Raw genomic sequence first — 45,030 nt, forward strand, 5'->3', positions numbered from 1 at the left:
CCCGAACGCACAGCCGCCAGCGGCTGGGCCGGGCCCCGGAGGGGGACTTGCAGCGGCCCCCGCAACCGGACCCACCCCGCCTCCCCACAGGAAACCAGCTTCTGCTTCTGCTGTTGCTGTTGCTGTTGCTGTTGCTGTTGCTGTTGCTGTTGCTATTGCTGTTGCTGTTGCTCCAGCTCGTAGCGGGTGCAGGGCGCAGCCCTGCCGTACCCCTAACCCCGTGCCATTGACTGCCACCACTGCGACAGCAGCTCCGGCCTGCGCAGGCGCTCGCGCCACCAGCGCAGAGCGGCGCCATCCTCACCGGTGCGCCAGGCCAGCCAGAAGGTTTCCTCCGGCTTGTGCTCCTCCACCTCGCGGATCACCAGCTGGCCACGCGCCACCGCCGCACGCGCGCAGGGCTCGGGCAGGAAACCGAAGCCCACGCCTTCGCACTGCAGCTTCAGCTTGCTGGCCATGTCCGGCACCGTCAGCATCTCCTGCCCCATCAACAGGCCGACCGTGCGCGGCAGCAGCCGTCGCGCCGAATCGGAGACCGCGATCGCGCAGTGCTCGACCAGCTGCTCGCGACCCAGCACACCCGGCACTGCGGCCAACGGATGACCGGGCGCGACCGCGAACACGAACTCCACCGTACCCAGCGGCTCGACCACGTAACCGCCGCCGCTGGGACCCTCGCCCGGCGCACCAACCAGCAGGTCGGCACGGCGGTCCAGCAAGGCCTCCCAGGTACCGGACAGGGCCTCGCCGATCAATCGCAGCCGGGTCGGTGCCTCGGCCTCACGAAATGCGGCGATGTCCGGGCCGAGCAGCCAGGTCGGGAACACCGAGTCCACCGCCAGGGTCAGTTCGGTCTCCCAGCCCGACGCCACCCGGCGCACCCGCAGTTCCAGCTCCCGGGCTGCGCGCAGCAGGTGGCGGCCTTCGTCCAGCAGCGCGCGGCCAGCCTCAGTCGGCTCGGCGCGCGGGCCGACCCGGTCGAACAGCTGTACGCCCAGGTCCTCCTCCAGCTTGGCCACGGTGTAGGAGATGGTCGAAGGCACTTTGTGCAGAGCCTTGCCGGCGCCGGCGAACGAGCCGCGGCGGTCGATGGCGTCCAGGATCTGCAGGGCATCGAGACTGAGTTTGAGCATTCGAATTTTTCGATGATGGCTGTCAAAACTATCCGTTTTTCAAACCCCGGGCGCAAGCGGATACTTCTCTCCAACGGGGAAACACAGCGGCTACCAGCCCACCCCGCCCCATCGAAACCATCGAACAAGGAGATTCCATCATGCTGCAGATCCGCAAGAGCGCTACCCGTGGCCTGGCCGAGCATGGCTGGCTGTCCTCGCGCCATACCTTCTCCTTCGCCAACTACTACGACCCCCGCTACGTCAGCTTCGGACCGCTGCGGGTGATCAACGAAGACAAGGTGATCGGCGGCCAGGGCTTCGGCACCCACAGCCACAGCAACATGGAGATCGTTTCCTATGTGCTGGGCGGCGCGCTGGAGCACAAGGACTCGATGGGCACCGGCTCGGTGCTGCGTTACGGCGACGTGCAGCGCATGAGCGCCGGCAGCGGTGTCAGCCACAGCGAGTTCAATCACTCCGCCGACGAGACCGTGCACTTCCTGCAGATCTGGATCTTCCCGCACGCAGAGAACATCACCCCGTCCTACGAGGAGACCCACTTCGCCCCGGAAACCAAGCGCGGCCAGCTGCGCCTGATCGCCTCGCCGGACGGTGCCGACGGTTCGCTGCGCATCCACCAGGATGCCCGCATCTTCGCCACCATCCTCGATGGCGGCCAGAAGCTGCACCACGCCCTCGGCAACGGTCGTGGCGCCTATGTGCAGGTGGCCCGAGGCCAGCTGCAGGTCAATGGCATCACCCTGGAAGCCGGTGATGCGCTGCAGGTCAGCGACGAAGCGCAGCTGACCCTGGAGAACGGCAACGACGCCGAAGTGCTGGTGTTCGACCTGCCGCTGTAATGACAACGCCCGCGATGCCGAAAAGCATCGCGGGCGTATTTGTAGAGCCGAGCCATGCTCGGCTGCGGTTTGACAGCCAGCCGAGCGCGGGCTCGGCTCTACAGCACCACCGGCGTCAGAACTTGTACGTCATCGCCAGGCGCACATTGCGCGGCTCACCCCAGGTGTAGGTGCTGTACCAGCTGAAGATCGTGTAGTAACGCTTGTCCAGCAGGTTGTTGACGTTGAGCATGGCCGACAGGCGATCGTTGAATTCATAGCGCGCCATCGCATCCAGCAGCCAATAGGGCTGGGTGCGATGCACCACCTTGGCCTGCGTGGCCGGGTTGGTGATCTCGCCGAAAGTGGAATCCTGCCAGCGCGCGCCACCGCCCAGCGTCAGCCCCTTCCAGTCGCCGCGCAGGCGGTAGCTGGTGTGCAGGCTGAACTGGTTTTCCGGCTCCAGTGTGGTCACCTTGGCACCGGCCTGGCGGGCGATCTTGTGCGAGAACCCACCCTGCACCTGCCAGCCCTCGGCCAGCTGGCCCGACATTTCCAGCTCGTAGCCCTTGGTACGCACGCCCATCAGGGCGCGATACGCATCCTGCCCGTCCGGCGTCTTGCCGCCGGTGGGCTGGGCGAAGTTGTCCTGGTCGAGCTGGAACAGCGCCGCACTGGCGTTGAAGCGGCCATCGAAGAATTCCGCCTTCAGGCCCATCTCGTAGCTGCGCCCTTCCAGCGGATCCAGTGCCTTGCCCTGCTCGTCGCGTTCGCTGTGCGGCTTGAAGATGGTGCTGTAGCTGGCATACACCGAATAGTGCTCGCCAAGGTCGTAGACCACGCCGGCATACGGTACGAACACGCCGGTTTCGCGCGTCTGCGGCGAACGGTAGCTGGCCAGGCGGCTGCCGACGATCACCTTCAACGGATCGGCCACGTCGAAGCGGCCGACCACGTACAGGCCGTTCTCACGCGTCACTTCGTTGTTGCTGTAGCTGCGCTGCCACTCCGGCTCGGGAATGTCGCCATTCCAGGTTCTGTAGTCCGGCACGGTATCCGGGAACCCCGCCTGCGGGCCGTAGCCGGTGTTGGTCCAGCGCTTGCGCGAGGCGCTGCCACCGACGACCAGCTCATGCTCGCGGCCGAACAGGCCGAAATGACCGCTCAGGTAGAAGTCGGCCGCATTGCTGACGGTCTTGCCAACGTACTTGCCGAGCCACAGGCTGACGCCCTCGCCGGTCAACGGATCGGGATTGCCGGCGGCGGCGCCGGCCAGTGCGGCGTCATAGCCGTTGACCTGGTGGTTGAGTTGCAGCTTGGCCACCCAATCGTTGGCGAAGGTATGCTCGAGCGTGGCAAAGCCGGTGCGCACATACTGGCGCCAGCCACTCCAGCGGGTGCCGTTGTTGAACGAACGCGGCATGTCATTGAAGTTGCCGGCACTGTCCAGAAGAGGGATGCCACCCCAGGTCGAGCCCTTCGGGTCGCTGTCCATCGTATCGCCACCCACGGTCAGCAGCGTGCGCTCGCCCAGATCTGCTTCCAGCACCGCGTAGCCCACCTTGCTGGTGCGCTGGTAGAAGTCGAGATTGGAATGCTTGTCCTGCCAGGCGCCCACCGCGCGACCGCGCACACGTCCATCGGCGGTCAACGGGCCGCCAACATCGATCTCGGCACGATAGTCATCCCAGCGGCCCACACCCAGCGTCGCACTGCCGGCGAACTCCTTGCCCGGCTTCTTGCGCACCAGGTTGATGGTCGCGCCCGGATCGCCCATGCCGGTGAGCAGGCCGGTCGCGCCCTTGAGCACTTCGATGCGGTCATAGATCGCGGTATCGCTGAGCGTGTTGCCCGCCGAATAGGCCGAGTCACGCGACATCGGGATGCCGTCGTACTGGAAGTTCTGCACGGCGAAGCCGCGCGCGTAGTACTCGGTGCGCTCGCTGTCGTAGGTCACGATGCTGATGCCCGGGGTCACCCGCATCACGTCATCAATTCCGTTCAGGCCAAAGTCGTCCATCTGAGCGCGGGTAATGACGCTGATGGTCTGCGGGGTCTGCCGCGGGGTCAGCACCAGGCGGGTGGCGGTGGCGATGGTGCCCGGCGTGTACGCGCCACTGCCCTCGGTGATGGTACCGAGCAGGTTGGCGGTGACCTGCACGGTCTGCAGGGTCTGCGATGCCGGGGCCTCGGCGGCCTTGTCCGGCTCGGTGGCGGACTGCGCGGCTGCGATGCCGCTGCTGGCCAGTGCGGTGATCAGCAGGCCCTGGGCAAGCGCCTGCGGCAACGCACGGCGACGCGGCAAGGGGGACGGAATACGGGCATCAGGCACAGACAGCACGACGGGACCTCCACGATCGGGTGGGATCCTCTGGCGGCGGCTGGAGGGAAGACGGGGACGCGGCCGGATGGCCGCAGGCGCAGGAGTGTACTCCCCTGCGCCCCGGCTGTCGTGCGATGTGCTGTGGTGCGGCGCGCTGCCGCAGGCTCAGCCGCCGATGGCGGCGCAGGCCTCCAGGATCAGCGCGGCCACGTCCTTCGGCTGCGAGGCCAGCGAGGCATGGCTGGCATCCAGCTCCAGCAGTCGTTTGGGCTGCATGCGCGTGGCCATGGCCCTCTGGTTCTCCGGCGCGATCATGCGGTCGTGGCGGGACAGCTGGTACCAGCTCGGCCTGTGCTTCCACGCCGGGTCGCTCACCGCATCACCGAAGGTGCTGGCCAGCGGTGCCTTCTGGGTCACCGCCATCACCCGGCCCTCGTCTTCGCTCAGATCCTGGCAGAAGCTCTCATGGAACTTGTCCGCACGCAGCCACAGGTAGCCATCGCTGTCCGGCGCAAGGTTCGGCGCCGCCTCCGGCAGGTGCTGCTGGGTGATGCCACCGGGGCTCTCGCCGGCATCAGGCGCGAAAGCGGCGATGTAGACCAGGCCCTTCACGTTGTCCTCGTTGCCGGCCTGGCTGATCACCGCGCCGCCATAGGAGTGGCCGACCAGCAGCACCGGCCCGTCGATCTGCCGGATCATTTTCTGGGTGCGTCCTGCATCATCAGCCAACGACGTGAGCGGCAACTCCACCGCCTGCACACGGTCATGGCCGTTGCGATGCAGTTCCAGGATCACCTTGGCCCAGTGTGCGGCCCCGCCCCAGAAGCCGTGGACGAGGAGGATGGTGGGTGTCGTGCTCATGTACAGGTCTCCGGCAGCGGGCGGCGGAATGCCGACCGTGCAGCCACTGTCCGTGGGCGACGTTAATCGCCAGTGACGCGATCGGGTCACTGCAATCGTATGCGTCGCCCGATGTCACGCATGGCACTTGCCGAGCCGTCCTGAAAACGTTTTCATGAACACCCCCTGGAGCTTCGCACCGCGCATGACGCCTTCATCCCCACGTGCCCAACAGCACGCCACCCGTGCCGCCTTCTTCATCCCTGGATTCGCCACCGCCGCATGGGCGCCGATGGTGCCCTACGCCAAGGCCAAGGCCGGGCTGTCCGACGCCAGCCTCGGCGCCGTGCTGCTGTGCCTCGGGCTCGGCTCACTGCTGGCGATGCCACTGGCAGGTGCGCTGACCGGGCGGCTGGGATGCCGCCGGGTGATGGTGATCACCTGCGCGATGATGCTGTGCGCCCTGCCCTTGCTGGTGCTGGCGCCCTCTCCGGTAGCGCTGGGCGCGGCCCTGTTCGTGTTCGGCGCCGGCGTCGGTGCACTGGATTGTGCGATGAACATGCAGGCGGTCGCGGTCGAGCGCGACGCCGGGCGCGCGATGATGTCCGGATTCCATGCCTTCTACAGCATCGGCGGCTTCGTCGGTGCCGGCTGCATGACCGGCATGCTGATCCTGGGTACGCCGCTGTGGCTGGCCGCGTTGGTTTCGGTGGCCGCTCTGCTGCTGGTGGCAGTGCTGTCGGCACCGCACTGGCGCCCACAACGGATCCTGCATGAAGGCCCCCTGCTGGCACTGCCGCATGGCGTGGTGCTGTTCATCGGCGTGCTGGCCTTCGTGGTGTTCCTCGCCGAGGGCTCGATGCTGGACTGGAGCGCGGTGTTCCTCGCCGAAGTGCGGCAGGTGCCACGTGACCAGGCCGGTGCCGGCTTTGCACTGTTCACCCTGGCGATGACCGCGATGCGCCTGTTCGGCGACGGCATCGTCGAGCGCCTCGGCCGGACCCGCACCCTGGTCTTCGGCGGCATCACCGCTGCTGCGGGTTTCACCCTGGCGACGCTGGTGCCATCGTTCCCGGTGGCGCTGGCCGGTTACATACTGGTTGGGCTGGGCTGCGCCAACATCGTGCCGGCGCTGTTCTCGATGGCCGGCCAACAGCGGGTGATGCCGGAGAGCATCGCCATCACTGCGGTCACCACGCTGGGCTACGCCGGCATCCTCGCCGGACCGGCAGCGATCGGCGCACTCGCACACGCTACCAGCCTCGGCTTCGCCTTCCTGTGCGTGGCCGCGCTGCTGCTGGGCGTCGCGGCGTCTGCGCGCTCGCTGGCAAGACGGGTGGCCTGACAGAAAAAAGGGGACGGAGGGGATTAAGTCGTTTCTGGCCCAGCTGTGCGGGAAACGACTTAATCCCCTCCGTCCCCTTTTCTCAGCTGCGTGTCAGCCACTCGGCCTGGGCCGGCAGCTGTGGCGCCGGGCACGCGCTCTGCGGATGGTGCTCGTCGCGCGCCATCCAGTCATCGACCACTCCGGCCAGCAGGTCCAGCCGCAGCGGCAGGGTGATGTGGTCCTCGCCGCGCATCTCGATGTAGTGCGCGCGCGGATTGGCCTGCGCCAGTTCGCGGCCCTGGCTGACCGGAATGTGCTGGTCGCCCTGGCCGTGCAGCAGCAGTACGCAGGCGCGGGTATCGGCCAGCGCGCGCGCTACATCCACGCGGTCCAGATCGACGTCGATGCGGCGGCTGGCGGCGGCGATCACCTGGTTGATGTCCTGGCCGCCGTAGCGCCAGCGCGCGTACGACGCCACCGCCTGCGCCTTCAGGCCTTCCGGCTGCAGTCCCATCAGGTGCGGGATCATCGTGCGGATCGCCACACCGGCATTGGCGAACGATTCCATCGCCACCACGCCTTCCACCTGGTCACCGAGCTTGTCGGCGGTGAATACCGCTGTGGCGGCGCCATAGGACACGCCGAACAGGTACAGCGGGCCGGTTACTTCACCACGCGCGCGCAGCTCACCGATTACATCGACCACATCGTCGGATTCATAGGTGCCGTATCCGGACGGACCTGCACCGGACTGTCCATGGTTGCGCAGGTCCAGCGTGATCACGCGATATCCGGATTCGGCCAGCTGCAGCGACCACGGCAGCATCGAATCGCCGTTCATCATCCAACCGTGCAGCAGCACCACGGTGCCGCGCGGGGCCTGCGCGCGGAACGGTTGCGGTACTGCCAGGCTCAGGCCGGTATCCAGCGGCAGGCCGTTCTCGTGGCGCTGCGGCAGGTAGTGATAACGCGCGCCGTAGTCGCCGGGATCGAACACACGCCAGAAGATCGGCACGCCATCGCGGCCCGGCGCGAAGCCATGGCGGTTGGGCAGTTCGGCGATGGCCGCGGCAATACGCGGGCGATCGAGCAGGGTCGATACGCCACCTGGCGCGATCAGCCTGTCGGCGAGCGAGGTGGACGAGGCATTGATCGAGGACGAGCATGCAGCCAGCCACAGGCCGGCGCACGCCAGCAACAACAGCAGCAGGCGCTTCATGGGCAATCGGGGAAAAGGTGCGACAGCGTGGCAGGTTAGCGACGCGGGCGTGGGCCATCTATCGCGCGCGGATGACGGCTTGATGACAACGCAGGAACGATTCAGCTTGGTGTACAAGCTGTATCCGTTCAGTCATTGATCCGGATCAATGAACGCGCGCGCGGGATTGCCCACAGTGCCGCCATGCGCACCTCGCTCAAGCTCGCCATTGCCCTGGCCGCCACGTTGGCCGCCGCCTACGGCATCGCCCGCACCACGCCCTACTGGTTCGCACCGCGACAGACGGCGCAGGTCGACATCCACGATCCGACGCTGATCGCGCAGGGACAGTACCTGTCGCGCGCCGCCGACTGCGCCGCCTGCCACACTGCGCCGGGCGGCAAGCCGTTCGCCGGTGGCCTCGGCATGCAGACGCCGATGGGCACGATCTACTCGACCAACATCACGCCCGATCCGGACACCGGCATTGGCGCCTACGACTACGCCGACTTCGAGCGCGCGGTCCGTCGCGGCATCCGTCACGATGGGCAGCCGTTGTATCCGGCAATGCCGTATGCCTCATACGTGATCGCCAGCGATGCCGAGATCAAGGCGCTGTACGCCTACTTCATGGGCTCGGTGCAGCCGGTGAAGCAGGGCAACGCCGACAGCACGATCCCGTGGCCGGCCAACATGCGCTGGCCACTGGCCTGGTGGCAGCTGCTGTTCGCACGCCCGCGTACGTTCAACCCGGATCCGTCGCTGGATGCCAGCCAGCAGCGCGGCGCCGAACTGGTGGAAGGCCTGGCCCACTGCGGCGCCTGCCACACGCCACGCGGCCTGGCGTTCCAGGAAAAGGCGATGGCCGATGATGGCAGCCGCCAGTTCCTGTCCGGCTCGGTGCTGGAAGGCTGGTATGCGAAGAACCTGCGCAATGAATCAACCGGTCTGGCCAGCTGGAACGAGGGCGAGATCATCGACTTCCTGCGCACCGGACGCACCGATCGCTCCGCGGCCTTCGGCGGCATGGCCGACGTGGTCGAGCACAGCACCCAGTACCTGTCCGACGCCGACCTGCTGGCGATGGCCCGCTACCTGAAACAGCTGCCGGCACGCGAGGGCCGCAGTGCACAGTGGTCACCGGGTACCGACACCTCCACCGCCGCACTGCGCAGCGGCGACTACCGTGTTGCCGGTTCGCTGGCCTATGCCGAGCACTGCCAGGCCTGCCACCGCGCCGACGGGCGCGGCATGCCCCGCGTCTATCCGGCCCTGGCCGGCAACTCGATCGTGTTCGCCGATGATCCCAGCTCGCTGGTGCAGGTGACCCTGATCGGCGGCCGCACGCCGCATACCCCGCACGATCGCATGGCCTTCACCATGCCCGGCTTCGAGCAGCTGCCGAATGCGCAGCTGGCACAGATCCTGACCTTCATCCGCAGCAGCTGGGGCAACCAGGCCAGCGCGGTGAGCGAGGTCGACGTGGCGCGCATGCGCCGGGTGGTGCGTGACAAGCCGGTGCACTACGTTCCGCAGGAGGCCGCACGATGAAACGTTCGCGCAAACGCTCCCGCCTGCTGGTCGGCAGCGTGGTCACCCTCGTGCTGCTGGCCGGCGCCGGCACCCTCGCCTATCGCCATCTGTACCCGGACCTGGATGCTGCCGTAGCCAGCACGATCGATATCCTCGATGCGCAGGGCAAGGTGGTCGGCCACTACCACGCACCCAGCGCCGAAGAGATCGCCGGGCTCGGCAATGCCGAATCGGTGATGCTTGGCCGCCGCCTCCTCAACGAGACCGCGCGCCTGCTTCCGGACAACGTCGGCAACGATCTGAACTGCAATTCGTGCCACATGGCCGAGGGCAAGCGACCGTTCGGCAACCACTACTTCAATACGGGCGGCGGCGCCTATCCGCGTTACATGCCGCGCCCGGGCAAGGTGATCGGGCTGACCGAGCGCATCAATGGCTGCCTGCAGCGCTCGATGAACGGCAAGCCGCTACCGAAGGACTCACCGCAGATGCGCGCCATGCTCGACTACATGGCGTGGCTGAGCAGTCCAGTGCCAGACGGTGCAAAGGTGGCCGCCCCCAGCGAGGGCCCCATCGACAGCACGCTGACCCCGGACCCGATCCGTGGCCAGGCGCTGTACGCCGTGCAGTGTGCCGCCTGCCATGGCGACAACGGCGAAGGCCGGCGCGACGCCAGCGGTGATATCGCCTTCCCGCCGCTGTGGGGCGACCACAGCTTCAACATCGGCGCCGGCATGGCGCGCCTGTACAAGGCGGCCGGTTTCGTCAAGCACAACATGCCGCCGGCGGTGACCCGCGAGCCGCCACTGGGGCAGCAGGTGATGCCCGACCAGGATGCGGTGGACATCGCCAGCTACTTCATCAACCAACCGCGGCCGGACTTCGCCAACAAGGCCAAGGACTGGCCGCGCGACCCGAAACCCAAGGACGCGCGGTACTGAGGAGGGCGTGGTTCAGCGCTTGACCAGCTCGACCCGGCGATTGCGCGCTTTGCCTTGCTCGCTGCCATTGTCGGCTACCGGCCTGTCGGCGCCGAAGCCGGCCGCCTGCAGGCGGTCGGCGGCGATGCCCTTGGCGGTCAACGCCGCCACCACCGACCGCGCACGATCCTCGGACAAGCTGCGGTTGTGCGCGGCCGCGCCACTGTTGTCGGTGTGGCCTTCAATCGACAGTTTCAGCGACGGGTCGGCACGCAGCAGGTCCAGCACCTGCGCCAGTTGCGGTTCGGACGTCGGCAGGATCTGCGCCTTGTCGGTGGCGAAGTTGACCTGGATCGCCACGCGGCCGTCGCTGTCCAGCTTCTTCTTCAACGCATCGGCCTGCAGCAGCGCCGCGGTCTGGGTGAAACCCTTGCGCTCGACCACGACCCAGCCTGCGCTGAGGTATTCGAGGCGAGCATGCACCCACACCTGGCGGCCATCAGCCAGATCGACGCGATAGACCACGGTGTCGTAGTTGTCCCAGCTGTAGCTGGCCGCGTTGCCGTAGGACGACTGCACCTGCTTCGACACGCCCTCGGCCGCCTCGTGCGGGATGCGCCCCTCGAACACCTTGGTGCCGTTGACCTGGGCCATCATCGCCTCAAGGTTGCGGCGTACTTCATGCATCGAGTATTCGCGCTCGCCCTTGTCGAAATCGGCAGCGAAGGTGCGGCCCTCGACCGGTTCGAAGTGATCTCCGGTCCAGAACGGGAAGGCATCGAAATCACGCTGCTCGGGCGTGTTGCGCTCACGATAGCCGGCCGGCAGGGACAGGTACGGGAAACGGTTCGACCACTGCGCGGTGGCCTTGAACGGCACGTCATCCACGACCACCAGACCGGCGCCGTTGCTGTCCACCGCCAGCTGCACCCACACGGTGCGGTTGGCCTGGCGCAGCACGTAGACGGTGGTGGGTGCGTCCTGTTCACCGTTCACCGCATCGATGAAGCCACCCCCGATCTCGCCTTCCAGTTGCGGGCCGTAGTAGATGTCGCGCAGCAGCTTGCCTTCAAAGACCTTGCGGCCGCCGGCGGCGGTGATCACGCCGTCGAAGTTGCGCTGCACTTCCAGCGCTGAGAACGCCTTGTCGGGGGCCGCCTCACTGTCGGTCACGATGCGTGCCGACCAGCTCGGACCTTCCGCCCAATGCACACCCTCGCCCATCCGGAACGGGAAGCGCGCCCAGGCGCGCGGGTGCGGGGCGTTCTGCGGCGCGTAGCCCTGCGGCAGGCTGAAGAACGGCAGCTCACCCAGCGTGGTGTCGCTCAGCGGCACGCTGCCGGTGTCGAAAGGCACCAGCGGCACCGGCTTGCCATCGCGGTCGGTGAGTGCGGTGCCGTCGGCGGCGGCCGTTGAACCCGCTGGGGCGGCGGCCGGTGCTGCGGCCTCGTCCGCCGTGGCTGGCGCAGGCGGCGCCACCTCTCCATCCGAGGGCGTCCGGTTGCACCCTGCCAGCAGCACCAGGGCTGCACCTCCCAGCCAGATCTTCGATCGCTTCTGCATCGCCACCACCTCAGGTCCATTGAAGCGCCGAGCATACCCGAAGGCCGTGACCGCCCCCACAGTGCCATCGTTCCTGCGCTGCCACGTCATGCCGATGTCATTGGCGCTGCCGACACTCCGGGGTTTCCTCCCTCTGAAGGTCCGGTTTCGATGCGAACGATTGCGCGTTTTCCCCGTGTCTCGCTGCTGGCCCTGCTGATCGCCCCCGCCCTGGACGCCCTCGCAGAAGCACCGCAGGGCGATACGGGCGAAGCGCGCAGCAGCGATGCGCGTACCCTCGACCAGGTACAGGTGATTGGTCAGGCCACCAGCTACGCGAAGACTTCGGTGCGCGCGGAAACACTGAACCGGCAGACCGTGATGAGCAGCGTCAACGACGCGCTCAACGAAGTGCCCGGCGTGGTGGTCAGCGAGGCCGATGCCACCGGTTCGTCGGTGTGGGGCACGCAGATCAGCATGCGCGGCTTCGTCACCAACCGTGACACCCAGCAGATCGGCACCACCATCGACGGCCTGCCCAATGGCGGCTCGGGCTACGGTGGCGGTTCGCTGGCCAACCGCTACATCGATACCCTGGACCTGGAAACAGTGGAAGTCAGCCAGGGCACCGCCGATATCTCCTCGCGCTCGAACGAAGCCCTCGGCGGCACCCTGAACTTCCTTACCAGCGATCCGCTGCAGGACAGCCGCCTGCGTTTCGTGGTCGGTGCCGGTGACAACGAAGCGCGCAAGTACTACGTGCGCTACGACACCGGCCTGCTCGGCGGCCATACCCGCGCCTGGGTCAGCGCTTCTTCCGCACGTGTGCACGACTGGATCGATGGCAGCGGCAAGACCAGCAATGACCACATCGCCGGTAAGTTCATCACCGAGCTGGATCGCTGGACGCTGACCGGCTACCTGTCCTACAACGATGCCGACGAGCCGGAGTACACCAGCGTCTCGCCGAAGGGCTTCGCCACCAATCCGGACCGCGATAACCTGGTCGGCACCCTCACCGGCATTCCGTACCTGGACCAGAACTACCGTTCCGGCTCGCGTGCGCTGCGCGAGAACACCTTCGGCTACCTGCGCGCGGCCTTCGACGGCGGCAACGGCTTCAAGGCCTCGGTGGCGGCTTACGGGCACCGCATGGAAGGTCGTGGCGACTGGCTGCCCCCCTACCTGGCGCAGGTCAGCGATGATGGTGCCGGTCGCCCGGAGTCGGAGTACATCGGTGGAAAGACCGTGTACGGCGGCAGTAACCGCGGCCAGATATTCTTCGTCAATCCCGATGGCAGCGCCGCGCAGCGTCTGGCCAGCTGCAGCCCACGGCTGGGCTTCACCGCCGAGTACGATCCGAACTGCTACGCGGGCAACGTGCTGGGCGCGCAGTCCTACCGCCACACCCACTACGACAACGACCGCATGGGCGTGACCGCCGACGTCGAATGGCGGCAGACCTTCGGTGCCGTCGACAACACGATCCGCGGCGGCCTGTGGGTGGAAAAGCTGGACCGCTCGGCGCGCCGCGACTGGCATCGCCTGCTCAACGTAGGCCAGGACATCGCCTTCGACCATCAGCCGTACTGGGTGCAGTTCGAGGACAAGTACAAGGTTGACGAGCAGATGTACTACGTCGAGGACGTGGCCCGCTTCGGGCCGTTCAGCGCACGCCTGGGCGTGAAGCAGTTCTTCGTCGACCAGTCGCGCCGCCGCGTGATCGGTGCCAGCGAGCACGTCAAATCCGATTCCAAGTCCGATCCGCTGCTGTCCACCGGCTTCACCTGGGCACCCGGTGTGGAAGGCATGGAGCTGTTCGCTGGCTTCTCGCAGAACTTCGCCGCCATTCCCACCGGCGTGCTCGGCGAGACCGACCCGCAGCGCTTCCGCAACGTCGAGCCGGAGACCGCCGACAACATCGAAGTCGGCATGCGCATCAGCCGCTGGCCGCTGACCGCGTCGGTCACCCTGTACAACATCAAGTTCGACAACCGCATCGTCTATCTGCCGGCCGGTTTCGTCAGCGGCATCGACTACCTGGGCGAGACCGACGGTGTCTACGAGAACTTCGGTGGCGTGGAAAGCAACGGCCTGGAGGCGGCGTTCGGCTATGGCTGGGACAACGGCTGGCGCCTCAACGCCGCCTATACCTACAACCGCTCCAAGTACCTGGGCAGTGGCGATGCCGCACGTGATACCCAGCTGGGCATCGTCGACGGCGCCAAGGTGATCGGACAGCCCGAGCAGACCCTGGTGCTGTCGGCCGACTGGCAGGGCGAAAACTGGAACTTCGGCCTGTCCGGTCGCTACCTGGGCACCCGCTACCTCGACGCCGCCAACGTCAACAAGCTGCCCTCGGCCACCGTGTTCAACGCCAATATCGGCTTCGACCTGCAGGGCCTGTCGCCGCGCCTGAAGGGCATGGGTGCCAACCTGGTGGTGAGCAACCTCACCGACAAGCGGTATCTTGCAGGGGTGGACGGCCGCGACAACGCCTTCATCGGCGCCCCGCGCACTGTCGGCATCTCCTTCCGTGTGGACCTGTGAGTGAGCCCGTGACTGATATCGGCCGACGCCGGTTGTTGCAGGCCGGCGTTGCCGCCGGCCTTTCTCCGCTGCTTCCCAGCATCGCCCGGGCCGCAGCGATCGCCCCCGCCGCGCAGACGCGCAGCATCGAAGACCTGCAGCACATTGTGGTGTTCATGCAGGAGAACCGCTCGTTCGACCACTACTTCGGTACGCTGCCGGGCGTACGGGGGTTCGGCGATCGCTTCGTGGCTCCCGCGCCGGCACTGCAGACCGGCGGCCGCACGCGCAGCCTGTGGCTGCAACCCGATGCCAGCGGCACGCGCGCGATCGCACCGTTCCCGCTGGATACCGCTGCGCACTTCGGCTACATGCGCGTGGAAGGCACGCCGCACACCTGGCCGGATGCGCAGCGCGCCTGGGACCACGGCCGCATGGGGCAATGGCCGAAAGCCAAGCAGAACCATTCGATGGGCTATTTCCAGCGCAGCGACCTGCCCTTCCAGTTCGCACTGGCCGATGCCTTCACCATCTGCGACGCCTACCACTGCGCGATGCAGGCCGGAACCAACCCGAACCGGGTGTTCCTGTGGACCGGTCACAATGATGCACACGCGCGTGCTGGCGGCCCGGTGATCGCCAACTCGCACGACAACTTCCCCGAGCACGGCGGGCATCCGGCGTCGTATCGCTGGACCAGCTATGTCGAACGCCTGCAGAAGGCGGGCGTCTCCTGGCAGATCTACCAGGACATGGCCGACAACTTCACCGATAACCCGCTGGCCGGCTTCGAGGCTTTCCGCCAGGCCTACCGCGCTGCGCCGGGGCATGACCCGCAGCTGCGAGCACGCGGGGTCAGCACGCGTGGCCTGGCGCAGCTGCGCCAGGACGTGGTCGATGGGCGTCTGCCGCAGGTCAGCTTCATCATCGCCGACGCGGCCGGCAGCGAGCATCCCGGCCCCTCCAGCCCGGCCCAGGGCGCGGCCTATACCGCACGCGTGCTGGATGCACTGACCGCCGATCCGGAGGTGTGGAGCCGCACCGCCCTGCTGCTGATGTTCGACGAGAACGACGGCTTCTTCGACCACATGCCGCCACCGGCACCGCCTTCACCGATAAACGGTGGCTGGGCGGGTATGTCTTCGGTCAGTACCGAAGGCGAGTACCACCGCCATCCGGCACCGGGCGACGAGAAGTACGACGCCGCCGAGCTGCGCGGCCGCCCCTATGGGCTGGGTCCGCGCGTGCCGCTGTACGTGATCTCGCCCTGGAGCCGCGGTGGCTGGGTCGATTCGCAGGTGTACGACCACACCTCGGTCATACGGCTGATCGAACGCCGCTTCGGCGTGGCCGCACCGGATATCTCACCCTGGCGCCGTGCGGTCTGCGGAGACCTGAGCAACGCCTTCGACTTCGCCCAGCGCGATACCCGTCCGTTCGTACGCGGCCTGCCCGACGTGAGCGCGGCGGCCGCACGTGCCGCCGCCCTGCCAGGACGCACCGTGCCAGCGTTGCCGGAGGGGCTGGAACCGGCGCAACAGGAACGTGGCGTACGTCCGGCGCGTGCCCTGCCCTATCGGCCGCAGGCATCGATTGCTGCGATCGACGCATCGGGCCTGGATCTGACGTTGTCCTGCGAAGGTGCAGCGGCGGTCCTGCATGTGTACGACCGACTGCGGCTGGGTGCGGTGCCACGCCGCTATACGCTGGTACCGGGCACGCCGCTGCGCGAACGCTGGGCGCTGGATGCACAGGGGCGTTACGACCTGTGGCTGCTTGGCCCGAACGGCTTCCACCGTCACTTCCAGGGTGCTGCCAAAGGGCCCATCGTGCAGGCGTCGGTCGAGCGCGCCGACGGCCATCTGCGGCTGCACCTGCGCAATCTGGGTGAAAGTGCACAGCAAGTGCGCGTGCATGCCGGTGCCTATGCCGGGCACATGCCCGAGCAGACGCTGGCACTGCCCGCGCATGCAGAAACTTCGTTGGCGTGGGATGCAACGCCTACCGCCGGCTGGTATGACCTGCAGGTCAGCGCAGGTGAGAGTGTGCTGCGCCTGGCGGGCCGTGCCGAGGATGGGCGTCCTGGCACCAGTGACCCGGCGATGGGCAGCGAACCACTGCGGTTCGAGCACGATTGAGCCGCTCCACCCTTGTAGAGTCGAGCCATGCTCGACTGCTTTTCGATCGCTGTTCGATCATTGCCTGGAAAAGCAGTCGAGCATGGCTCGACTCTACAAGCCGGTGGCCCGATCAGGCCTCCTGCAGCCCCGGCCGACCGTGCTCGACCGCGTAGCGCTTCCAGCTCTGCTGCGCGCCATTCGGCTGCATCACGGTATCCAGCGTCTTCATGTCGCCGATCCACGCATCACGGGTGACATCGCACAGCACATAGCCACGCTTGTCGGTGGTCGCCCTCAGATAAGGGCTGTGCCGCAGCTGGTTCTCGGCATATGCATCCACACCCTGGCCATCAGCGCCGGAAGTAATCGAAGTGGCAAGGAACTCACTGGAGACCACGCCTGAATCACGATGGTCCTGCACCAGGTCGCTGGCGTAATGCCGGTGCGCGTCGCCACACGCCGTCACCACGTTGCCGAATCCGACCTTCTGGATGTGATCGAGCAGGCGCCGGCGGCTGTCCAGATAGCCCGACCATTGGTCGTCGGACGACTGCACCATCCCGTCCTTCTCGCGCATGTAGTTGCCCAGTGCCACCTGGTGGGCGATGGTGTGCCAGCGCGGCGCGGCATCGGCCAGGCCGTCGAACAGCCAGCGCTCCTGCTTCGCACCCACAATGCTGCGCTCCGGCGATTCCACCTCCCCGCGCAGCGCAATGTTTACCTGCTTGCTGCGGTACTGGCGTGTGTCGAGCAGGTGCAGGTCCATCAGCGTGCCATAGCGTGCGCGCCGGTACATCTGCATATGGCCATCGCGCGGGAATGCCGAACGGCGCAGTGGCATGTTCTCGTAGTAGGCCTGGAACGCCTGTGCGCGGCGCAGCAGGAACACTTCGCTGGGCGTATCGTCCTGGTCTTCGGCGCCGGCCCAGTTGTTGTCCACTTCATGGTCATCGAAGGTGACGAACCACGGCGCCGATGCATGCGCGGCCTGCAGGTCGGCATCGCTCTTGTACTGGGCGTAGCGGCGACGGTAGTCGTCCAGCGTGTAGGTCTGCGGCCCGACATGATTGCGCAGGTTGGTGAACGGCTGGCCGTTCACTTTCCGCAGGCCCGGCTGGCTTTCGCCTTCGTAGATGTAATCACCGTAGTGGAAGACGAAATCCAGCGGTTCCTCGGCAATGCGCCGCCACGCGGTGTAGTGGCCTTCTTCGTAGTGCTGGCAACCGGCCACCGCAAACCGCACGCGATCCACTGCGGCCGTGGCTGCGGGCAGCGTGCGGGTGCAACCGACCGCACTGGCGTGGCCGCCTACGGTGAAGCGGTACCAGTAAGGCCGTGCGGGCGCCAACCCACCCAGCTCCACGTGCACGGCGTGGCCGAGTTCGGGATGCGCCATCGCCGAACCCTGGCGTACCACCTTGCGCATGCCCTCGTCCGCGGCCAGCTGCCATTCGACCACCATCGGCCGGGTCGGCATGCCACCGCCGAACACCAGCGGCTCGGTCGCCAGCCGTGTCCACAGCACCATGCCATCGGCCGAAGGATCACCCGAGGCCACGCCCAGGGTGAACGGCGTGCTGGCGAACCGCGGCGACGCCAGCAGGTTGCGCGGGTTCAGCGCGGCGGCATCGGTCTGTGCGGCCAGCGCGTGCGCCGTGCCCATCCACGCGCCGGCAGCAGACAGGCCGGCCAGGGCCAGGAATCGCCTGCGATTGATCGTATCCACGGCTGCGCCCTCAGTTGTAGATGATGTGGAAATAGAAGAAGCGGCCGTAGTCGTCGATCTCGGTACGGAAGCGCCCGTTCGGGCCGGTGCTGTAGGTCGGCTGCGTGTTGAACAGGTTCTTGGCCTCGTACTTCAGCGTCACGTGCCTGCTGACCTTGTGGCTGAAGCCCATGTTGAAGGTCATGTACGGGTCGTAGTACGAATCCAGCCACTGGGTATCGCCGAAGTCGACCAGCATCCGGCTGCGGTAGGTACCGGACAGGCGCAGCTGTGCGCTCTTCCACGGCATGCGCCAGATCACCGACCCATTGAGCGACCAGTCCGGCTGGTACAGCAGGCGGTCCAGGCGGCGTTCGGTGCCATCACTGATGCGGTAGTTGGTCTGGCCTTCCAGCCGCGTTGCGTTGAAGTACATGTCGAAGCGCTGGCGGCCCCACTGCAGGTTGCGGTTGGCCACCGCGAACTCGACGCCGTGCAGCCTGGACTCATCGGTGTTCATCGGCTGGGTGACCCGGTAGCGGGAATCACCCACATTCTCGAAGGTGGTCAGGGTGTAGATGTCGTCCTTGATCACTTTGTCGAACAGTGCCACCGAGACCAAGCCGTTGTTGCCGTTGAAGTACAGGTCCCACGCCAGGTCGATGTTGGTGGAACGGCGCGGCTGCAGGTTGGCGTTGCCCTGCTTGATGGTGCAGAAGCCCCTGCCCTCCTCGTCATCACCACAGCTGGTGCTGGTGGCCTGGGCGATGTTGCTGGGTGTCGGCCGGCCCAGCGTGCGGCTGGCGGAGAAGCGCAGGCGCTGGTCCTCGCTCAACTTGAACGTCGCATTCAATGAAGGCAGCAGGTTGTTGTAGCCACCGCTCGTATTGCGGAAGGCAGAGGTATACGTAGTGCCGCCATCATCGCTGAATGGGCTGTACGCATCGAAGCGGGTGTGGTCGTAGCGCAGGCCGCCGATCAGCAGCAGTCGGTCCCAGGCGTAGTGTGCGGACACGTAGGCATTGGTGATGTCCTCCACGTACTTGTAGTCGCTGGTGAAGTTGGCATTTGGATACGCCGCATTGTTGTTGCCCAGTTTCGGCAGCAGTTCCTCGTTCCACTTGCGGTTGTCGATCAGCGGGAAGCCCGGCACGCTGCCCAGCAGCGTCGAACCCGGATACAGGTAATCGTTGAGCGTGGCACTGCTCTTGAAGTAGTCGAAGTCGATGTCCTGCCAGATCTTCAGATGGCGGTACTCGGCGCCGGCGGCCAGGCCGAAGCCACGCGCATCGGCGTCGATGTTGTAGCTGAAGTCGGCACGCAGGTTGTCGATGCTCTCCTTGGCGTCGCGCGGCGAGACATAGGCCTGTGCCGGGTTGAGCTTGAACGCCGAGCTGGTCAGCAGGCTGGAATCGGAAACCGCCACTGCGTTCGGGAAGCCGTGGCTGTCGTTCTCGTAGTCGACGAACAGATTGCTTGGGTAGGCGCGCACACCCCAGTAGACCTGATTGTTGTGGAAGGTCTCTTCGGTGTGGCCACCGCGCAGGGTCAGCCGCGAGCGATCACCGATATCCCAGTTGAAGCTGGCGATGGCGCCACGGTTGCTGCGGTCCCAGCGGTCGTGGCGGTTCTTGATGTAGATGCTGTTGATCTGGGTGGTGCCACTGTCTTCGGTCTGGTTGCGGATCGGAAACTTGGCGTTGCCGTACAGATCGGTCTTGTTCATCGTCGAGTTCTCGTAGAACCGGTACGAGTACAGCAGCAACGATGCGTAGAAAGGATCGTCCGATGGCTTCCATTCCAGCTTGGCCGAGCCACCGAAGTTGGTGATGAAGTTGGTGTAGGTGCCGGTGCTGAAGTTGCCCGGCGCACGCAGTCCGTTCCAGCCCTTGGCCTCGTCCGGCCCGGTGGTGCCGTCGGTGAGGTACTTGCCGGCGTCGTTGTAGTAGTAGTTCGACTCCACCCAGCGCTTGACGCTGTTGCGCGAACGCTGCTCATAGCGCGCTACCGCAACAAGGCCGAATTCCTGGTCGGCACCGAACTGGTTGGAGAACACCATCTTGGCGCTCTTGCCGAAATGCCCCAGGGTCTCGTGGTTGCCACCGGCACTGCGCTCGACATTGGTCTCGGCCGTGGAGTAGATACCAGCCACATCGGCGAACACGTACTTGCCGGACCGGTCGAAGGCACTGCGGCTGATGATGTCGATCACGCCGCCGATCGCATCCGGCGCCTGCTCTGCGCTGAAGCTCTTGTAGATGTCGGTGCGGGTGCCGATGTCGCTGGGAATCAGCTGCAGGTTGTTCATGCGCTCACCCGAGCCACTGCCACCCACGCTGGCAATCGCGATGCCATCGATGGTGGTGTAGTTGAGGTTGGCCTGCACGCCACGCACCGTCACGTAACGGGGCTCACCGGCATCCTCCACGGCACTCAGGCCCGGCGCGGCCATCAGGCTCTCGGCCAGGGTCTCGTCGCCGTAGCTGTCCATCTCGTCGTAGACCACCGAATCCTTGATCACCGGCGAGGTCTTCTTCTGGTCGATCACCTCATGCGCAGCAATCACCTTCACCGTGCCCAGGGTCGGCGCCACCACCGCTTCGGCCTCGCGCGGCTTCGGCGCGGCCGGCTTCGGTTCGTTGTGTGCCGGCGCAGGATCAATGGCGATGACGTTGCCATCCACCACGGTGTAGCCCAGGCCGGTCCCTGCCAGCAGCGCGTCCAGCGCCTGCTTGACGGTGGCACCGCGCGGCACCGCCCCGGCCATGTGCACTTCACCACTGCCCGAATACAGGAACTGCACGCCGGAACTGCGCGACAACTGCTCCAGCGCGCGCGCCAGCGGCTGCGCCGCGATCGGCGCCGAAACGCGGGCCTCGAGGCCATCGGCAGTGGCCGCAGCCGCCAGCGGCACGCTGCAGGGAGACAGGGCGAGGATGATCGACAGGTAGAGCGTGTTGCGCATCACGGGTCCTTGGAAGAGAGAAGGCAGCAGGTGCCGCTGCGTGACTCGGCAGCGGCTTCTCCCAAGTAAGAGCCCGCATCCACCGAAGTGGAGAACGCGGATTTGATGAATTTTTTCTGACAACCCACGGCCATGTCGACCTCAGCGCCTGCCAACCCGCACGGTGTCGCCTTCTCGCCGCACCACGAAGCGCGGGTCGCGCTCGAGGAAGGCCTGCAGCGCACCGATACGATGCGCGTCCAGGCTGCCGGACAAGCGCGCCGACGCCGCACCTTCATCCAACACCCGAACCTGCACCTGGTTGTGGCGATTGAAGGCGGCGGCCACCTCATCCAGCCGCTCGTCCAGGAAAGAGACCTTGCGTTGCTGCCAGTCCAGCAGCATCGACAACGGCACATCCAACGACTCGACCGCATGGCTGCGCGCGTCGACCTGCACCACCTGGCCTTTACCCAGTTGTGCAAGACGCCGCGCATCCGCACCGTGGCTCCACACTTCCACCTCGCCGGAAACCACACCGATGCGGGTGCCCTGCAGCCGTCGCGACACGTCGAACACCGTGCCGATATCGCGGATCTGCAATCCGTTCACCTGCACCTCGAACGGCCGTCGGTCCAGGGCGATGTCGAACGTGGCCTCGCCCTGCAGCAACTCCACCCTGCGGCTGAACCCGCCCATGCGCACCCGCAGGCGGCTGTCCGCGTTGAGCCGCACCTGGGTCTGGTCGGGCAGCACCAGGTCGCGAATTTCTCCATGTCCGGCGCTGTAAAGCTGCTCGGTGGGCATCAGCTGCGGTACCAGGCCCACGCCGAGCAGGGCGATACAGGCTGCGGCAGCCGCCACCCACCAACGCGTGCGACGGCTGTGCGGCGTACTGCGCAGCGGGGCCTGTGCGTGTCCGAACAGCGGCACGACCTTGGCAGCGGCCTGCTGTGGCGGCACCGAGGCCTCTTCAGCCAATGCCGATTGCAGCGCCTCACCAACCTGCCGGTGCAGTGCGAGCGCGTGCATATAGGCGCGCACATGCTCCGGCGAGCGCTTCATCCAGTCCAGCAACGCAACCCGCTCGGCTTCGCCCAGCACGCCCTCGCGATTGCGCTGGAACCAGTCCATGGCCTCGCTGGCGATCACGTCGTCGGCCGCACCCGATGGATTCCGTTTCATGTGAGCTCCCTGGCGCCCAGCGCCTTCCTGCAGGCGTCCAGCCCCTTGCCGATATGCTTGCGCACCATGTGCACCGAGACCTGCAGCTGCTGGCTGATTGCCGGGCAGTCCAGCCCGTCGCGATAATGCAGCTCCATCACCCGCCGCGTGGTCGCCGGCAGCCGTGCGATGGTGCTGCGGATATCGCTCCAGCGCTGCGCGCGCTCGAATTCGCCTTCGATGTCTTCTTCGCTCTTCAACACTTCGGCCAGGAGGTCGACGTCCTCCAGCGGCGGCAGCGACGAACGCGCGCGCGCGTGCTCCCGTGCAAGATTGGCGGCCACGGTGAACAGGTAGGCTTCCGGGTTCTCGACCGCGTCGGCATGCTCACCGGTGCTGCGCAGCAGCCGCAGGTAAACCTCCTGCGCCAGATCCTCGGCATCTTCGCTGGCAGAACCCCGGCGCAGGAAGAAGCCGCGCAGCAGCCGCCGCCGCAGCGCATAGCTCTTCTCCCAGATCCTCACGCTGTTCACGGCCGGCCAACCACCCCAAGGCTGGAAAGCCCCGCAGGATGACGGCCATCGATGACAGTGGCGTTTCAACTGCCGGCAGGCAGCCGCTAGAATGCCGCCTCTGCAGTTTCCGGCAGCCGGCACAAGGAGTGCCCCGCAATGAACGCCCGCACCGCCATCAACACCCTCAGCAGCCTGCTGTTCCTGCTGCTGGTCGCCCACACCACCGCCTACCAGCAGCAGATGTGGCCGCCCAGCCGTGTCGTCCACGTGCATCCGGTGGTCGTCGCCCTCGCCTACGCGCTGGGCCTGCTCACCCTGCTGCTGTGGATCGGAGGACGCCGCTTGCCGGAACGCTGCCAGCAGCTCTCAGGCTGGCTGCCGATCGTGGCCTGGTGCCTGCTGGGGGTTGGTGTGGCGGTCATCCCGATGTTCTTCCCGGGCCTGTCCCCGGCCTGATCAGCGGCCGCACCCGGCGCGCCCGCCCATGATACGGCGCCACGTGCCAACCCTTGCTTGCCAGAGACCCAAGCCCTGCCCGCCTATCGAAGCCGGGGGGCCAGGCCTACGCTTGTCTTCTCGGCGGCCGCCACGGTCGCCCTTCGCGTCACGGCCCCGCCGTTGCGACCCCGCTCCAGTGCTGTGCGCCCTGCCGGTGTTGTCGCCCAGGCAGAAGTCCGACCGGCACCCTCTGGAGACAGTCATGAACCAAGCGCTCATTCCCTTCGATACCGATCCGCTGGAAACCCGCGAGTGGCGTGAATCACTGGAAGCGGTGATGCAGACCGGTGGCCGGCCGCGCGCGCACTACCTGATCGACCAGCTCAGCGAGCTGGATGCACAGCAGCACGGCGACCTGCATACCCGTGCCTGGACCGCCTACGTCAACACCATCCCGCCCGAGCGCCAGCCGGCCTACCCGGGTGATCTGGCGATCGAGCGCCGCCTGAACGCGATGATCCGCTGGAACGCGATGGTGATGGTGCTGCGTGCCGGCAAGCATTCCAACGTCGGTGGCCACATCGCCACCTACCAGTCGGCGGCAGTACTGTACGACGTGGGCTTCGATCATTTCTTCCGTGGCCGTACCGACACCTTCGACGGCGACATGATCTACATCCAGGGCCACTCCGCGCCGGGCATCTATGGCCGCGCGTACGTGGAAGGCCGCATCGATCCGGCGCGCATGGACAACTTCCGCCGTGAAGCCGGGCGCGAAGGCCTGTCCTCGTATCCACACCCGCGATTGATGCCGGAGTTCTGGCAGTTCCCCACCGTGTCGATGGGGCTGGGCCCGCTGACCGCCGCCTACCAGGCGCGCTACATGCGTTACCTGGAATACCGCGGCCTGAAAGAACACCAGGGCCGCAAGGTCTGGGCCTTCCTCGGCGACGGCGAGATGGACCAGCCCGAGTCGCTGGCGGCGATCTCGCTGGCCGGCCGCGAGCGGCTGGACAACATCGTGTTCGTGGTCAACTGCAACCTGCAGCGCCTGGACGGTCCGGTGCGCGGCAACGCCAAGGTCATCCAGGAACTGGAAGGCACCTTCCGCGCGGCCGGCTGGAACGTGATCAAGCTGATCTGGGGCAGCGGCTGGGACGACCTGCTGGCCCGCGACCACAGCGGCCTGCTGCGCCAGCGCATGATGGAATGCGTGGACGGCGACTACCAGACCTTCAAGTCGCAGAACGGTGCCTACGTGCGCGAGCACTTCTTCGGCCGTTACCCCGAACTGCTGGAACTGGTCGCGCACATGAGCGACGACGACATCTGGGCGCTGGCGCGTGGTGGCCATGATCCGCAGAAGGTGTTCGCTGCCTATCAGCAGGCAGTGAACACCAGCGGCCGGCCCACCGTGATCCTGGCCAAGACGGTCAAGGGTTTCGGCATGGGTGAAGCCGGTGAAGGCCAGAACATCAACCACCAGCTGAAGAAGATGAGCGCCGACGCGGTGCGCGCCTTCCGTGACCGCTTCAACCTGCCGGTCAGCGACGACCAGCTGGAGGACATGCCGTACCTGCGCCCGGAACCGGGCAGCGCCGAGGCGGCCTACTTCGCCGAGCGCCGCCGCATCCAGGGCGGGCAACTACCAGCGCGCCTGGCCAAGGTCGATCCGCTGCCGCTGCCGCCGCTGTCGATCTTCAATACCCAGCTGCAGGGCAGCGGCGATCGCGGACAGTCCACCACCATGGGCTTCGTGCGCATTCTCACCAGCCTGCTGAAGGACCCGGAACTGGGCAAGCTGGTGATTCCGATCGTGCCCGATGAATCGCGCACCTTCGGCATGGAAGGCCTGTTCCGCCAGATCGGCATCCACTCCTACCTGGGCCAGCTGTATACCCCGCAGGATGCCGGCCAGCTGAGCTACTACAAGGAAGCCAAGGACGGCCAGATCCTGCAGGAAGGCATCAACGAATCCGGCGCGATCTGCTCGTGGATCGCCGCCGGCACCGCCTACAGCAACCACGGCCTGGCGACGATCCCGTTCTACATCTTCTACTCGATGTTCGGCCTGCAGCGCGTCGGTGACCTGGCCTGGGCCGCCGCCGATGCGCGCACCCGCGGCTTCCTGCTCGGCGCCACCTCCGGCCGTACCACGCTGATGGGCGAAGGCCTGCAGCATGACGACGGCCACAGCCACGTGCTGTCGTCGGTCATCCCGAGCTGCGTATCCTACGACCCGACCTACAACTACGAGCTGGCGGTGATCATCCACGACGGCCTGCGCCGCATGTACGTCGAGCAGGAAGACATCTACTACTACATCACCGTACTCAACGAGAGCTATCCGCAGCCGGCGCTGCCCGAGGGCGCCGAGGCCGGCATCCTGAAGGGCCTGTACCTGCTGCACCCGGCGGCCGCCGACAGCGACTCGCAGCCACGCGTGCAGCTGATGGGCAGCGGTTCGATCCTGCGCGAAGTGGAAGCCGCGGCAGAACTGCTGCAGCAGGACTTCGGCATCGCCAGCGATGTGTGGAGCGCGACCAGCCTGACCGAACTGCGCCGCGATAGCCTGGCCGCCGAGCGCTGGAACCTGCTGCATCCGGCCGAGGAGCCCCGCGTGCCCTACCTGCAGCAGTGCCTGCAGGGCCATGAAGGCCCGGTGGTGGTGGCCACCGACTACATGAAGATCGTCGGCGACCAGATCCGCCCCTTCATCAACGACCGCCGCTTCACCGCGCTCGGCACCGATGGCTTCGGGCGCTCCGACACGCGTGAGTCGCTGCGCACGTTCTTCGAAGTGGACCGCCACTTCATCGTGCTGGCCGCCTTGAAGTCGCTGGCCGACGAAGGCCGCATCGAGCGCGCGCGGATGCAGGACGCCATCGACAAGTACGGCATCGACACCGGCAAGCGCGACCCGGCTGCGGTGTAAGGCTGCTGCATTCACCACGCCCGTTCTACGGGCGTGGTGCCGGCGGCAACGCTAGGGCATTCGCTTGAACAGATTGGTCTGCAGGATCGGCGTACCGTCGTGGCCGTAGAACGCCTTGGTCTCGGTCATCGTCGAGCGGTCGGCCGCGACGGTATAGATACGGGTGGAGGCCGGCGTGCCGTGGTCCACCAGCTGCATCACCAGGGTGTTCGGCGCTGGCAGTTTCAGGTTGGCCTTGTCTGCGCCATAGGTGCCGGACAAAGGCCCCGGCGTGCCGTCCAGCGCCAGCGTGCCGTCGGACTTCATGGTCTTGCCGTCGTGCAGGACGATGTCCACGTGTGAACTCCAACGCCCGGCACCGGCGTCCTTGAACTCCAGCACCACCTGCTTCGGGCGCTGCGCCTCGGGCAACGCAGACGTAGCGATATCCAGCGACCAGCGCCCCAACAGCGGTGAAGGAGATGCCTCCACTGCCAGCACCGGAACGGCGGGGAGTGAAAGCGCAGACAACAACACAGCGGACAACAGCTTCATACGTTGCTCCGTTCCCGTGAAGAGGATGCTGCGTGAAGCACTGTGGGGCGCAGCATCCGGATCCTGCACAGCATCGGCGCCCCGCACAAGGCAGGGCGCTGAACGGAGGGCAACGCCGTGCCTTAATAGCCAATCTTCACAGTGAACATCACGTTTCGCGGTGCACCGTACCAGCCCTGGTTGTAGAAGCCGATCTGCGAGTAGTAGTGGCGGTCGAACAGGTTGTTGATGTTGACTGCGGCCGACACATTGGAACTGAACTGATAGCGCGCCATCAGGTTCACCAGCGCGTAGCCGGGCTGCTCCACCGGCACACGGCGATTCCCTGGCGCGGTGGCGGTCTGGTACATGCGGTTCTGCCAGTCAACGCCACCGCCGATCGTCAGCCGGTCCCAGGCACCCGGCAGCCGCCAGGTGGTGAACAGCTTGAACAGGCTGCGCGGCTTGGCGGTGTTGATCGCCCGTCCCTGTGCATCCTGCGCGATGAAGGTGGTGAAGCTGGTGCCCAGGCTCCAGCCCGGCAGCGGCTCGCCGGCCAGTTCCAGCTCCAGGCCGTCCACGGTTGCGCCCTTCACCGCACGATAGGCCGCTTGTGTGCTGCCTTCGACCAGCCCGCCGGTGGCTTCGGCCAGGTTGTCCTGCTGGGTGCGGAACAGCGCCGCCGACGCATTCAAGCGCTCCTGCAGCCAGCTGCCCTTGAGGCCCAGCTCATAGCTGCGGCCACTGACCGGATCGAGGATCTGCCCGGATTCGTTGCGGTTGTTCTGCGGCTTGAAGATGCCGGTGTAGCTGGCGTACACGCTGCTGTAGCCGTTGAAATCCCAGACCACGCCGGCATACGGTACGAACTCGTTGCGGTAGCGGTACTTCCGCTTGGTGCCAAAGTAGACCTGGTCGGTCTCCCAGTTGCTCATGCGGCCACCGACGATCACGTGCAGCGGATCGGCCAGCGACAGCCGCGCCACCGCGTAGGCACCGCTCTGATGGTTGTCCAGGTCATCGGCCTGGGTCTTGCTGCTGGCCCACGTCGGCTCCGGCGTGCCCGGCCCGTGCCAGTCCAGATAGCTGGCCAACGGCGGCAGCGGCGCCAGCGCGCGGTATTGCCCCAGCGCGATTTCATCGCGTGAGCGCGACCAGCCGATGGACGCAATGTGCTGGCGGCCGAACAGCTGGAACGGACCGGTCAGGCTGGCGCTGATCGCTTCGCGTCGCACCGGACCGTCGTAGCGGGTGAAGCTGTTGCCATTGGGCATCGCCCCCGTCACCGGATCGGGATAGCCGCCCCGGTAGAGATGCTTCATCTCCATGTCGGTATGCGATCGGCTGTAGGAGACGCGCGCCTGCCAGTCGTTGCTGAAACGATGGTTGAAATCGAAGAAGCCGTTGCGGGTATCGGTGCTCATCCGTGCCCACGGCGCGGTGGCTGATACCGAGCGGTCGAAGCGGGTACGCGTGCCATCGGCGTTGAACAGCGCGAAGCCGCTGCCGAAGCCGCGGTTGTCGTTGCTCTGGTAGGAGATGCCGGCGATCAACCCGGTGTCCTCGCCCAAGTCCACGCTGACCACGCCGTAGAGTGTCTTTGCGGTACTGTCCAGGCCAGCGGTGTAGCTGTCGCCCTCTGCCTGCGCAGCGACCACGCGACCACGCACACGCCCTTCCCGGCTCAGCGGGCTGGACACATCCACCCAGGCGCGCCGTGCGTCCCAGCTGCCGAGGCTGATGCCACCACTGGCAGCGAACTCGCGCAGCGGGCGCTTACGCACGTAGTTCACTGCCGCCGAGGGATTGCCGGCGCCGGTCATCAGGCCGTTGGCTCCGCGCACGATCTCGATGCGGTCGTACACCACCATGTCCAGGTTGTTCTCGCCGAAATTCCACGGCGACAGCACCGGCATCACCACGCCATCGAACTGGTAGTTGTCGATGTCGAAGCCGCGTGCGGAGAACGAGTAGCGGTTGGCGTCGCTGCGCGTGACCGAGATGCCAGGTGCGGTCGCCAAGGCATCGGCGGTGCTGAGCAGGCCACGGTCCTCGATCTGCTGGCGGGTGACCACGCTGACTGATTGCGGGGTCTGCCGCGAGGTCAGCGACAGTCCGGTCGCCGTGCCCATCGAGTCGGTGGTGTAGGAACGCGACGTTTCGGTGCTGCCATCGAGGTCGGCCGTGACCTGCACGGTTGGAAGCTGGGAAGGCGTTACGGACGGAGTGCGTTCGGCGGCGTGGGCAGCGTTGAACAGCGCCAGGGTCGTGCCGATGGCGCTAGCCAGGGCACACGGGCGGAAACAGGCAGGCATGGGAGATCCAGCGGGAAGGAAAGGCTGGATGAGAATTATTGTCATTTGAGCGTGAGCGCACGTATGCGCGGACGCAGCAGGCGTATGCGCACTGCCGACGATGGTCCGGACTCAGCGAAGCTCGCTGGGCGCGATGCCGTAGCGCGCGCGGAATGCGGTCGCGAAATTGGTGGCGTGCCGGTAGCCGACGAAATGTGCGGCCTGCTGCACGCTGCAGCCCTGCCGCAGCTGCTCGCAGGCCAACTGCAGGCGCCGCTCGCGCAGCCAGGCGAACACCGAACACCGGTGCACCTGCTGGAACTTCAGCCGCAGGCTGCTCGGGCTCATGCAGGCCAGGCGCGCCAGATCCTCCAGGCTGTGGTCAGCCGCAGGTGATGCCTGCAGGCAGTCGATCACCCGTTGCAGCATGCGGCGATCACGTGCTGAAACACGCTGGTCCGGCGATGCCTCCTGGGCAGGCGCACCCAACGCCATCGCCAGCATCTGCAGGCCCACACCCTCGCACAGCAGCGCATGCATTGCGCCCTGCCAGGTCCCCGACAGCAACTGTTCGGCGGCATGTTCAAGATGCGCGGGTACCTGCCAGCTGTGCAGCCGCCGGCGACCATGGCGATGCGCCTGCAACAGCAGTTCGCTGATCACCGGATCATCCATCTCGGCCGGTGCATCCAGCGAGACATTCAGACTGCGCATCCGTTGACCGGCCGGATGAATCGCAGTCATCGGCGTGGCATCGGCCAACACCATCGCGCCGGCGCCGCGGTTCATGCCGATCACAGCCTGCCCTTCCAGGCGTGCTCCGGCACGACCTTCCAGCATCACGATCGCAGCGAACGGCGGGGGTGCCTCCGAAGTCGCCTCGAACGGCTGATGCGCGACCACGTCCGACAGCGCCAGGCTGATGCCAGGGCGCAAGCAGCGCTGTTCCACCCTGCCCTCGACCACGCACAGCGCGCCCGAATCGGCGGCGGACGCGAGTGCTGGCAGCCGATAGCGGAAACCACTGCTGCGGCCCAAGCGGTCCAGGTCGGCGAGGGTGAGGCTGTGCATGGTGCGCCCGTGAAAAATCACCCGCCATTCTCATATGAGAACCGTTCTCATATCCAGCCCTGGTGGCAAGGCCCAATCCGCCCTTGTCGCTACAAAGAGTTACATTATAACATTTCACATCAACTTCACGGATCGTGTCATGCGCCGCCATCTCCTTGCTGCAGCCATTCTGTTCGCCGTCCACACCGCCCAGGCCGCGGACGAACCCACCCTCCCCACCCTCCAGGTCCAGGCCTCCCATCCCTCGCGCATCGACAGCCGGGTCACCGTCGACAATCCGCAGGCGCAGAACCGCACCCTCGGCGGCCTGCTCGAACACGTCTCCGGTGTGCAGAGCAGCGCCTTCGGGCCAAACGCGGGCGCTCCGGTCATCCGCAGCCTCAGCGGCAACCGCGTGCAGATCCTGCAGGACGGCCAATCGATTCTGGGCATGAACGCGATCAGCGGTGACATCAACATCCCGTTCGATCCGCTGTTCGTACGCAGCGTCACCGTCAACAAGTCCTCCGACACCGTGCGCTATGGGGGCAATGCGATCGGCGGCAGCGTGGAGATCGACTCGGGCCTGATCTCGCGCAGCATGGAAGACAAGGATCAGTCGATGGAACTGGTCCTGCGCAAGGGCTTCAACGCGGCCGACGCGCAGGGCTTCCGCATGAACTTCAACAACCAGCGCAACGTCTCCACCAACCTGCAGGTATCCCGACAGCGGATCTCGCACTACGACATCCCCGGCAACAGCAAGGCCAGCGTCTGCAACACCGGGCTGTTCCCGGCCGGCGGGGGCGTCAACTCGGCACTGGCCGACGCCTGCCAGAAAGAGGCGCGCGTCCAGCAGCTCTACAACAAGGCCTCGCAGCCGTACATCGACCAGTTCATGACCGAGAACCCGGACTGGGCCGATGGTGACTTCTCGTTCTACACCAACAATCCGACCTCGGTCTGGCAGCGCCGCACCTACATCAATCCGGTCAACCCGGCCTACGTGCCCGGCACGCCGTCGTATGTGCAGAAGCAGATCAACAACGATGTGACGCCCAACTACCATCGCCGACTGGGCAACAGCTATGCGCGCAACAGTCAGGTGGCCTTCGGCTCGACCCTGTTCTTCGACCGTGGCTACGTGGGTGTCAGCATTGATGCCAAGGACAGCGAGTACGGCGTTCCAGGCTTCTCGATGCAGAACCTGTCGTTCGGTTCCAACTATGCCGATGGCCTGCCGGTGGGCGTAGTGATCAAGCAGCAGCGCTACGCACTGGAAGCCCTGCTGCGTGATCCACTGCCGTGGTTCGAGCGCGCGGAACTCCGTGTTTCCAAGCTGGACAACACCTCAGGCGAGCGGCTGGGCGCCACCAAGGCCAACGACTACGATTTCGAGAGCACCCAGGCCGAGCTGCTGCTCAGCCATCAACGCATCGGCCCTCTCAGCGGCCTGCTCGGTTTCAGCCATCAGTCGCGTGATGTCACCGGCAGCGGCTCGCAGCGCTACCTGCCGGACGTGGACACGCGCAGCAATGCGGTGTTCCTGAAGGAGACGCTCGACTTCGGCTGGGCCACCTTCGATGCCGGCGTGCGCCACGAGCGCGTCGACCACGCACTGCAGCCCAGCCGCTTCAAGACCGCGCGCAATGCCGCCAACACCAAACTGCAGAACCGCGACTACCGGCTCAACAGCTACAGCCTCGGCTCGTACGTCGAGCTCGGCCCCTTGTTCGCAGCCAAGATCCGTTACTCATCCTCACAGCGCGCCCCGGAGATCAACGAGCTGTATGCCAGCAACGCGCACTATTCGGTGATGACACAGGAAGAAGGCAACCAGAACCTGGAACCGGAGCGCGCGAAGAACCTGGAGCTGACTGGCCTGTTCCATCTCGGCGGTTTCGAGCTGTCCGCCACCGCGTACCGGATGCGGTACGAGAACTACCTCTACCTCGGCTACTCCGGCCTGCAGACCGCCAACCGCCTGCCACTGAAGTACTGGAAGCAGACCGACACCACGGTGAAGGGTTTCGAGATCGATGCTTCGCAGGCATTGGACCTGGGCCGCTTCGGCACGTTGAATGTGTCCGCCTTCGCCGACCTGGTGAAGAACAAGGCCGACCGCCCCGATTCGCTGCGTGCCCACAATGACGGCGAGTACCTGCCGAACATGCCGACCAACCGCTACGGTGCCAACCTGCAATGGCAGCGCGAGGGCTGGAAGGCGCAGCTGTCCAGCACCTACTACGACAGGCAGAAGTACCTCGGCCGCAACGTCAGCGAGGAGGTGCCGCTGGATGCGTTCAACCTGGTCGACCTGCAGGTCAGCCGCGAACTGCCGGTACGCAACAGCTACATCGCCGGCGTGGAGGTGTTCGTCAACGGCAGCAATCTACTCAATGAAGAAGCACGGCCGCACAACTCGCCGTTGAAGTACATCGCACCGTTGCCCGGGCGTGGCTTCCAGGTGGGTGTGACGGTGAAGCTCTGACAACCGGATGCATCGGTACACGCCTGCAGGCAGACGGCCTGCAGGCGTCGTCCATCGCACCCCCTGCGTGGTTGCACCACGCTCCCCGGTTGATTCACCATCGGCAGAGAAGGAGAGCGTGATGAACTGGAAGCATGCGGTTTCACTGGCACTGTTGTTGTCCGTTTCATCAGGCGCAAGTGCTGCGTCTGCGATCACCTACGACAAGGATGGCCGCTACGGCTATTCGATGAACCAATCTTCCCTCACCACTGCGATGCAGCAGTCGCTGCACTACTGCGCAGCGCGATCGCGCAATTGCGGTCAGTCCGCCAGCACCAGCAGCGAAGGCTATTCGGCCATAGCGACCGGCACGATTGCGTTGGGCTTTGCACTGGGTGAGAAGACCGCGGACGCCGCGCAGCGGAAGGCCGAAAGAATGTGCAGGGAACGTGCCAACGACTGCACGCTTGCCTTGCTGTGGCGGGAAACCCCACCTCGCTATCTCGAACCGCCACAGCTGCCCGGTGCGCCCGCTCCGGCACCAGCGGCGACGCCCGCGCCCATGCCAACGCCTGCCATCAGCACCGATCAGCCAGGATAGTCAGCTCCACGCCGGCTGTACTTTCGAGTGTCAGATAAAGAAAAACGCCTGCAGATCGAGGATCTGCAGGCGCTTCTTTGTATCTGGCGGAGTGAGAGGGATTCGAACCCTCGATAGAGCTTTTGACCCTATACTCCCTTAGCAGGGGAGCCCCTTCGGCCACTCGGGCATCACTCCGGGGTTTTCTCCGCGTCTGGTGCGTTGCACCTCAGCGGGGCGTGAATCATAACGTTAATCGAGTGCGAAGGTAAAGCGTTATTCGGCAGAATTTTCGCTACCGGTGCCACCGGCTTCGTCACCGCGCTGGATGCGCTGATAGATCTCTTCGCGATGCACAGCGACGTCCTTCGGCGCGGTGATGCCGATACGCACCTGGTTACCCTTGACGCCAAGCACGGTGACGCTCACCGAGTCTCCGATCATCAGGGTTTCGCCGACGCGGCGAGTCAGGATCAACATTTTTGTAAGTCTCCATGGAACCGTGTGGAAGGGTATCCCCCACCGGCTTGACGCTCCGTCAAGAAGCGCTACCACGACAAAGGGAAAAGATTCGCAATGGTACCGTCAGCCGTCCCGCTCCTACAAGGAGGGGGACGGCCAGGTTCATCACAGGCGGGGGCTGACCCATTCGACGACTGCAGCCAGCGCAGTGGCAAGGGCGGGCCCGTCCTCGCCACCACCCTGGGCGAGGTCCGGGCGTCCGCCGCCCTTGCCCCCGATCTGACCGGCGATATGGGACAACAGTTCCCCGGCCTTGACCTTGCCCATTGCGCTGCCGTTCACACCCGCGACCAGGGCGGCCTTGCCGTCCTGGGCGCCGGCCAGCACGATCACCGCATCGCCCAGCTGCTGCTTCAGGCGGTCCATGGCGTCACGCAGGGCCTTGGCATCGAAGCCCTCCAGGCGGGCAGCCAGCACCTTCACGCCGGCAACCTCGACCGCCTGGCCGGACAGATCGGCCGTGGCACCGGCGGCAACCTTGGCCTTCACGGCTTCCAGTTCGCGCTCCAGCTGCTTCTGGCGCTGGCCGAGGGCACGGATCTTCTCGACCACGTCGGCAGCGCTGCCGCCGAGCAGATCGGCGGCTTCGGCCAGGCGAGCCTCTTCGGCGTCCACGTAGTCCAGGGCGCCCTGGCCGGTGACCGCTTCGATACGGCGCACGCCAGCGGAGACACCGCCTTCGGAGGTGATCTTGAACAGGCCAATGTCGCCGGTGCGGTTGACGTGGGTACCGCCGCACAGCTCGGTGGAGTAGTCACCCATCTTCAGCACGCGCACGTGTTCGCCGTACTTCTCGCCGAACAGGGCCATCGCGCCGAAGTCCAGCGCTTCCTGCATGCCCATGTTGTGCACTTCGGCGGCGTTGTTGGCACGCACCTGCTGGTTGACCTTGCGCTCGATCACCGCCAGCTCTTCCGCGCTGATCGGCTGGAAGTGCGAGAAGTCGAAACGCAGGCGGTCCGGAGCGACCAGCGAGCCCTTCTGCTGCACGTGGGTGCCGAGCACTTCGCGCAGGGCGGCGTGCAGCAGGTGGGTGGCAGAGTGGTTGAGGATGGTGGCGCCACGGCGCTCGCCATCGACCTGGCCGGACAGCACGTCACCGACCTTCAGGCCGCCTTCGGACAGGGTGCCGACGTGGCCATGGAACTGGCCGGCGAACTTCTGGGTGTCTTCCACCACCAGGCGCACGCCGTTGCCGGTGAGCACGCCGGTGTCGCCGACCTGGCCGCCGGATTCGGCGTAGAACGGGGTCTGGTGGGTGATCACGATGACCGCATCACCGGCATCGGCCGACTGCACCGGACGACCGTCCTTGAGCAGCGCCAGCACGGTCAGGCCGTCGGCCTGCAGGCGGTCATACCCCAGGAACACGGTTGGGCTGAGGGTCGCCACCAGCTCGGCAGGCAGGGTCACGCCACCGCCGAACTTGCCGGCCGCGCGCGCGGTTTCGCGCTGCTGCTCCATCGCCGCATCGAAGCCGGCGATGTCGACGGTCAGGTCGCGCTCGCGGGCGATGTCCTGGGTCAGGTCGAGCGGGAAGCCATAGGTGTCGTACAGGCGGAACGCGTCAACGCCGGGAATCACGCCATTGCTGGCCTTGCCGGCAACGTCTTCGAAGATCTTCATGCCGGCGTCGAGGGTTTCAGCGAAACGCTCTTCTTCGGCCTGCAGCGCACGGGTGACGGTATCGACCGCCGCCGGCAGTTCCGGATAGGCCTCGCCCATCTGCTCGACCAGGGTCGGCACCAGCTTGCTGAAGAACGGCTGGCGCACACCCAGCATCCAGCCGTGGCGCAGGGCGCGGCGGATGATACGGCGCAGCACGTAGCCGCGGCCTTCGTTGGACGGCAGCACGCCGTCGACGATCAGGAACGAGCAGGCACGGATGTGATCGGCGATCACCCGCAGCGACTTGTTCTCCAGATCGGCGGTACCGGTCAGTTCGGACGCCTTGCGGATCAGCGCCTGGAACAGGTCGATCTCGTAGTTGGTGTGCACATGCTGCAGGATCGCCGCCAGGCGCTCCAGGCCCATGCCGGTATCCACGCACGGCGCCGGCAGCGGCACCAGGGTGCCATCCGGCTGGCGGTCGAACTGCATGAACACCAGGTTCCAGATTTCGATGAAGCGGTCGCCGTCCTCATCCGGGGAGCCCGGGGGGCCGCCGGCGATATGGTCACCGTGGTCGTAGAAGATCTCGGTGCACGGGCCGCACGGACCGGTGTCGGCCATCTGCCAGAAGTTGTCCGAGGCGAACGGTGCGCCCTTGTTGTCGCCGATGCGCACGATGCGCTCTTCCGGCACGCCAACCATGTCGCGCCACAGCGCGTAGGCCTCGTCGTCGGTCTGGTAGACGGTGACCAGCAGGCGCTCGGCCGGCAGCTTCCAGACCTGGGTCAGCAGCTCCCAGGCCCAGGCGATCGCATCCTTCTTGAAGTAGTCGCCGAACGACCAGTTGCCCAGCATTTCGAAGAAGGTGTGGTGGCGTGCGGTGTAGCCGACCTGGTCGAGGTCGTTGTGTTTGCCGCCCGCGCGCAGGCAGCGCTGCACGTCGGCCGCGCGCACGTAGCTGCGCTTCTCCGCGCCAAGGAACACGTCCTTGAACTGCACCATGCCGGAGTTGGTGAACAGCAGGGTCGGATCATTGCCCGGCACCAGCGGCGCCGACGGCACGATGGTGTGGCCTTTGCCCTTGAAGAATTCAAGGAAGTCGCTGCGGATCTGGGAAGTCGTGAATTTGGCGGATGCGTTCATTGGGGGCTGGCAGTCTGCGGGCCGGCGGGCCCGGACCACCGGCCGCGTTGGCCAGGGTCGCGAGAGACCGCCGAAAACCTAAAGGGTATCAGGCCCGGCGCCGCCAGTCTCAGTCATCCGGGTCGTAGCGGGTCGCACGGCGGATGCTGTCGCCGTCGAAGCCCCGTCGGGCCAGCAGATCGGCGGCCTTGCGCCGCTGCGTCAGGTCCTGCGGACCGGCCTCGCCAAAGCGTCGGCGGACCAGATCACGGGCATTTTCCTGCCAGTCGCCTTCGTAGCTGTCCATCGCCGCGGCAATCGCGGCACTGTCCAGGCCGTGAGTGCCCAGCTCGGCGCGGACATGGATCGGCCCATAACCGGTGTTGGCGCGCATCCGCACCAGGTTCTCGGCGAAACGGGTGTCGTCCTGCCAGCCGGCCTCTGTCAACTTGGCCACAGCCGCCTGCGCGGCTTCGTCTTCGATGCCGCGTGCGGTCAGCTTGCGGGTGAGCTCCTTGCGCGAGTGCTCGCGGCGGACCAGCAGGCCCAGCGCTCGTTGCACGGGCGTCTGCTCGCGCGGCCGGCGTTTGCGGCCGGTGGGAATGTCGTCGGCGTCGGACATCGGTGCTCCAAGGGTGGCGCCATCCGTGGCGCCCAGCCCATCCCTGGGCGATTCGAACCTGCGGGACAGGGCGACGTCACTGACGGCGCCGCCCTGCCCCACAGCAAGCCTTATTCGTCGTCGCCTTCGTCGTCGCCTTCCTCACGGCTGGCTTCGGTCGGCTGGAACTTCTCGCGCAGCTCGGCTTCAAGCTTGGCAGCGACCGTCGGGTTGTCGCGCAGGTAGCCACGGGCGTTGTCCTTGCCCTGGCCGATACGCTCTTCACCGTAGCTGTACCAGGCGCCGGCCTTCTCGACCAGCTTGGCATCCACACCCATGTCGATCAGCTCGCCCTCGCGGCTGATGCCTTCGCCGTACAGGATCTCGGTGATGACCTGCTTGAACGGAGGCGCCAGCTTGTTCTTGACGACCTTGATCTTGGTCTGGTTGCCAATGATCTCGTCGCCCTTCTTGATCGCGCCGATACGGCGGATGTCCAGGCGCACCGAAGCGTAGAACTTCAGCGCGTTGCCGCCGGTGGTGGTTTCCGGGCTCTGGCCCGGCATCATCACGCCGATCTTCATGCGCAGCTGGTTGATGAAGACCACCAGGGTGTTGGAGCGCTTGATGTTGCCGGTCAGCTTGCGCAGCGCCTGGCTCATCAGGCGGGCCTGCAGGCCCGGCAGCTGGTCGCCCATCTCGCCTTCGATTTCGGCCTTCGGGGTCAGCGCGGCGACCGAGTCGATCACCAGGATGTCCACCGAACCCGAGCGGACAAGCATGTCGGCGATTTCCAGCGCCTGCTCGCCGGTATCCGGCTGCGACAGCAGCAGGTCGTCCACGTTCACGCCCAGCTTGGCGGCGTAGATCGGGTCCAGCGCGTGCTCGGCGTCGATGAAGGCCGCGGTGCCGCCCATCTTCTGGCATTCAGCGATGGCCTGCAGGGTCAGCGTGGTCTTGCCCGAGGATTCCGGCCCGTAGATTTCAACGACACGGCCCTTCGGCAGACCGCCAATGCCCAGCGCGATGTCGAGCATCAGCGAACCGGTCGGGATGGCTTCGACGGGCTCGACCACGCGGTCGCCCATGCGCATCACCGAGCCCTTGCCGAACTGCTTTTCGATCTGGCCCAGAGCTGCAGCGAGGGCGCGCTTCTTGTTCTCGTCCATCGGATTGGTCCTTGCAGAGGTCGTGTCGTTGGAGGTGCTGTCTTTGGGGGTCTTCTTTGCCATGGGTTCACTTTAAGTCGGACGTATCGCACAGGCTGAGATTCTGCCCGGCGCTCTGAAAAGAATTATCGGACATCCGTACCAACCTCAGTGGAACCAGAGAATCGCCACAAAAGACCGCGGGGTAATGCGCTATGGAACGGGTCAACGGTTGGGTCGCAACAGGCCGCAATAGAGGCCCTCAATCGAGAAGTCCTGGTCAGGCAGCACCTCGATCGGCTTGTAGTCGGGATTGCGCGGCAGCAGGCGGATACGATCCTTGGCGATCTTCAGCAGCTTGACGGTGATCTCGTCATCGATTCGGGCCACCACGATCTGTCCGGAATGAGCATCGCGGGTGCGGTGCACACCGATCAGGTCACCGTCGAAGATGCCCTCGTCGATCATCGAATCGCCCTGCACCTTCAACAGGTAATCCGGTGCCGGCGAGAAGAACACCCGGTCCAGCACCACGAAGTCGTCCGAGCCGATATCGGCACCGATCGGCAGGCCGGCTGCGACACGGCCCAATACCGGCAGGCGCAGGACGCTGTCGGGCAGGCCCGGCTCGGCCAGCTTCTCGACCGGTGGCGCCTGTACCAGGCGGATGCCGCGGGCCTGGCCCGGGATGCGACGGATCGCACCGGCCTGCTCCAGGGCCTCCAGGTGGTACTGGGCCGCGCGCACGCCCTTGAAGCCGAACGCACGTGCGATTTCAGTCTGCGACGGCGGCGCGCCTTCGCTCTCGATACGCTCGGCGATCAACTGCAGGATCGCCTGCTGGGTGTCGGTCAGGTCCATGGTTAGTAGTATTACTACTAATGAGCGGGACTGCAAGTGCCGGGGGCGACACGGCGGCATCTGTGGTGCCGAGCCGTGCTTGGCAATCGCGCGAACGGCTGGGCTGACCTGGGCAAGAGCAGCCGAGCATGGCTCGGCTCTACAGGAATCGCTGCGCGATTCTGCGGTTCCTGTGGAACCGCGACAGGCGCACTTCGTGCACCTGCCTACGTGTGTTTACCGCTTCTCCAGATCGAGAACAGGATCCAGACGCCGCAGAAGCCGGCGCCGATGAAGCCGCACACGCCCAGTGCCAGCAGCCAACGGCTGGAGACGCCGCCAACGCTGTGCATCACGATCGACGAGCCGATGATCAATGCGGCGGTGACGATGCCCATCACCAGCCGGTTCGCCGCACGGTTCACCTGCTCGCCGAAGCCCTGCAGCGCCGTGGTTTCCACCTTCAGCTGCAGGCGCCCACGGCGGGCGGCCTGGACCAGCTTGCGCAGGTCGCGTGGCAGTTCACCGGCGAAGTCGACCAGACCCAGCAGGCTGCGGCGGCCGCGCTTGAGCAGGGCCTTGGGCGCATAGCGCTGCAGCACCACCCGTTCCAGGAACGGGCGCGCGGCACTGGCCATGTCGAAATCCGGGTCCAGCTGCCGCCCCATGCCTTCCAGGGTCAGGAACGCCTTGATCATCAGCGCCAGGTCGGCCGGCAGGGTCAGGCTGTAGCTGCGCAGCAGCTGGGTGATGTCGCCCAGCATCAGACCGATGCGCAGGTCCTTCAGCGGCACGCCACGGTACTGGTCGACGAACTGGCTGATGTCGTGTTGCAGCCGGTTCTCGTCCACTTCCACGCCGCCGGCCCAGTCCAGCAGCACGTCGGCCACGCCCTGCGGGTCCTGCTCGACCAGCCCGTGCAGCAGCTGCGCAACCTGGAAACGACGCACTTCGGACAGCGCACCGACCATGCCGAAATCGATCACACCGATGCGGCCGTCACGCAGGTAGATGATGTTGCCGGGATGCGGATCGGCGTGGAAGCTGCCGTCCTCCAGCACCATCTTCAGCACGATGTCAGCACCACGCCGCGCCAGTTCGCGCCGATCCAGCCCCGCCGCATCGACGCCGGCCAGATCACGCCCTGGAATGCCGTCGACGAAGTCCTGCACGTTCAGGCTTTCGCAGGTCCACTGCCAGTGCACGTCGGGAATCAGGATGTCGTCGCGGCCCTTGAAGTTGCGTGCGATGCGCTCGGCATTGCGGCATTCGGCGGCAAAATCCAGCTCGCGACGCAGCGACACGGTGAACTGCTGCACCACCTCGGCCGGGCGATAGCGGCGCAGGTCCGGCAGGCGCGCCTCGACGATCTCCGCCAGGCGGGCCAGCAGCCGCAGGTCGGCCTCGACCACATCGCGGATGCCGGGGCGACGCACCTTCAGCACCACCTCGCGACCGTCATGCAGGCGCGCGCGGTGGGCCTGCGCCAGCGAAGCGGCGGCCATCGGGGTTTCATCGAGGAAGGCGAACACTTCTGAAGGCGATGCACCCAGGTCGGCCTCGAGCTGCTCGCGGATATCCGCGTACGGCAGCGCCGGCACCGCGTTCTGCAGTTCGGAGAGCTCGGCGATCCATTCCGGCGGCAGCAGGTCGACGCGCGTCGCCAGTACCTGGCCGAGCTTAACGAAGGTCGGGCCGAGATCCTGCATCGCGCTGCGCACGCGCACCGGCGCGGTCATCCGCAACAGTTCCTGCCGCTCCTCGTTCCAGTGCAGCAGGCGCCCTGCCCGCTCCAGCGTGCTGGCCAGGCCGATGCGCCGCACCACATCGCCGAAGCCATAGCGGATCAGGACGACGGCGATTTCCTGCAGTCGGCCCAGGTCACGGACCGTGCCCAGCGTTTCCCACATCATGCGTGCTCCGGACGATTACCGGATCAGCATGTCACAGCTGGGCGTCGATACCGCGCAATGCCGCCGCCACGGTTTGCCGGCGGATGGCTTCGCGGTCGCCGTCGAACTGGAACAGCTCGGCACGGGCGTAGCCGCCGCGGCGCTTCCAGCCAATCCAGACGCTGCCGACAGGCTTGTCCGGGCTGCCGCCACCAGGACCGGCGATGCCGGTCACCGCCACGGCGATACCGGCGCCGGAATTGACCAGCGCACCGGACACCATTTCCAGCACGGTTTCGCGGCTGACCGCGCCGAACTGCTCCAGGGTCTGCGCACGCACGCCCAGCAGGCGCTGCTTGGCCTCGTAACTGTAGACCACCATGCCGCAGTCGAAGAACGCCGAGGAACCGGCGATGTCAGTCATGCACTTGGCGATCCAGCCACCACTGCAGCTTTCAGCGGTCACCAGCTGCAGCGAAGCCTGCTGCAGGCGCTGCCCGAGCGCGGCGGACTGGGCATTGAGTTCAGCGTCGGTGGGAATGGACATCGGCATGACGGTGGGGTGAAGAACCTGCACGTTGTACCGCAGATGACAGGCGGATGTCGCGCTCCTCCGGCACGGTTGCGCTGCCGGCCAACGGCCGGCACTACCGGGCAATGGGCCGCTACCTCACCACTCCGGCGGTTTCTCCGGCAGCAGCGCCCGGATCGGCGCGCCGTCGGCACTGGCGGCCAGCTTTTCGGCTTCGGCAATCGGCAGGTCGACCTGCAGCAGCCAGCCGTCTTCGTCGGCCTGCTCGCTGCGGATCACTTCCAGCTGGTGCAGGCGCGCACGCAGGCGGCCGGCATCCGGCGGCAGGCGCAGTTCGCCGGTAACATGCTGCAGGCCCAGGCGCTTGCCCAGCACCGCCTGCAGCAGCTCCAGGCCCTGCCCGTCACGCGCGGAAATCCACACCCGCTCGCGACGCGACTCATCCGGGATACCGTCCTGGCCATCGTGGCGGACGTCAGCGCCCTCGATCCGGTCGATCTTGTTGAACACCAGCAACTGCGGCAGGTCACCGGCACCGACCGCGGTCAGTACCTCGTCGACCTGGGCGATGCGCTCCTCGCGGTGCGGATCGGCGGCGTCGACCACATGCAGCAGGAAATCGGCCTCGCGCGCCTCGGACAGGGTCGAGCGGAAGGCAGCGACCAGGTCATGCGGCAGATCGCGGACAAAGCCGACGGTGTCGGCCAGCACCACGTTGCCGCCCGGCACCGCGATGCGGCGCACGGTCGGGTCCAGCGTGGCAAACAGCTGGTCGGCGGCATAGGCCTCGGCGCCGGTCATGGCATTGAACAGGGTCGACTTGCCGGCGTTGGTGTAGCCGACCAGGGCCACGCGCGGCAGCTCGCTGCGCACGCGCGCACGGCGCATCTGGGTGCGCTGCACCTCGACCTTTTCCAGCCGCTTCTGCAGCTGCTCGACCCGCTTCTGCAACAGGCGGCGGTCGGTTTCCAGCTGGGTTTCACCCGGGCCACGCAGGCCGATCGAACCACCGCGCTGGCGCTCCAGGTGGGTCCAGCCGCGCACCAGCCGCGTGGCCAGGTGACGCAGCTGCGCCAGCTCGACCTGCAGCTTGCCTTCGTGGCTGTGCGCACGCTGGGCGAAGATGTCCAGGATCAGGCCGGTACGGTCGATCACCCGGCGCTCGAGGAAGCGTTCCAGGTTGCGCTCCTGGCCCGGGCTCAACGCATGGTTGACCAGGATCAGGTCGGCACCGCTGGCATCGGCCGCGGCCTTGATCTCGTCCAGCTTGCCGCTGCCGATCAGGGTCGACGGATTCGGACGGTCCAGGCGAGCGGTGATCGTCGCGGCGATGCTGGCCCCAGCCGAGCGGGCCAGATCACCGAACTCTTCAAGCACATCGTCTTCCAGCTTGCCGAAATGGGGCTGGATCAACAGGGCGTGTTCACCCTTCTTCGAGCGGTCAAACATTCACCGCTCCGGTATTACTCGTCTGCTTCATCACCTGCCTGACCACCTTCACCCGACTGCACGTAACCACCGCCCGGACCGACCTTCACGTTGCGTGCCGGAACGACCGTGGAAATGGCGTGCTTGTAGACCATCTGACTGACCGTGTTGCGCAGCAGGACCACGAACTGGTCGAACGACTCGATCGTGCCCTGCAGCTTGATGCCGTTCACCAGGTACACCGAAACCGGCACGCGTTCGCGCCGCAGTGCATTCAAGAAAGGATCCTGCAGCGATTGCCCCTTGGACATTGCACACTCCTGATTATTGTTCTTATTGGGTTGCCGACGGTTGCCACGGCCCCCGAGCCGCCCGCCGACCGATGATGTTACACGGCTGGCGGGGGTTCAGCGTGCGACGAAGGTCGACACCGCGCCGGCCAGGCGCTCGTGGTCGATATGGGGGTCGAACCAGCGCGCATCAAGCTCGCCGCGCAGCCAGGTCAGCTGGCGCTTGGCCAGCTGGCGGGTGGCGAAGATCGCCTTGTCACGGAAGCGGGCGGCATCGCCCTCCCCGTCCAGGTATTCCCAGGCCTGCCGATAGCCGACCGCGCGCACTGCCGGCAGGTCCAGCGGCGCCTCCACGGAAGTCATTTCCGGCATCGCGCGCAACGCCCGCACCTCGTCGAGGAAGCCCTGCGCCAGCATGGCGTCGAAGCGCGCCTCGATGCGCTGGTGCAGCACCGCGCGGTCACGCGGCGCCAGGATCAGCTTGAGGGTGCGCACCGGCAACGGCGCCACGCCCGGCCGGCGCTGCCATTCAGTGATGGGGGTGCCGGTCAGGCGATAGACCTCCAGCGCCCGCTGGATGCGCTGCGGGTCGGTGGCTTGGATGCGTGCCGCTGCTGCTGGATCGACCTTGGCCAACTCTGCGTGCAGCGCCGCCCAGCCACGCTCGGCCGCCTCGGCGCTGAGCGCTTCGCGCGTCGCCGGATCGGCCTCGGGCATCGGCGACAGGCCCTGCAACAGGGCGCGGAAGTACAGGCCAGTGCCACCGGCCAGGATCGGCATCTTGCCGCGTGCCACGATGTCGGCCACGACCCGGCCGGCATCGGCGGCGAATTCGGCTGCCGAGTAGGTCTGCCAGGGATCGCGCAGGTCCAGCAGATGGTGCGGCGCCTGCGCACGCTCGGCCGCATCGGGCTTGGCCGAACCGATATCCAGGTGGCGGTACACCAGCGCCGAATCGACGCTGACGATTTCGCCATCCAGCTGCTGTGCCAGGGCGATCGCGGTGGCGGTCTTGCCACTGGCGGTCGGCCCCATCACGGCGATCGCCAGTGGCCGCCGGTCGATGCCCATCAGTCTTCGTCCGGCCAGCGGATCGTCGGCGTGGCGTCGGCACGCGGCGTCGGCACGGCTTCCACCGCCTGCCAGATCTTCAGCGCATCGACGGTGGCCGCCACGTCATGCACGCGCACGATGCGCGCACCGCGCTGGACCGCGATCAGGTGTGCGGCCACCGAAGCCGCGACCCGCTCGGACGGCGTGTCGCGGCCGGTCAGTTCGCCCAGGCTGCGCTTGCGCGACAGGCCGGCCAGCACCGGCACGCCCAATTCCAGGAAGCGCTCGGAGCGCGCCAGCAGGGTCATGTTGTGCGCGGTGGTCTTGCCGAAGCCGAAGCCGAGATCGACAAGCAGGTTCTTCTTGGCGATGCCCGCCATCTCGGCGGCGAACAGGCGCTGCACCAGGAAGCCATGCACCTCGGCAACCACGTCGTCGTAGTGCGGGTCGGCCTGCATATGGCCCGGCTCGCCCTGCATGTGCATCAGCACCACTGGCACGCCGGTTGCAGCGGCGGCGTCCAACGCCCCGTCCTGACGCAGGCCGAAGATGTCGTTGATCATGCCGGCGCCAGCGTCCACCGCCGCGCGCATCACCTCCGGCTTGAAGGTGTCGATGCTGATCGGCACCTGGGTGCGGGCCGCCAGTTGCTCGATCACCGGAATCACCCGGCGCAGCTCATCCTCGACCGATACCGGCGCGGCGCCCGGGCGGGTGGATTCGCCGCCGATATCGAGCAGGTCGGCGCCCTCCTCCACCAGCTTCAGGCCGTGAGCGACGGCCGCATCGGTGGTGTCGTGCGCGCCGCCATCGGAGAACGAGTCCGGGGTGACGTTGACGATGCCCATGACCCGGGCACGGTCGAGGCGCAGGATGCGGCCGGCGCAATCGAGCTGGGGCGAGGTGTCGAACATGGGCAATCCTGCAGGGACAACGGCGGGTAGTTTAGTTCGGCAGGGCGGCGCCCTGCACCCGCAGAGGCCAGAGCTACAGCAAGAGCCGGAGCAACAGCGGGTTTACTGAGGGATGGCGGGGTGGATCCGGTTGCGGGGGACGCCGTGAATCCGTCCATGGAGGCTCGGTCGCGCCATCCA

At 66.2% G+C, this 45,030-nt stretch carries 33 protein-coding genes and 1 tRNA gene; 10 read left to right on the forward strand and 24 right to left on the reverse strand.

Features of this window, described 5'->3' with window-relative positions:
* Nucleotides 1-212 precede the first annotated feature (212 nt).
* On the reverse strand, nucleotides 213-1,133 hold the full coding sequence (locus R1L06_RS15865; RefSeq protein ID WP_049461318.1) for a LysR family transcriptional regulator: 921 nt from the start codon (nucleotides 1,131-1,133) through the stop codon (nucleotides 213-215).
* 140 nt (nucleotides 1,134-1,273) lie between these two features.
* On the opposite strand from R1L06_RS15865, the gene R1L06_RS15870 reads away from it, so the two are divergent.
* Nucleotides 1,274-1,975, forward strand: a complete 702-nt coding sequence (locus R1L06_RS15870) for a pirin family protein (protein WP_317218175.1) — start codon at nucleotides 1,274-1,276, stop codon at nucleotides 1,973-1,975.
* 115 nt (nucleotides 1,976-2,090) lie between these two features.
* Here the strand turns inward: R1L06_RS15870 and R1L06_RS15875 are convergent, their stop codons facing one another.
* Together R1L06_RS15875 and R1L06_RS15880 are read right to left on the reverse strand one after the other, a co-directional pair.
* Nucleotides 2,091-4,295, reverse strand: coding sequence for a TonB-dependent siderophore receptor (locus R1L06_RS15875; RefSeq protein ID WP_317218176.1), 2,205 nt, complete (start codon nucleotides 4,293-4,295; stop codon nucleotides 2,091-2,093).
* A 147-nt stretch (nucleotides 4,296-4,442) separates the two neighbouring features.
* Nucleotides 4,443-5,138 (reverse strand): alpha/beta hydrolase, encoded by a 696-nt coding sequence (locus R1L06_RS15880; RefSeq protein WP_317218177.1) that lies wholly within the window; start codon nucleotides 5,136-5,138, stop codon nucleotides 4,443-4,445.
* A 184-nt stretch (nucleotides 5,139-5,322) separates the two neighbouring features.
* Here R1L06_RS15880 and R1L06_RS15885 point away from each other — a divergent pair, with 184 nt between their 5' ends.
* On the forward strand, nucleotides 5,323-6,462 hold the full coding sequence (locus R1L06_RS15885; RefSeq protein WP_253146036.1) for an MFS transporter: 1,140 nt from the start codon (nucleotides 5,323-5,325) through the stop codon (nucleotides 6,460-6,462).
* Between the two features lie 82 nt (nucleotides 6,463-6,544).
* On the opposite strand, the gene R1L06_RS15890 is transcribed toward R1L06_RS15885, so the two are convergent.
* Entirely contained in the window at nucleotides 6,545-7,663 is a 1,119-nt protein-coding gene (locus R1L06_RS15890) for an alpha/beta fold hydrolase (protein WP_049400454.1), read from the reverse strand.
* Nucleotides 7,664-7,846: 183 nt separating this feature from the next.
* On the opposite strand from R1L06_RS15890, the gene R1L06_RS15895 reads away from it, so the two are divergent.
* Together R1L06_RS15895 and R1L06_RS15900 are read left to right on the forward strand one after the other, a co-directional pair.
* Entirely contained in the window at nucleotides 7,847-9,193 is a 1,347-nt protein-coding gene (locus R1L06_RS15895) for a c-type cytochrome (RefSeq protein WP_317218178.1), read from the forward strand.
* Entirely contained in the window at nucleotides 9,190-10,116 is a 927-nt protein-coding gene (locus tag R1L06_RS15900) for a c-type cytochrome (protein WP_032128430.1), read from the forward strand. Before R1L06_RS15895 ends, R1L06_RS15900 begins: the two co-directional genes overlap by 4 nt.
* Before the next feature lie 12 nt (nucleotides 10,117-10,128).
* Here the strand turns inward: R1L06_RS15900 and R1L06_RS15905 are convergent, their stop codons facing one another.
* Complete coding sequence (locus tag R1L06_RS15905; protein ID WP_317218179.1) at nucleotides 10,129-11,658, reverse strand: OmpA family protein; 1,530 nt, start codon at nucleotides 11,656-11,658, stop codon at nucleotides 10,129-10,131.
* A gap of 150 nt (nucleotides 11,659-11,808) precedes the next feature.
* Here R1L06_RS15905 and R1L06_RS15910 point away from each other — a divergent pair, with 150 nt between their 5' ends.
* Both R1L06_RS15910 and R1L06_RS15915 read left to right on the forward strand, forming a co-directional pair.
* A complete protein-coding gene (locus tag R1L06_RS15910) occupies nucleotides 11,809-14,187 on the forward strand; it encodes a TonB-dependent receptor (protein WP_317218180.1) in 2,379 nt (792 codons plus the stop codon).
* A gap of 8 nt (nucleotides 14,188-14,195) precedes the next feature.
* The gene (locus R1L06_RS15915) at nucleotides 14,196-16,304 is read left to right on the forward strand and encodes a phosphocholine-specific phospholipase C (RefSeq protein WP_317218181.1); all 2,109 of its coding nucleotides are present in this window, start codon (nucleotides 14,196-14,198) and stop codon (nucleotides 16,302-16,304) included.
* A gap of 112 nt (nucleotides 16,305-16,416) precedes the next feature.
* Here the strand turns inward: R1L06_RS15915 and R1L06_RS15920 are convergent, their stop codons facing one another.
* The 4 genes from R1L06_RS15920 to R1L06_RS15935 form a co-directional block, all read right to left on the reverse strand.
* Entirely contained in the window at nucleotides 16,417-18,012 is a 1,596-nt protein-coding gene (locus R1L06_RS15920) for an alkaline phosphatase D family protein (protein WP_317218182.1), read from the reverse strand.
* 10 nt (nucleotides 18,013-18,022) lie between these two features.
* Entirely contained in the window at nucleotides 18,023-20,956 is a 2,934-nt protein-coding gene (locus R1L06_RS15925) for a TonB-dependent receptor (protein WP_317218183.1), read from the reverse strand.
* 141 nt (nucleotides 20,957-21,097) lie between these two features.
* Nucleotides 21,098-22,120, reverse strand: coding sequence for a FecR family protein (locus R1L06_RS15930; RefSeq protein ID WP_317218184.1), 1,023 nt, complete (start codon nucleotides 22,118-22,120; stop codon nucleotides 21,098-21,100).
* On the reverse strand, nucleotides 22,117-22,632 hold the full coding sequence (locus R1L06_RS15935; RefSeq protein ID WP_032128424.1) for an RNA polymerase sigma factor: 516 nt from the start codon (nucleotides 22,630-22,632) through the stop codon (nucleotides 22,117-22,119). Before R1L06_RS15935 ends, R1L06_RS15930 begins: the two co-directional genes overlap by 4 nt.
* Nucleotides 22,633-22,770: 138 nt before the next feature.
* On the opposite strand from R1L06_RS15935, the gene R1L06_RS15940 reads away from it, so the two are divergent.
* Nucleotides 22,771-23,070: a hypothetical protein gene (locus R1L06_RS15940; protein ID WP_032128423.1), complete on the forward strand. Its 300-nt coding sequence runs from the start codon at nucleotides 22,771-22,773 to the stop codon at nucleotides 23,068-23,070.
* 244 nt (nucleotides 23,071-23,314) lie between these two features.
* On the forward strand, nucleotides 23,315-25,987 hold the full coding sequence (aceE, locus tag R1L06_RS15945; RefSeq protein ID WP_317218185.1) for a pyruvate dehydrogenase (acetyl-transferring), homodimeric type: 2,673 nt from the start codon (nucleotides 23,315-23,317) through the stop codon (nucleotides 25,985-25,987).
* 51 nt (nucleotides 25,988-26,038) lie between these two features.
* On the opposite strand, the gene R1L06_RS15950 is transcribed toward aceE, so the two are convergent.
* The 3 genes from R1L06_RS15950 to R1L06_RS15960 all read right to left on the reverse strand — a co-directional run bounded on the left by R1L06_RS15950 (nucleotide 26,039) and on the right by R1L06_RS15960 (nucleotide 29,865).
* On the reverse strand, nucleotides 26,039-26,521 hold the full coding sequence (locus R1L06_RS15950; protein ID WP_317218186.1) for a LuxR family transcriptional regulator: 483 nt from the start codon (nucleotides 26,519-26,521) through the stop codon (nucleotides 26,039-26,041).
* 122 nt (nucleotides 26,522-26,643) lie between these two features.
* Entirely contained in the window at nucleotides 26,644-28,815 is a 2,172-nt protein-coding gene (gene fauA, locus R1L06_RS15955; RefSeq protein ID WP_317218187.1) for a TonB-dependent alcaligin siderophore receptor FauA, read from the reverse strand.
* 111 nt (nucleotides 28,816-28,926) lie between these two features.
* The gene (locus R1L06_RS15960) at nucleotides 28,927-29,865 is read right to left on the reverse strand and encodes a helix-turn-helix transcriptional regulator (protein WP_049422688.1); all 939 of its coding nucleotides are present in this window, start codon (nucleotides 29,863-29,865) and stop codon (nucleotides 28,927-28,929) included.
* Between the two features lie 139 nt (nucleotides 29,866-30,004).
* On the opposite strand from R1L06_RS15960, the gene R1L06_RS15965 reads away from it, so the two are divergent.
* Nucleotides 30,005-32,335, forward strand: a complete 2,331-nt coding sequence (locus tag R1L06_RS15965) for a TonB-dependent receptor (RefSeq protein WP_317218188.1) — start codon at nucleotides 30,005-30,007, stop codon at nucleotides 32,333-32,335.
* Nucleotides 32,336-32,456: 121 nt separating this feature from the next.
* Nucleotides 32,457-32,918: a DUF4189 domain-containing protein gene (locus R1L06_RS15970; RefSeq protein ID WP_317218189.1), complete on the forward strand. Its 462-nt coding sequence runs from the start codon at nucleotides 32,457-32,459 to the stop codon at nucleotides 32,916-32,918.
* 84 nt (nucleotides 32,919-33,002) lie between these two features.
* Here the strand turns inward: R1L06_RS15970 and R1L06_RS15975 are convergent.
* The 12 genes from R1L06_RS15975 to folP all read right to left on the reverse strand — a co-directional run bounded on the left by R1L06_RS15975 (nucleotide 33,003) and on the right by folP (nucleotide 44,850).
* Nucleotides 33,003-33,095, reverse strand: a tRNA-Ser gene (locus tag R1L06_RS15975).
* A gap of 78 nt (nucleotides 33,096-33,173) precedes the next feature.
* Entirely contained in the window at nucleotides 33,174-33,377 is a 204-nt protein-coding gene (csrA, locus tag R1L06_RS15980) for a carbon storage regulator CsrA (RefSeq protein WP_004152909.1), read from the reverse strand.
* Between the two features lie 147 nt (nucleotides 33,378-33,524).
* The gene (gene alaS / locus R1L06_RS15985) at nucleotides 33,525-36,173 is read right to left on the reverse strand and encodes an alanine--tRNA ligase (protein ID WP_317218190.1); all 2,649 of its coding nucleotides are present in this window, start codon (nucleotides 36,171-36,173) and stop codon (nucleotides 33,525-33,527) included.
* A gap of 109 nt (nucleotides 36,174-36,282) precedes the next feature.
* Entirely contained in the window at nucleotides 36,283-36,774 is a 492-nt protein-coding gene (gene recX, locus R1L06_RS15990) for a recombination regulator RecX (RefSeq protein ID WP_014036760.1), read from the reverse strand.
* 110 nt (nucleotides 36,775-36,884) lie between these two features.
* A complete protein-coding gene (gene recA, locus R1L06_RS15995) occupies nucleotides 36,885-37,922 on the reverse strand; it encodes a recombinase RecA (RefSeq protein ID WP_010484252.1) in 1,038 nt (345 codons plus the stop codon).
* Nucleotides 37,923-38,126: 204 nt separating this feature from the next.
* Nucleotides 38,127-38,762, reverse strand: a complete 636-nt coding sequence (lexA, locus tag R1L06_RS16000; protein ID WP_032128412.1) for a transcriptional repressor LexA — start codon at nucleotides 38,760-38,762, stop codon at nucleotides 38,127-38,129.
* A 206-nt stretch (nucleotides 38,763-38,968) separates the two neighbouring features.
* Nucleotides 38,969-40,651: a 2-polyprenylphenol 6-hydroxylase gene (gene ubiB / locus R1L06_RS16005; protein WP_110714292.1), complete on the reverse strand. Its 1,683-nt coding sequence runs from the start codon at nucleotides 40,649-40,651 to the stop codon at nucleotides 38,969-38,971.
* Between the two features lie 34 nt (nucleotides 40,652-40,685).
* Nucleotides 40,686-41,180: a CinA family protein gene (locus R1L06_RS16010; protein WP_010484249.1), complete on the reverse strand. Its 495-nt coding sequence runs from the start codon at nucleotides 41,178-41,180 to the stop codon at nucleotides 40,686-40,688.
* Nucleotides 41,181-41,303: 123 nt separating this feature from the next.
* Entirely contained in the window at nucleotides 41,304-42,614 is a 1,311-nt protein-coding gene (hflX, locus tag R1L06_RS16015) for a ribosome rescue GTPase HflX (RefSeq protein ID WP_279913921.1), read from the reverse strand.
* Between the two features lie 14 nt (nucleotides 42,615-42,628).
* Nucleotides 42,629-42,904 (reverse strand): RNA chaperone Hfq, encoded by a 276-nt coding sequence (hfq, locus tag R1L06_RS16020; RefSeq protein ID WP_004152891.1) that lies wholly within the window; start codon nucleotides 42,902-42,904, stop codon nucleotides 42,629-42,631.
* Between the two features lie 96 nt (nucleotides 42,905-43,000).
* Nucleotides 43,001-43,954: a tRNA (adenosine(37)-N6)-dimethylallyltransferase MiaA gene (gene miaA / locus R1L06_RS16025; protein ID WP_317218191.1), complete on the reverse strand. Its 954-nt coding sequence runs from the start codon at nucleotides 43,952-43,954 to the stop codon at nucleotides 43,001-43,003.
* Entirely contained in the window at nucleotides 43,954-44,850 is an 897-nt protein-coding gene (gene folP / locus R1L06_RS16030) for a dihydropteroate synthase (RefSeq protein ID WP_317218192.1), read from the reverse strand. The genes miaA and folP overlap by 1 nt, the downstream gene beginning before the upstream one ends.
* Between the last annotated feature and the right edge of the window lie 180 nt (nucleotides 44,851-45,030).

Source organism: Stenotrophomonas mexicanensis, assembly GCF_032911605.1.
Classification (GTDB): domain Bacteria; phylum Pseudomonadota; class Gammaproteobacteria; order Xanthomonadales; family Xanthomonadaceae; genus Stenotrophomonas; species Stenotrophomonas maltophilia_A.

Bases quoted from the DNA above. Each gene is read 5' to 3' on its own strand.
- R1L06_RS15910 (WP_317218180.1), top strand. From the start codon at position 11,809: ATGCGAACGATTGCGCGTTTTCCCCGTGTCTCGCTGCTGGCCCTGCTG.
- R1L06_RS15925 (WP_317218183.1), bottom strand. From the start codon at position 20,956: ATGCGCAACACGCTCTACCTGTCGATCATCCTCGCCCTGTCTCCCTGC.
- R1L06_RS15885 (WP_253146036.1), top strand. From the start codon at position 5,323: ATGACGCCTTCATCCCCACGTGCCCAACAGCACGCCACCCGTGCCGCC.
- alaS (WP_317218190.1), bottom strand. From the start codon at position 36,173: ATGAACGCATCCGCCAAATTCACGACTTCCCAGATCCGCAGCGACTTC.
- hflX (WP_279913921.1), bottom strand. From the start codon at position 42,614: ATGTTTGACCGCTCGAAGAAGGGTGAACACGCCCTGTTGATCCAGCCC.
- R1L06_RS15890 (WP_049400454.1), bottom strand. From the start codon at position 7,663: ATGAAGCGCCTGCTGCTGTTGTTGCTGGCGTGCGCCGGCCTGTGGCTG.
- R1L06_RS15900 (WP_032128430.1), top strand. From the start codon at position 9,190: ATGAAACGTTCGCGCAAACGCTCCCGCCTGCTGGTCGGCAGCGTGGTC.
- lexA (WP_032128412.1), bottom strand. From the start codon at position 38,762: ATGGACCTGACCGACACCCAGCAGGCGATCCTGCAGTTGATCGCCGAG.
- R1L06_RS15865 (WP_049461318.1), bottom strand. From the start codon at position 1,133: ATGCTCAAACTCAGTCTCGATGCCCTGCAGATCCTGGACGCCATCGAC.
- R1L06_RS15930 (WP_317218184.1), bottom strand. From the start codon at position 22,120: ATGAAACGGAATCCATCGGGTGCGGCCGACGACGTGATCGCCAGCGAG.
- R1L06_RS15895 (WP_317218178.1), top strand. From the start codon at position 7,847: ATGCGCACCTCGCTCAAGCTCGCCATTGCCCTGGCCGCCACGTTGGCC.
- hfq (WP_004152891.1), bottom strand. From the start codon at position 42,904: ATGTCCAAGGGGCAATCGCTGCAGGATCCTTTCTTGAATGCACTGCGG.
- fauA (WP_317218187.1), bottom strand. From the start codon at position 28,815: ATGCCTGCCTGTTTCCGCCCGTGTGCCCTGGCTAGCGCCATCGGCACG.
- ubiB (WP_110714292.1), bottom strand. From the start codon at position 40,651: ATGTGGGAAACGCTGGGCACGGTCCGTGACCTGGGCCGACTGCAGGAA.
- csrA (WP_004152909.1), bottom strand. From the start codon at position 33,377: ATGTTGATCCTGACTCGCCGCGTCGGCGAAACCCTGATGATCGGAGAC.
- R1L06_RS15960 (WP_049422688.1), bottom strand. From the start codon at position 29,865: ATGCACAGCCTCACCCTCGCCGACCTGGACCGCTTGGGCCGCAGCAGT.
- R1L06_RS15965 (WP_317218188.1), top strand. From the start codon at position 30,005: ATGCGCCGCCATCTCCTTGCTGCAGCCATTCTGTTCGCCGTCCACACC.
- R1L06_RS15970 (WP_317218189.1), top strand. From the start codon at position 32,457: ATGAACTGGAAGCATGCGGTTTCACTGGCACTGTTGTTGTCCGTTTCA.
- R1L06_RS15950 (WP_317218186.1), bottom strand. From the start codon at position 26,521: ATGAAGCTGTTGTCCGCTGTGTTGTTGTCTGCGCTTTCACTCCCCGCC.
- recA (WP_010484252.1), bottom strand. From the start codon at position 37,922: ATGGACGAGAACAAGAAGCGCGCCCTCGCTGCAGCTCTGGGCCAGATC.
- miaA (WP_317218191.1), bottom strand. From the start codon at position 43,954: ATGGGCATCGACCGGCGGCCACTGGCGATCGCCGTGATGGGGCCGACC.
- recX (WP_014036760.1), bottom strand. From the start codon at position 36,774: ATGTCCGACGCCGACGACATTCCCACCGGCCGCAAACGCCGGCCGCGC.
- R1L06_RS15870 (WP_317218175.1), top strand. From the start codon at position 1,274: ATGCTGCAGATCCGCAAGAGCGCTACCCGTGGCCTGGCCGAGCATGGC.
- aceE (WP_317218185.1), top strand. From the start codon at position 23,315: ATGAACCAAGCGCTCATTCCCTTCGATACCGATCCGCTGGAAACCCGC.
- R1L06_RS16010 (WP_010484249.1), bottom strand. From the start codon at position 41,180: ATGTCCATTCCCACCGACGCTGAACTCAATGCCCAGTCCGCCGCGCTC.
- R1L06_RS15905 (WP_317218179.1), bottom strand. From the start codon at position 11,658: ATGCAGAAGCGATCGAAGATCTGGCTGGGAGGTGCAGCCCTGGTGCTG.
- R1L06_RS15940 (WP_032128423.1), top strand. From the start codon at position 22,771: ATGAACGCCCGCACCGCCATCAACACCCTCAGCAGCCTGCTGTTCCTG.
- folP (WP_317218192.1), bottom strand. From the start codon at position 44,850: ATGTTCGACACCTCGCCCCAGCTCGATTGCGCCGGCCGCATCCTGCGC.
- R1L06_RS15880 (WP_317218177.1), bottom strand. From the start codon at position 5,138: ATGAGCACGACACCCACCATCCTCCTCGTCCACGGCTTCTGGGGCGGG.